This window comes from Crenobacter sp. CS_VA4 (assembly GCF_055597485.1).
The window spans coordinates 1-47802 of sequence record NZ_JBVMAE010000026.1; the positions used below are offsets into that span (position 1 = coordinate 1).

Annotated in this window: 44 protein-coding genes and 1 pseudogene; 22 read left to right on the top strand and 23 right to left on the bottom strand. The window is 65.6% G+C overall.

The annotated features are described in order from the left end of the window. Nucleotides 1-1118, bottom strand: a 1118-nt coding sequence (locus tag ACZ2IA_RS18355) for an L-serine ammonia-lyase (protein WP_470294043.1), incomplete at its 3' end; no start/stop codon positions are given. Nucleotides 1119-1250: 132 nt separating this feature from the next. Beyond that, nucleotides 1251-1703, bottom strand: coding sequence for a D-aminoacyl-tRNA deacylase (gene dtd / locus ACZ2IA_RS18360; RefSeq protein ID WP_470294044.1), 453 nt, complete (start codon nucleotides 1701-1703; stop codon nucleotides 1251-1253). 99 nt (nucleotides 1704-1802) lie between these two features. On the opposite strand from dtd, the gene yaaA reads away from it, so the two are divergent. Both yaaA and ACZ2IA_RS18370 read left to right on the top strand, forming a co-directional pair. Then, the gene (gene yaaA / locus ACZ2IA_RS18365; protein WP_470294045.1) at nucleotides 1803-2582 is read left to right on the top strand and encodes a peroxide stress protein YaaA; all 780 of its coding nucleotides are present in this window, start codon (nucleotides 1803-1805) and stop codon (nucleotides 2580-2582) included. A gap of 181 nt (nucleotides 2583-2763) precedes the next feature. Beyond that, nucleotides 2764-3636: an urea transporter gene (locus ACZ2IA_RS18370; protein WP_470294046.1), complete on the top strand. Its 873-nt coding sequence runs from the start codon at nucleotides 2764-2766 to the stop codon at nucleotides 3634-3636. A 61-nt stretch (nucleotides 3637-3697) separates the two neighbouring features. On the opposite strand, the gene ACZ2IA_RS18375 is transcribed toward ACZ2IA_RS18370, so the two are convergent. The 5 genes from ACZ2IA_RS18375 to ACZ2IA_RS18395 form a co-directional block, all read right to left on the bottom strand. Next, nucleotides 3698-3976 (bottom strand): acylphosphatase, encoded by a 279-nt coding sequence (locus tag ACZ2IA_RS18375; RefSeq protein WP_470294047.1) that lies wholly within the window; start codon nucleotides 3974-3976, stop codon nucleotides 3698-3700. A gap of 197 nt (nucleotides 3977-4173) precedes the next feature. Next, nucleotides 4174-4353 carry a hypothetical protein gene (locus ACZ2IA_RS18380; protein ID WP_470294048.1) on the bottom strand — a complete coding sequence of 60 codons (180 nt, stop codon included), beginning with the start codon at nucleotides 4351-4353 and terminating at the stop codon, nucleotides 4174-4176. Nucleotides 4354-4618: 265 nt separating this feature from the next. Continuing rightward, nucleotides 4619-6679: a methionine--tRNA ligase gene (gene metG, locus ACZ2IA_RS18385; RefSeq protein WP_470294049.1), complete on the bottom strand. Its 2061-nt coding sequence runs from the start codon at nucleotides 6677-6679 to the stop codon at nucleotides 4619-4621. Nucleotides 6680-6829: 150 nt separating this feature from the next. After that, nucleotides 6830-8089, bottom strand: a complete 1260-nt coding sequence (locus ACZ2IA_RS18390; protein WP_470294050.1) for an MFS transporter — start codon at nucleotides 8087-8089, stop codon at nucleotides 6830-6832. 214 nt (nucleotides 8090-8303) lie between these two features. Beyond that, entirely contained in the window at nucleotides 8304-9137 is an 834-nt protein-coding gene (locus tag ACZ2IA_RS18395) for an aldo/keto reductase (protein WP_470294051.1), read from the bottom strand. Between the two features lie 184 nt (nucleotides 9138-9321). On the opposite strand from ACZ2IA_RS18395, the gene apbC reads away from it, so the two are divergent. The 4 genes from apbC to ACZ2IA_RS18415 are packed head-to-tail and all read left to right on the top strand — an operon-like array spanning nucleotide 9322 to nucleotide 11943. Further along, the gene (gene apbC, locus ACZ2IA_RS18400; protein WP_470294085.1) at nucleotides 9322-10413 is read left to right on the top strand and encodes an iron-sulfur cluster carrier protein ApbC; all 1092 of its coding nucleotides are present in this window, start codon (nucleotides 9322-9324) and stop codon (nucleotides 10411-10413) included. A 7-nt stretch (nucleotides 10414-10420) separates the two neighbouring features. Next, a complete protein-coding gene (murI, locus tag ACZ2IA_RS18405) occupies nucleotides 10421-11209 on the top strand; it encodes a glutamate racemase (protein WP_470294052.1) in 789 nt (262 codons plus the stop codon). Between the two features lie 3 nt (nucleotides 11210-11212). Next, entirely contained in the window at nucleotides 11213-11674 is a 462-nt protein-coding gene (locus ACZ2IA_RS18410; protein WP_470294053.1) for a ribonuclease domain-containing protein, read from the top strand. Continuing rightward, nucleotides 11665-11943: a barstar family protein gene (locus tag ACZ2IA_RS18415; protein WP_470294054.1), complete on the top strand. Its 279-nt coding sequence runs from the start codon at nucleotides 11665-11667 to the stop codon at nucleotides 11941-11943. Before ACZ2IA_RS18410 ends, ACZ2IA_RS18415 begins: the two co-directional genes overlap by 10 nt. Before the next feature lie 69 nt (nucleotides 11944-12012). Here ACZ2IA_RS18415 and ACZ2IA_RS18420 read toward each other — a convergent pair whose 3' ends face one another. Beyond that, complete coding sequence (locus tag ACZ2IA_RS18420) at nucleotides 12013-13008, bottom strand: aldo/keto reductase (RefSeq protein WP_470294055.1); 996 nt, start codon at nucleotides 13006-13008, stop codon at nucleotides 12013-12015. 144 nt (nucleotides 13009-13152) lie between these two features. Here ACZ2IA_RS18420 and ACZ2IA_RS18425 point away from each other — a divergent pair, with 144 nt between their 5' ends. Further along, nucleotides 13153-14049 (top strand): LysR family transcriptional regulator, encoded by an 897-nt coding sequence (locus tag ACZ2IA_RS18425; RefSeq protein WP_470294056.1) that lies wholly within the window; start codon nucleotides 13153-13155, stop codon nucleotides 14047-14049. Nucleotides 14050-14149: 100 nt separating this feature from the next. On the opposite strand, the gene ACZ2IA_RS18430 is transcribed toward ACZ2IA_RS18425, so the two are convergent. Continuing rightward, entirely contained in the window at nucleotides 14150-15304 is a 1155-nt protein-coding gene (locus ACZ2IA_RS18430; RefSeq protein WP_470294057.1) for a pyridoxal phosphate-dependent aminotransferase, read from the bottom strand. Between the two features lie 87 nt (nucleotides 15305-15391). On the opposite strand from ACZ2IA_RS18430, the gene ACZ2IA_RS18435 reads away from it, so the two are divergent. The 3 genes and pseudogenes from ACZ2IA_RS18435 (at nucleotide 15392) to ACZ2IA_RS18445 (ending at nucleotide 17298) form a co-directional block, all read left to right on the top strand. Then, complete coding sequence (locus tag ACZ2IA_RS18435; RefSeq protein WP_470294058.1) at nucleotides 15392-15685, top strand: YegP family protein; 294 nt, start codon at nucleotides 15392-15394, stop codon at nucleotides 15683-15685. Between the two features lie 9 nt (nucleotides 15686-15694). Beyond that, nucleotides 15695-15766, top strand: a pseudogene (locus ACZ2IA_RS18440) (DUF1508 domain-containing protein); the annotation flags it as partial. A 284-nt stretch (nucleotides 15767-16050) separates the two neighbouring features. Continuing rightward, nucleotides 16051-17298, top strand: coding sequence for a dicarboxylate/amino acid:cation symporter (locus ACZ2IA_RS18445; RefSeq protein ID WP_470294059.1), 1248 nt, complete (start codon nucleotides 16051-16053; stop codon nucleotides 17296-17298). 66 nt (nucleotides 17299-17364) lie between these two features. Here the strand turns inward: ACZ2IA_RS18445 and ACZ2IA_RS18450 are convergent, their stop codons facing one another. After that, the gene (locus ACZ2IA_RS18450; RefSeq protein WP_470294060.1) at nucleotides 17365-18717 is read right to left on the bottom strand and encodes a heavy metal sensor histidine kinase; all 1353 of its coding nucleotides are present in this window, start codon (nucleotides 18715-18717) and stop codon (nucleotides 17365-17367) included. Next, on the bottom strand, nucleotides 18707-19384 hold the full coding sequence (locus tag ACZ2IA_RS18455; protein ID WP_470294061.1) for a heavy metal response regulator transcription factor: 678 nt from the start codon (nucleotides 19382-19384) through the stop codon (nucleotides 18707-18709). The genes ACZ2IA_RS18450 and ACZ2IA_RS18455 overlap by 11 nt, the downstream gene beginning before the upstream one ends. Nucleotides 19385-19526: 142 nt before the next feature. Here ACZ2IA_RS18455 and ACZ2IA_RS18460 point away from each other — a divergent pair, with 142 nt between their 5' ends. The 4 genes from ACZ2IA_RS18460 (at nucleotide 19527) to ACZ2IA_RS18475 (ending at nucleotide 22904) form a co-directional block, all read left to right on the top strand. Next, nucleotides 19527-20600, top strand: coding sequence for a TolC family protein (locus ACZ2IA_RS18460; protein ID WP_470294062.1), 1074 nt, complete (start codon nucleotides 19527-19529; stop codon nucleotides 20598-20600). Then, entirely contained in the window at nucleotides 20600-21871 is a 1272-nt protein-coding gene (locus ACZ2IA_RS18465) for a multicopper oxidase family protein (RefSeq protein WP_470294063.1), read from the top strand. The genes ACZ2IA_RS18460 and ACZ2IA_RS18465 overlap by 1 nt, the downstream gene beginning before the upstream one ends. Nucleotides 21872-21901: 30 nt before the next feature. Beyond that, nucleotides 21902-22411 carry a cupredoxin domain-containing protein gene (locus tag ACZ2IA_RS18470; protein WP_470294064.1) on the top strand — a complete coding sequence of 170 codons (510 nt, stop codon included), beginning with the start codon at nucleotides 21902-21904 and terminating at the stop codon, nucleotides 22409-22411. Between the two features lie 271 nt (nucleotides 22412-22682). Continuing rightward, nucleotides 22683-22904: a hypothetical protein gene (locus ACZ2IA_RS18475; RefSeq protein WP_470294065.1), complete on the top strand. Its 222-nt coding sequence runs from the start codon at nucleotides 22683-22685 to the stop codon at nucleotides 22902-22904. Between the two features lie 362 nt (nucleotides 22905-23266). Here ACZ2IA_RS18475 and ACZ2IA_RS18480 read toward each other — a convergent pair whose 3' ends face one another. Both ACZ2IA_RS18480 and ACZ2IA_RS18485 read right to left on the bottom strand, forming a co-directional pair. Beyond that, a complete protein-coding gene (locus ACZ2IA_RS18480) occupies nucleotides 23267-23974 on the bottom strand; it encodes a TauD/TfdA dioxygenase family protein (protein WP_470294066.1) in 708 nt (235 codons plus the stop codon). Further along, complete coding sequence (locus ACZ2IA_RS18485; RefSeq protein ID WP_470294067.1) at nucleotides 23890-24198, bottom strand: TauD/TfdA dioxygenase family protein; 309 nt, start codon at nucleotides 24196-24198, stop codon at nucleotides 23890-23892. Before ACZ2IA_RS18485 ends, ACZ2IA_RS18480 begins: the two co-directional genes overlap by 85 nt. Here ACZ2IA_RS18485 and ACZ2IA_RS18490 point away from each other — a divergent pair. Further along, nucleotides 24185-24334, top strand: coding sequence for a hypothetical protein (locus ACZ2IA_RS18490; protein WP_470294068.1), 150 nt, complete (start codon nucleotides 24185-24187; stop codon nucleotides 24332-24334). The two genes, ACZ2IA_RS18485 and ACZ2IA_RS18490, sit on opposite strands and share 14 nt — an antisense overlap. A gap of 85 nt (nucleotides 24335-24419) precedes the next feature. Here the strand turns inward: ACZ2IA_RS18490 and ACZ2IA_RS18495 are convergent, their stop codons facing one another. Then, nucleotides 24420-29225, bottom strand: a complete 4806-nt coding sequence (locus ACZ2IA_RS18495) for an NAD-glutamate dehydrogenase (protein WP_470294069.1) — start codon at nucleotides 29223-29225, stop codon at nucleotides 24420-24422. Nucleotides 29226-29750: 525 nt separating this feature from the next. Between ACZ2IA_RS18495 and ACZ2IA_RS18500 the strand changes: the two genes are divergently transcribed. The 7 genes from ACZ2IA_RS18500 to ACZ2IA_RS18530 all read left to right on the top strand — a co-directional run bounded on the left by ACZ2IA_RS18500 (nucleotide 29751) and on the right by ACZ2IA_RS18530 (nucleotide 35974). Next, the gene (locus ACZ2IA_RS18500; protein WP_470294070.1) at nucleotides 29751-30515 is read left to right on the top strand and encodes an ABC transporter substrate-binding protein; all 765 of its coding nucleotides are present in this window, start codon (nucleotides 29751-29753) and stop codon (nucleotides 30513-30515) included. A gap of 61 nt (nucleotides 30516-30576) precedes the next feature. Continuing rightward, entirely contained in the window at nucleotides 30577-31344 is a 768-nt protein-coding gene (locus ACZ2IA_RS18505; protein WP_470294071.1) for an ABC transporter substrate-binding protein, read from the top strand. Between the two features lie 127 nt (nucleotides 31345-31471). Continuing rightward, nucleotides 31472-32161, top strand: coding sequence for an ABC transporter permease (locus tag ACZ2IA_RS18510; RefSeq protein ID WP_470294072.1), 690 nt, complete (start codon nucleotides 31472-31474; stop codon nucleotides 32159-32161). Next, entirely contained in the window at nucleotides 32158-32889 is a 732-nt protein-coding gene (locus ACZ2IA_RS18515; RefSeq protein WP_470294073.1) for an ABC transporter permease, read from the top strand. Before ACZ2IA_RS18510 ends, ACZ2IA_RS18515 begins: the two co-directional genes overlap by 4 nt. 12 nt (nucleotides 32890-32901) lie before the next feature. Beyond that, on the top strand, nucleotides 32902-34029 hold the full coding sequence (locus ACZ2IA_RS18520; RefSeq protein ID WP_470294074.1) for a succinylglutamate desuccinylase/aspartoacylase family protein: 1128 nt from the start codon (nucleotides 32902-32904) through the stop codon (nucleotides 34027-34029). Next, on the top strand, nucleotides 34026-34856 hold the full coding sequence (locus ACZ2IA_RS18525; protein ID WP_470294075.1) for an ABC transporter ATP-binding protein: 831 nt from the start codon (nucleotides 34026-34028) through the stop codon (nucleotides 34854-34856). The genes ACZ2IA_RS18520 and ACZ2IA_RS18525 overlap by 4 nt, the downstream gene beginning before the upstream one ends. Nucleotides 34857-34990: 134 nt before the next feature. After that, nucleotides 34991-35974: a GlxA family transcriptional regulator gene (locus ACZ2IA_RS18530; protein ID WP_470294076.1), complete on the top strand. Its 984-nt coding sequence runs from the start codon at nucleotides 34991-34993 to the stop codon at nucleotides 35972-35974. 37 nt (nucleotides 35975-36011) lie between these two features. On the opposite strand, the gene ACZ2IA_RS18535 is transcribed toward ACZ2IA_RS18530, so the two are convergent. From ACZ2IA_RS18535 to dnaQ, 9 genes are all read right to left on the bottom strand, one after another. Continuing rightward, a complete protein-coding gene (locus ACZ2IA_RS18535; protein WP_470294077.1) occupies nucleotides 36012-38216 on the bottom strand; it encodes an ATP-binding protein in 2205 nt (734 codons plus the stop codon). A gap of 88 nt (nucleotides 38217-38304) precedes the next feature. After that, complete coding sequence (locus ACZ2IA_RS18540) at nucleotides 38305-40662, bottom strand: heavy metal translocating P-type ATPase (RefSeq protein WP_470294078.1); 2358 nt, start codon at nucleotides 40660-40662, stop codon at nucleotides 38305-38307. A 238-nt stretch (nucleotides 40663-40900) separates the two neighbouring features. Beyond that, entirely contained in the window at nucleotides 40901-41980 is a 1080-nt protein-coding gene (corA, locus tag ACZ2IA_RS18545; RefSeq protein ID WP_470294079.1) for a magnesium/cobalt transporter CorA, read from the bottom strand. Continuing rightward, nucleotides 41980-43479 carry an exopolyphosphatase gene (ppx, locus tag ACZ2IA_RS18550; RefSeq protein ID WP_470294080.1) on the bottom strand — a complete coding sequence of 500 codons (1500 nt, stop codon included), beginning with the start codon at nucleotides 43477-43479 and terminating at the stop codon, nucleotides 41980-41982. The genes corA and ppx overlap by 1 nt, the downstream gene beginning before the upstream one ends. Before the next feature lie 82 nt (nucleotides 43480-43561). After that, nucleotides 43562-44275, bottom strand: coding sequence for a phosphate signaling complex protein PhoU (gene phoU, locus ACZ2IA_RS18555; RefSeq protein ID WP_470294081.1), 714 nt, complete (start codon nucleotides 44273-44275; stop codon nucleotides 43562-43564). 116 nt (nucleotides 44276-44391) lie between these two features. Continuing rightward, the gene (gene rpiA / locus ACZ2IA_RS18560) at nucleotides 44392-45081 is read right to left on the bottom strand and encodes a ribose-5-phosphate isomerase RpiA (protein WP_470294082.1); all 690 of its coding nucleotides are present in this window, start codon (nucleotides 45079-45081) and stop codon (nucleotides 44392-44394) included. 144 nt (nucleotides 45082-45225) lie between these two features. Continuing rightward, nucleotides 45226-45708 carry a 2-C-methyl-D-erythritol 2,4-cyclodiphosphate synthase gene (gene ispF, locus ACZ2IA_RS18565; protein ID WP_470294086.1) on the bottom strand — a complete coding sequence of 161 codons (483 nt, stop codon included), beginning with the start codon at nucleotides 45706-45708 and terminating at the stop codon, nucleotides 45226-45228. Between the two features lie 2 nt (nucleotides 45709-45710). Beyond that, nucleotides 45711-46415 carry a 2-C-methyl-D-erythritol 4-phosphate cytidylyltransferase gene (ispD, locus tag ACZ2IA_RS18570; protein ID WP_470294083.1) on the bottom strand — a complete coding sequence of 235 codons (705 nt, stop codon included), beginning with the start codon at nucleotides 46413-46415 and terminating at the stop codon, nucleotides 45711-45713. Beyond that, the gene (gene dnaQ, locus ACZ2IA_RS18575) at nucleotides 46412-47140 is read right to left on the bottom strand and encodes a DNA polymerase III subunit epsilon (protein WP_470294084.1); all 729 of its coding nucleotides are present in this window, start codon (nucleotides 47138-47140) and stop codon (nucleotides 46412-46414) included. Before dnaQ ends, ispD begins: the two co-directional genes overlap by 4 nt. Nucleotides 47141-47802: the final 662 nt, after the last annotated feature.

Sequence of the window (47802 nt, forward strand, 5' to 3'; positions counted from 1 at the left end):
CCGATTTCGGCGGCGTTCTCGACCTGTTCCAGCGTGCCGCCGATCACCGCGGCGTAGGCGCCGGCGGCCATCGAGCAGGCCACGCCGACCTCGCCCTGACAGCCGACCTCGGCGCCGGAGATCGACGCGTTCATCTTGTAGAGCAGGCCGATCGCGCCGGCGGTCAAGAGGAAGTTGACCACGCCGCTGTCGTTGGCGCCCGGGTAGAAGTTGCGGTAGTAGGTCAGCACCGACGGCACAATGCCGGCCGCGCCGTTGGTCGGCGCCGTCACCACCCGACCGCCCGAGGCGTTTTCCTCGTTCACCGCCATCGCGTACAGCATCGGCCAGAGCATCGCGTCGAGGCGGCCGCCGAGCTGTTGCGACACCATCTTGCGGAACAGCCCCGGCGCGCGGCGGCGCACGTTCAGCCCGCCCGGCAGCGTGCCGTCGTGGCGGCAGCCGTTCTCGACGCAGTCCTTCATCACGCCGGCGATTTCCAGCGCGTCGTGGCGGATCTCGTCTTCGCTGCGACCGAGTGCCATCTCGTTGGCGGTCATGATCTGGGCGATGCTCTTGCCCTGGCGGCGGCAGTGCTCAAGCAGGTCGGCGGCGCTCTTGAACGGGAACGGCACCGGCAGCGCGTCCGGCGGCGGCTGGCCGTAGCCCTCGTCGGTGACAATGAAGCCGCCGCCGATCGAGTAGTAGACCTGGCTCGCCACGCTGTCGCCGGCCGCGTCGAAGGCGGTGAAGCGCATCCCGTTCGAGTGCTTGGGCAGGAACTCCTGCCTATGCACCAGGACGTCGCGCGAGAACAGGAAGCCAACCGGGCGTTCGCCGGCCAGACGAATCTCGGTGTCGCCGGCCTTCAGTTCGCGTGCGCGGCGTTGCAGGTGCTGCGGGTCGACGGTGCGCGGATGTTGGCCCTCGAGGCCGAGCAGCACCGCGTCGAAGGTACCGTGGCCGTGGCCGGTCAGCGCCAGCGAGCCGAACACCTCGGCCTGCACGCGCGCCACCCGGCCGAGCTCGCCGCGCGCGGCGAGGCCGTCGACGAATTCCTTCGCCGCCTTCATCGGCCCGACGGTGTGCGAGCTGGACGGCCCGATACCGATCGAGAAGATGTCAAAAACACTGATCATTGCGGAGGTCCCCTGCCAAATCTAATTTTTGCGTCTACTTATGCTGTAGACAGTCTGTGTCATCACTGATTCAGCGTTCAGCGCAAACAGGGCCGGTTCGGCCAACCCTGGCCCAATAGTTCAGTATGGACCTCAGTCGGGTGCCCGGCTGTCGAGCCAGATGGTGATCGGGCCGTCGTTGATCAGCGCCACCTGCATCATGGCGCCGAACACGCCGGTCGGCACCGGCCGGGCCAGCGTGCCGGACAGCTGGGTGACGAAGCGGTCGAACAGCGGCTGCGAGCGCTCCGGCCGGGCGGCGCGGCTGTACGAGGGGCGGTTGCCCTTCTTCACGCTGGCGAACAGCGTGAACTGGCTGACCGCCAGCACCTCGGCGCCGACGTCGAGCGCCGAGCGGTTCATCACCCCGGCCTCGTCGTCGAAGATGCGCAGCTGGCTGATCTTGCGCACCAGCCAGTCGATGTCGGCGTCGCCATCGGGCTCTTCGACCCCGACCAGCAGCAACAGGCCGGCGCCGATCGCCCCGACCACCTCGCCGTCCACCGTCACGCTCGCTTCGCATACCCGTTGCACCAACACCCGCATCGTTATCTCCTGATGTTCTGAATCAGGGCAGCATTGTATCCAAGTCTGGCCATAACGCCGCTACAATATGCGGCTAGCTGACAAACGGAGAACAGCCGCATGCTGATGGTGATTTCCCCCGCCAAAACATTGGACTACGACACCCCGCCGGTCACCGATCGCCACAGCCAGCCGGCGTTTCTCGACCACAGCGCCGAGCTCATCACGGTGCTACGGGAAAAGTCGCCGGCCGAGCTCGGCAAACTGATGAGCATCAGCGACACGCTGGCAGTGCTGAACGCCGGCCGCTACGACAGCTGGCACGCCCCGTTCACCCCGAGCAACGCCAAGCAGGCGGTGCTGGCGTTCATGGGCGACGTCTACGAGGGGCTGGACGCGGCGACGCTGAATGCCCCCCAGCTCGACTACCTGCAGCGCCACCTGCGCATCCTGTCCGGCCTCTATGGCGTACTGCGCCCGCTCGATCTGATGCAGCCGTACCGGCTGGAAATGGGCACCCGGCTCGCCAACCCGCGTGGCGCCAATTTGTATGCATTCTGGGGCGAACGCGTCACCGACGAACTGAATGCCCGCCTGGCCGAACACATCGAGCCGGTGCTGGTGAACCTGGCGTCCGACGAGTACTTCAAGTCGGTGCAGCCGAAACGGCTGGCCGGCCGGCTGATCACCCCGGTATTCCAGGACCTGAAGAACGGCCAATACAAGATCATCAGCTTCTACGCCAAACGGGCGCGGGGCTTGATGGCGCGCTGGGCAGCGCGGCACGGCGTGACGACCCCGGAGGCGCTGAAGGACTTCAACGCCGAGGGCTACGCCTTCGACGCCGCCGCGTCGCAGGGCGACCACTGGGTGTTCCGCCGCGATCCCGCGCGGCAATAACCGCGTCGAAACGGAAACGGTTTCAACGGGACGGGCAAGCCTTAAATACCCCATTCGGCCAACCTTGAACGGCCCGCCAAACCATTTGGCAACGCATTGCTTGGAAAATATTTCCATTTTCAATACAATCCGGACGCGGTCGCGATCGGCGGCCGTGCCCTTTTCCGGATTGTCTCCCTCAATGAAGTCGCTGTCCCTGCCCGCCCCACTGTCGCAACTGCTCAAGCAGATTGGTCAGATTCACTTCCAGAACGCGCCGCTGACCGGCCTCGCCATTCTGATCGCGCTCGCCACCGTCGAACCGTGGGCCGCCGCCGCGATGGCGTTCGCCAGTATCGTCGCGCTCGTCACCGCCCGGCTGGCGCGGCTACCGGCCGACAAGGCGCAGGACGGCCTGTATGGCTACAACGCCACGTTGTCCGCCGCCGGCCTGTTCACGCTGTTCGAACCGAGCGTGGCGCTGTTCGGTTATCTCGCGCTGGTCAGCGTTGCCAGCGTGTTCGTCAGCGCCCGCTGGGCGGCGTGGGGCCGGCTTCCGGCGCTGACGGTCCAGTTCGTGGTGGCGATGTGGGGCGCCGGGCAGCTGTCGACCTTGCTCGGCCTGCCGCAGCCCGGCCTCGGCTGCGCCAAGGGCCTGGCGGAGTTCCTGCCTTGCGGCATCGGCCAGGTCAATTTCATCGGCAGTCTGTCCGGGGGCCTCGCGGTGTGGCTGGCGATCGCCATCGAGTCGCGCGAACAGGGACTGTGGCTCGGCATCGGTGCCGCCTGCGGCTGGCTGGCCGCCGCTCTGCTCGAGCGGCTGGTGCCGGGTGCCGCGGCGCAGGCGATCGGCCTGGCAGTCAACCTCGCGCTGATCGCGCAGGGCCTGACCGTGTTCGGACAGAGCATCGCCACCCGCTGCACCGGCATCGCGCTCGGTGTGCCGGCCTGCCTGCTGTTCGGCGCGCTCGACCTGCCCTACTTCACCCTGCCGTTCAACCTGGTAACCTGGCTGCTGTTGTGGCTCGATCGCCGCCCGCAGGGCTTCGGCCGTCCGGCGCACGCCGACCGCTGAGCCAGCGCGCATCCAACAAAAAACCCGCCTAACGGCGGGTTTCATTTTTCATCACGGCGGTTCAGGCGGTCGGCCGGCGCTCGAAGGTCAGCATCTCCGGCGCTTCGGCCAACTCCTGCAGAACGACGCGTTCGACGAGCGACGCCGGCGATCCGCGGTGCGCCCAGGCGACAAACGCCCTGACCGCGTCGGCGTCGCCGCTGACCACGGCCTCGACCGTGCCGTCGCTGCGGTTGCGCACCCAGCCCTTGACGCCCAGTTCGCGCGCGGTCGCCACCGCGCTGTCGCGGTAGTACACGCCCTGGACCTTGCCATGGATGATCAGATGAAGGACTGCCATTGTTGCGAAGCGATTCCTGATTACAGACGGGGCATTCAGGCTACGCCGATCAGCCCGTGCTGCCAAGGAAAGAGGTCGCCAGGACTTGGCGTCACACGCCGCACCGAAGAAGACGGTGAAGACGTACGCCGACCGCGTCGGCGCGACGAAATCAGGGTATTACCAGGGGGAAGTAGAGCGGAAGTGCGAAAACGGACTTACAGAGCCGCGACGAAAGCTTCGGCGGGATATACGGCGCTGGACAGACCCATGCGCGAGAGGAACGTTACTTCGAACTTACGACCGACAGGCTTGACCTGTACGACTTCAAACTGGATGGCTTCGCCATTCTTGTGATCGGTGATTTTATGACCCGGTTTCAGTTGATTGATTTGCATTCATATCCTTTCGTTTTTATTTCCAAACAACGATCTTACTACATCATTGATTTTCAAGCAAATTTTTAAAAACCTACTCGGTGAGACGCCTGCGCCCCCTCACCTGCACCACTCTAGCAAGCCAAGATGACAAGTATGTGGCAGTGCTAACTTAGCATGAAGTGGCGCGATGTCAGTAGCAATTTAATGACATAGAACTAATAAGAACAACGCCCCGCCGGAGTCTTCCGGCGGGGCGTTGCTTTACCCGGGGTGGGTGTCGCGATCAGCCGACGCGCATGCCCGGTTTCACACCTTCGTCGACATCCAGCAGGAACAGGCCCTCGCCGTCGTCGACGCCAGAAGCGCAGACGATCATCCCGGCTGACACGCCGAAGCGCATCTTGCGCGGCGCCAGGTTGGCGACCACGATCACGTGGCGGCCGATCAGCTTGTCCGGCTCCTGGTAGGCCTTGCGGATGCCGGAGAAGATGTTGCGCGTCTCGAAGCCCAGATCGACGGTGAACTGCAGCAGCTTGTCCGAGCCGTCGACGAACTGGCAGGCCAGCACCTTGCCGACGCGCAGGTCGAGCTTGGCGAAGTCGTCGATCGTGACGGTGTCGGCGAGCGGTTCGACGTTGGCCGCAGCGGCCGGGGCGTGTTGTTCCATGCTTTGCTTGTTCGCGGCGATCAGCTTTTCGATCAGCACCGGGTCGATGCGCTGCATCAGGTGCTGGTAGCTGTTGATGGTGTGCCCGAGCAGCAGCTGGTCGGCATCGCCCCACGCCAGCGGCGCGACGTTGAGGAAGCCCTCGACGCCTTCGGCTAGCTTCGGCAGCACCGGCTTCAGGTAAATCGTCAGCAGGCGGAAGGCGTTGATCAGCACGGTGCAGACTTCCTGCAGACGCGCGTCCTGGCCTTCCTGCTTCGCCAGCTCCCACGGCTTGTTGGCGTCGACGTAGCCGTTGACGAGGTCGGCCAGTGCCATCACGTCGCGCAAGGCACGGGCGTATTCGCGCGCTTCGTACGAGGCGGCGATGCTCGCGGCGTCGGCCTGCAACTTGGCGAGGATCTCGCGGTCGGCGACCGATTCGGCCAACTGGCCGCCGAAGCGCTTGGCGATGAAGCCGGCCGAGCGGCTAGCGATGTTGATGAACTTGCCGACCAGATCCGAGTTCACCCGCGCGACGAAATCGTCCAGGCTCAAGTCGATGTCCTCGATGCGGCTGTTGAGCTTGGCGGCGATGTAGTAGCGCATCCATTCCGGGTTCAGGCCGCAGTCCAGGTAGGACTTGGCGGTGATGAAGGTGCCGCGCGACTTGGACATCTTCTGACCGTCGACGGTCAGGAAGCCGTGCGCGAACACGCCGGTCGGGGTGCGGTAGCCGGCGTACTTCAGAATCGCCGGCCAGAACAGCGCGTGGAAGTACAGGATGTCCTTGCCGATGAAGTGGTACAGCTCGGCGTCGGAATCGGCGCGGAAGTACTCGTCAAAGTCGATGCCGACGCGGTCGCACAGGTTCTTGAACGACGCCATATAGCCGATCGGCGCGTCGAGCCAGACGTAGAAGTACTTGCCCGGTGCGTCCGGGATCTCGAAGCCGAAGTACGGTGCGTCGCGCGAGATGTCCCAGTCGTGCAGGCCGCCCTCGATCCACTCGTTCATCTTGTTGAGCGACTCGGGCTGCAGATGCGGCTGCGCCACGCCGTCGGCACGGGTCGACGAACCGGCGGTCCAGCCCTGCAGGTAGTCGGCGCAGTCGCCGAGGCGGAAGAAGTAGTGCTCGGACGACTCCAGCACCGGGGTGGCACCGGACACCGCCGAGTACGGGTTCCGCAGCTCGATCGGGCTGTAGGTGGCGCCGCACACCTCGCAGTTGTCGCCGTACTGGTCCTTGGCGCCGCACTTCGGGCACTCGCCCTTGACGAAGCGGTCCGGCAGGAACATCTGCTTTTCCGGGTCGTACAGCTGCTCGATGGTGCGCGACACGATCTTGCCGTTGTCGCGCAGCGTGCGGTAGATGTGCTCGGCGTAGTGCTGGTTTTCCGGGCTGTTGGTGCTGTAGTAGTTGTCGTAGCCGATGTGGAAACCGGTGAAGTCCGACAGGTGCTCGGCCTTCACGCGCTCGATCAGCTGCTCCGGGGTGATGCCCTGCTTCTCGGCGGCCAGCATGATCGGCGTACCGTGGGTGTCGTCGGCACAGACGTAGTGGCAGGCGTGGCCACGCATCTTCTGGAAGCGCACCCAGACGTCGGTCTGGATGTGCTCGACCATGTGCCCGAGGTGGATCGCGCCGTTCGCGTACGGCAGCGCGCTCGTTACCAGAATCTTGCGTTGCGTTGTCATGTAAAAACACCCAGGTTGGAATTTCAAGCGATCGATTATAGCAGCAAGACAGCGCCGCCCGGCGCGGCCGCCCCAACGAGAAAAGGTTGGCCGAACAGGGAGTTCGGCCAACCTTTTCAAGCAAACGACGTCAGGGGACCGAGCGGACGATCAGGCGTCCTGGCAGGCCAGCTCCGGAGCGGCGGCCGCGTCGTCCTCGGCGGCGCGCTCGGCCATCGACCGGGCGACCACGCGACGGGTCAGCAGGCAGTAGGCGAGCGTGATCGCGAGCGCCAGCGCGGCGAAACCGGCGTCGCCGAAGTGCTGGTGCAGCCGCGAGAAGCCCTCGATACCGACCACGTACACCACCATGCTCACGAGACCAATGGCGGCGGCGGTGGCGCCCTTCGACACCTGGCTCGCAGTCAGCGCGAAGCGGTACAGCACCGCGAACGACAGGCCTTCGGCGAACGTCATCAGGCTGATGCCGGCGATGATGTAGAAGTGCGGCACGTCGCTGGTCAGGCAGCCGACGAACATCAGCCCCATGCCGGCCAACAGCGGCAGCATGCCGAACAACACCGAGCGACCGAGCGGCAGCTTGTCGGTAATTTTCACCAGCACCAGGTTGCCAATAATCAGCGCGCCGAACACCGGGAACTGCCACAGGCCGTACTCGACCGGGCTCATGCCGGCGTCTTCGATCAGGAACACCGGTGACAGCGCGATCCAGCCGAGCAGCGGCAGCGCCAGCAACGGAATCGTCAGCGACGCGGTCATGAAGCGCGCGTTGCTCAGCAGCGCCGCGTAGTCGGCCTTCAGGCTTTTCAGCGACAGCTCGGGGGTCTTCTCGGTGACCGTCTCCGGCATCTTGCGCCACAGGCCGACGAGCGCGACCAACGCCACCACCGCGATCAGCACGAAGGTCATCCGCCACGGCCAGACGGTGATCAGCGCCGCGCCGGCGACCGGGCCGACCAAGGGCGCGATCAGCGCCACGTTGGCCATCAACGCCATCACCTTGACTGCGGCCTTCTCCTCGAACGCTTCCTGCACGGTGGCGTAACCGACCGCGGTGATGAAGCACAGGCCGATGCCCTGCAGCACGCGCAGCACGGTGAAGCTCTCGATGCCGCTCGAGAACAGCATCGCCAGACAGCTGACGATGAAGAAGGCCGCGCCACCGAGCATCACCGGGCGGCGGCCGACGCGGTCGGACAGCGGGCCCATCAGCCACGGGAACAGCGCGCCGCCGAGCAGGAAGGCGGTCATCGCGGTCGGGATCCATGCCGAGTCGACGCCGAACTCGCGGGTTACCAGCACCATGCCCGGCTGGATCATGTCGTTGGCGATATAGACGGAAAATTCGAACAGCACCAGCGCCAGCGGAAACAGCAGCGTCGAGCGGTTAAGGGTGCTTATTTTTTTCATCAAGACAGGCCTCATTGCAGCAAAGAACAAAAGAGGCCGGTGTGCCCATTGCGGAAACACCAGCCTCTCGGTAGTCGGCCCGCCGCCACGGCGCACCGAAAAATCAATGACTTGGATTATATCGGCAAATGCCGATACTGGCCAGCATTGTCGACAATCGCCACACCGGCCCCGATGCCCAAGAAGGTTGGCCGAACGGGCCAAACTATTCGAATTACAGCATCTCCAGCGGCTGCTTGCGGCGCGGCGCGGCGAACTCGGCGTCGAGCAGCGCCAGATCGTCGGCGTCGAGCCGCAGCTCGAGCGCGGCGCGGTTCAGGTCCACATGTTCGCGACGGCCCGACTTCGGGATCGCGATCACGTCCGGCTGACGCAGCACCCAAGCCAGCGCCACCTGCAGCGGCGCGACACCGTGCTTGTCGGCGACCCGGGCCAGCGCGCCGTGCGCCGGCACCCGGCCCTGCTCGATCGGGCTGTACGCCATCAGCGGCATGCGGCGTTCGCGCGCCCACGGCAACAGGTCGTACTCGGGGCCGCGCCGGGTCAGGTTGTAGAGCACCTGGTCGACCTGGCAGCGCTCGCCGTTGTCGACGTCCCACAATTCGTCCAGGTCGTCGACGTCCAGATTGCTGACGCCCCAGTAGCGGATCTTGCCCTCGTCGACCAGCTGTTCCATCGCCTCGACCGTGTCGGTGAACGGGTGACTGCCGCGCCAATGCAACAGATAGAGGTCGATCCGGTCGGTGCCGAGCCGGCGCAGGCTGGCCTCGCAGGCGGCCTTGGTGCCGCGCCGCGACGCGTTCCACGGGTAGATCTTGCTGACCAGAAACACCTCGCTGCGCCGGCCGGCGATCGCCTCGCCGACCAGCGACTCGGCGGCGCCGTCGGCGTACATCTCGGCGGTGTCGATCAGCGTCATCCCCAGGTCGATGCCGTGCTGCAGCGCGGCGATCTCGGCGGCGCGCTGTTGGCGCTGTTCGGCCATGAACCAGGTGCCTTGACCCAGGACGGGGACTTCGACGCCGGACGGCAGACGGACGGTGCGCATGGTGATCTCTTCCTTAGTTGGTGTAATGATCCGGCATTTTAGAATGCCAAAGCGACAGCGGTCATGCGCGGCCCGGCCAAGTTCGAGTAAACTTGTCGGGTATTACGGAACCCTACTGGTTACCTGCACAATGTTTTCCAAGCTCACCCGACTGTTCCAGTCGTCTACCGACACCCCGACCACCATGGCCCTGACCGAACCCCAAGTGCTCGACGCCCTCGCCGCGCTCGTCGACCCGAATACCGGCAAACCCTACGTCGCCGCCAAGGCGGTGAAGAACATCCGCATCAGCGATAGCGAGCTCGCGCTCGACCTGGTGCTCGCCTACCCGGCCAAGAGCCAGTTCGCCCGCCTCGAGACCGAGTTCGCCGCGGCGCTGCAAGGGGTGGCCGAGGGCCGCGCCGTCAAGGTCAGCGTGCGCAGCGAGATCACCGCGCACCAGGCGCAACGCGGCGTGCCGCTGTTGCCGGGCGTGAAGAACGTGGTCGCGGTGGCGTCCGGCAAGGGCGGCGTCGGCAAGTCGACCACCACGGTGAACCTGGCGCTGGCGCTGGCCGCCGAGGGCGCACGGGTCGGCATTCTCGACGCCGACATCTACGGCCCGTCGCAACCGCTGATGATGGGCCTGGCCGGCCAGCGTCCGGAGAGCCCGGACGGCAAGACCATCAAGCCGCTGGTCAACCACGGCGTGCAGACCATGTCGATCGGCTACCTGGTCAACGAGGACCAGGCGATGGTGTGGCGCGGCCCGATGGTCAGCCAGGCGCTGCAGCAGCTGTTGAACGACACGCAGTGGGACGAACTTGACTACCTCTTGATCGACATGCCGCCGGGCACCGGCGACGTGCAGCTGACGCTGTCACAGAAGGTGCCGGTGACCGGCGCGGTGATCGTCACCACGCCGCAGGACATCGCGCTGCTCGACGCCAAGAAGGGCCTGAAGATGTTCGAGAAGGTCGGCGTGCCGATCCTCGGGCTCGTCGAAAACATGGCGATCCACATCTGCTCCAACTGCGGCCACGCCGAGCACATCTTCGGCGAGGGCGGTGCCAGCCGGATGTCGGCCGACTACGGCGTCGAGCTGCTCGGCTCGCTGCCGCTCGATCTCGCGATCCGCGTCGCTGTCGACAAGGGCACGCCGAGCGTGGTCGCCGACCCCGACGGCCAGGTCGCCGAGCTCTACAGGACCATCGCTCGCCGCGTCGCGGTGAAGGTCGGCGAGAAGTCGCGCGACTTCTCCAGTAAACTGCCGAAGATCGTCATCCAGAACGGCTAAAGCGATCATGATCGGTGTCTTCGACTCGGGCCTCGGCGGCCTGTCGGTATGGCGTGAGTTGGTCGCGCAATTACCGGACGAGGCGGTGCTGTACCTGGCCGACCGCGACTACTGCCCATACGGCAAGCGCAGCGCCGCCGAACTGCGCGAGCGCTGCGAGGCGATCAGCCGCTACCTGATCGCCCAGGGCGCACAAATCCTGGTGATCGCCTGCAACACCGCGACCAGTGCCGCCGCGCATCACCTGCGCCAGAGCTTCCCGCTGCCGATCGTCGGCATGGAGCCGGCGGTGAAGCCGGCGGCGCTGCTGTCGCGGCGCGGCAAGATCGGCGTGCTCGCCACCGAGGTCACACTGGCCGGCGACAAGTTCCGCGAACTGGCCGAGCGCTACCGCGACCAGGCCGAGGTGCTGGTGCAGCCGGCGCCCGGGCTGGTCGAGCTGGTCGAACGCGGCGACCTCACTAGCGACTATGCGCGCGCGGTGGTCGCGAGCCAGCTCGAGCCGCTGCTCGCCGCCGGCGTCGACCAGATCGTGCTCGGCTGCACCCACTACCCATTCCTGATGCCGCTGATGCGCGAGCTGGCCGGCCCCCATGTCGCGCTGATCGACCCGGCCGGCGCGGTGTGCCGGCAGACCGCGCGACTGCTCGATCGGCATCGCCCGGCAGCGGGCCACCCCGCCGCGGCGGCCGAACGCTACCGCTTCGTCACTACCGCCGACGCCACCGGCATGCAGGCGTTCATCGCCACCGCGCTGCAGCGCGACGTCAGCGTCGAAACCCTAGACCTGGAGTAAACCGTGCCCCGTCTGCTGTCGCCTTCCCGACTCTGCGCCCTGCTCGTCGGCGCCCTGCTGGCGCTGCCGGCGTGGGCCGCGCCGTCCTGCGACCAGGTGGTCGCCGGCCTGTCGCGCCAACTGCCGCAACGGATCGACCAGACGGAGCTGACCGGCGCGCTGCGCAGCCTCGGCCAGACCGGCCGGCTGCCCGCCAAGTTCGTCACCAAGCGCCAGGCGCGCGACGCCGGCTGGCAGCCGGGCCGGCCGCTGTGGAAGGTGCCGGGGCTCGACGGCAAGGCAATCGGTGGCGACCGCTTCGGTAACTTCGAGAAGCGCCTGCCGGCCGGCCAGTGGCAGGAGGCCGACCTCGGCTACAAAGGCGACAAGCGCGGCGCGCAGCGGCTGCTGTTCGCCCGCGACGGCCGCCGCTTCGTCACCGTCGACCACTACAACAGCTTCAGCGAGGTGCCCGCATGCCAGTGAAAACCTGCCACCTGAGGCAGATCGACAACCTCGACGCGCTGTACGACGCGTTCACCCACCAGCTCGACCTGCCGCGCCACTTCGGCCGCAACCTCGACGCGCTGTACGACAGCTTGTCCGCCGACGTGGCCGGTCCGTTCGCGATCGTCTGGCACGACAGCAACGCGGCGCGCCAGGCGCTCGGCGACGACCTGTTCGCCACGCTGGTCGAACTGCTGGAGAGCGTGGTCGACGAGCGCGACGACGTCACCCTCGAATTGAAGCCCTGACTCACCTTCGGGAACACCAGCGCCAAAACGGCGGACGCTCAGCGTCCGCCGTTTTTTCATGCCTGCCGATCAGCCGTTGACGGCCTTCATCGACTCGGGCACGTAGCGCTCGCCGACCGCCACGCCCGGCGGGAAGGCCGCGTCGATCTCGGCCAATTCTGCCGGCGACAGCGCGATCTCTACCGCCGCCACGTTCTGCTCCAGATAACGCCGCTGCTTGGTGCCCGGAATCGGGACGATCTGCTCGCCCTGCGCCAGCACCCACGCCAGCGCCAGCTGCGACGGCGTCACGCCGCGCGCGGCGGCCAGCACCTTGACCTTGTCGACCAGCTGCAGATTGCGCGCAAAGTTCTCGCCCTGGAAACGCGGGCTGGTGCGGCGATAGTCGTCGGCGGCGAAATCGTCCGGGCTGGTTAGGGTGCCGGTCAGGAAGCCGCGACCGAGCGGGCTGTACGGCACGAAGCCGATGCCGAGCCGGCGGCAGGCGTCGAGCACGCCGTTCTGCTCCTGGTCGCGCGACCACAGCGAATACTCGCTCTGCACCGCCGTTAGCGGGTGCACCTGGTGGGCACGCTCTATCGTCGCCGCCGAGGCCTCGCTCAGTCCGTAGTAACGGATCTTGCCGGCGGCGATCAGTTCGGCCAGCGTGCCGACCGTGTCCTCGATCGGCACGGTCGGGTCGACGCGGTGCTGGTAATAGAGGTCGATGTAGTCGACACCGAGCCGGCGCAGGCTGCCGTCGACCGACTTGCGGATGTAGTCCGGACTGCTGTTCAGGCCGCGTACGGCGGCGTCGCTCGGATCGCGCACGATGCCGAACTTGGTGGCCAGCAGCACCTGGTCGCGCCGCCCGGCGATCGCCCGGCCGATCAGTTCCTCGTTGGTGTACGGGCCATACATGTCGGCGGTGTCGAGCAGGGTCACGCCCAGGTCGAGCGCCCGCTGGATCGTGGCGATCGCCTCGGCCTCGTCTCGGCCGGTGGAATAGAAGTCGCTCATCCCCATGCAGCCCAGGCCGATGGCGGAAACCTGCGGGCCGTGCTTGCCCAGTTGTCGAGTCTGCATCTGCTACTCCTTCAATCGGTGATTGGCTGACGCGAAGCCGGTCGGCAGCGCTTGGAGTGCATTCTGGTTGTTATTTCCAAGCAGATAAATGACTAGAATTGGCAAACACTATTCCAAACAGCACAACAATAACCGAGGGTGCCAATGGACCGCTTCCAGGCCATGCTGCTGTTCACCCGCATCGTCGAGCTGAGCAGCTTCAGCCGCGCCGCCGACAGCCTGCAGCTGCCGCGTGCCACGGCCAGCAACATCATCCGCCAGCTGGAGGCGCGCCTCGGCGTGCGCCTCTTGCACCGCACCACCCGCCAGGTCAGCCCCACCCTCGACGGCAGCGCCTACTACGAACGCTGCCGGCGCCTATTGGCGGATCTCGACGAGGCCGAGTCCTCGTTCGACCACAGCAGCGCGGCGCCCAGCGGCAAGCTGCGGGTGGAGATGCCCGGCGCACTGGGCAGGCTGCTCGTGCTGCCCGCGCTGCCGGACTTCTGCAGGCGCTATCCGGGCATCGAGTTGGAGATCAGCAGCAGCGACCGGGTGATCGACCTGATACAGGAGGGAGTGGATTGCGCACTGCGCGGGGCCGAGCTGCGCGATTCGACGCTGGTGGCGCGCCGGCTCTCGCCGCTGCAACAGATCACCTGCGCCAGCCGCGACTATCTCGACCAGCACGGCGTGCCGCAGACGCTGGACGATCTGGCGCAGCACCTGGCGGTGAACTACCAGTCGCCCACAACCCGACGCATCCTCGATCTGGAATTCATCGTCGACGGCCAGCTGCGCACGGTGGCGATGCAAAGCCGCCTGACCGTCAACCTGGCCGATGCCTACGTCACCGCCTGCGAGGCCGGTTTCGGCCTGGTCCAGGTGCCGCGCTACCACGTCGTCGCCGCCTTGGCCGAAGGCCGGCTGATGGAGCTACTGCCGCGCTGGCCGCCGCCGGCGCTGCCGCTGGCGGTGGTCTACCCGCAGCACCGCCACCTGTCGCCGCGGCTCAGGGTGTTCGTCGACTGGTTGGCCGAACTGTTCGGAACGAGCCCCTGACAAGCGCTCCCCTCCGGCGTGGTGGCGCGGACTTGCCGTCGGCTAGGCGCGCGCCTAACCAAGAGCGCTTCGCTGATTACTGTCAGCGGCGCCAGGAAGACTAGGGCCGCAGGCTCGCCAGCCGTTCCACCGCTTCGGCCAACCTCGCTACCCCGGTGGTGTAGGCGACCCGCACGTGGCGCTTCGCACCGTGCACGCCGAAGTCGCTGCCCGGCGTGATCGCCACCCCCACCTCGTCGAGTGCGCGCTGGCAGTAGGCGACGCTGTCGTCGGTGACGTTGCTGACGTCGGCATACAGATAGAACGCGCCCTCCGGCACCAGCGGCAGCTGCCAACCGAGCGCCGGCAGGGTACTGAGCAGGAAGTCGCGGCGCCGTGCGAACTCGGCGCGGCGCTGCTCGAGGATTTCCAGCGTGGCCGGCTCGAACGCCGCCAGCGCCGCCTGCTGCGCCGGCGCCGGCGGACAGAGGAACAGGTTCTGCGCAAGCCGGATCGCCGGCTCCTGCAAGCCCTCCGGCACCACCAGCCAGCCGAGCCGCCAGCCGGTCATCTGGAAATACTTCGAGAAGCTGTTGATCACGAAGACGTCGTCGGCGTAACGCAGTGCCGTCTCGGCGTCGACGCCGTAGGTCAGCCCCTGGTAGATCTCGTCGACGATCAGCGCGCCGCCCTTCGCACGGCACAGGTTCGCCAGCTCGGCCAAGGTCGCGCTCGGCAGCAGCGTGCCGGTCGGGTTGCCGGGCGACGCGAGCATCAGCCCGGCGGTGCGCTCGGTCCACGCCGCGGCGACCTGCGCGGCGCTCGGCTGGTAGCGAGTGTCCGGCCCGACCGGCAGCGCCACCGGCGTGCCGCCGAACAGGCTGACGAAGTGGCGGTTGCACGGATAGGTCGGGTCGGCGAGCAGCATCTCGCTGCCCGGCTCGACCAGCAGGCCGAGCGCCAGCTGCAGCGCGCTCGACGCGCCGGTGGTGACGATAATCCGCTCCGGCGACAGCGTGATGCCGTGGCGCTGCCGGTACCACTGGGCCAGCGCGACGCGCAGCGCCGTCAGCCCCTGCGCGGCGGTATAGAAGGTGTGGCCCTCGGCCAAGGCGCGCTGGCCGGCGGCGACGATAGGTGCCGGGGTGGCGAAGTCGGGTTCGCCGACCTCGAGATGGATAATGTCCCGGCCGCTGGCTTCCAGCGCGCGCGCCTTGGCGAGGATCGCCATCACCTGGAACGGCGCGATATGGTCGAGACGGCTTGCCAGTTTCATCGGACTCTTTCCTTGTCTCTACTGGTCTCCCGACGACGTCGGGATGACATTTTGCATTTCTTCGGCCAACCTTAATACGCGCATGGATTGCCGCGGCGCGTTTCCCAATCCGCATATCGGAGGAGTTGTCACATCGCAGGCAAGTTCGAACTGAAAACCGCAAAAAACGGCCAATACATGTTCAACCTGAAGGCTGGCAACGGCCAGGCGATCCTGACCAGCGAACTCTACACCACCCGCGCCGCCACCGAGAACGGCATCGAGTCGGTGAAGAAGAACGCTCCACACGACGAACGCTACGAACGCCGCGAGAACAAGAACAGCGAACCGTACTCCGTGCTGAAGGCGGCCAACCACCAGGAAATCGGGCGCAGCGAATAGTACAGTGGCAAGTCGGCGCTGAAAAACGGCATCGAGTCGGTGAAAAAACACGCCACCGACGCGCAGACTGTCGAGATTTGAACAAAATATGGCGCGATTTCGATCACGCCATATTCGATTTTGTCAATATATTCGACCGGTTCCGAACAGGCCGGCATCTTCATTGATGTCGGCCTGTCTGGTTGTTGGGCAACGAAAAACGACAGTGCATCCCTGTCCGGACAACAGCCCACAGCCAGGACATCGCAAGCTGGCCATCATCCGCCGCCGGCCACTCCCACCGCGGCCCAAGAACAAGACGCCCTACGCGCACGATGGCATGCACTACCCGCGACATTCAACGCTTAAGTCATACAGGGACCATCATGAAATCCAAGAAACTCACAGCCTTCATCATCGTCGGGATGGTGCTCGGCATCATCACCGGCTATCTGTGGCGGGAGAGCTACCCGGACAAGGCGTCGATCGACGGCTTCGTCGACAACATCTCGCTGCTCACCGACATCTTCCTGCACCTGATCAAGATGATCATCGCGCCCTTGGTGTTCACCACGCTGGTGACCGGCATCGCCAAGATGGGCGACATCAAGGCGGTAGGCCGGGTCGGCGGCAAGACCATGCTGTGGTTCGTCAGCGCCTCGCTGCTGTCGCTGGCGCTGGGCCTGATCATGGTGAATATCCTGAAGCCGGGCGTCGGCCTCAACCTGCCGCTGCCGGACATCCACGCCGCCAGCGGCGTCGAGAAGAGCGCACTGTCATTCCGCGACTTTGCGCTGCACGCCTTCCCGACCAGCGTGGTTGACGCGATGGCGAAGAACCAGATCCTGCAGATCGTGGTGTTCGCGATGTTCTTCGGCACCGCCGCGGCCGCGCTCGGCGAGCGCGCCCGCCTGCTGGTCGACCTGATGGACGTGGCTGCGCATGTGATGCTGAAGCTGACCGGCTACGTGATGAACTTCGCGCCGGTGGCGGTGTTCGCCGCAATGGCGGCGACGGTCGCCAAGGAAGGGCTGAGCATCCTCGCCACCTACGGCACCTTCATGTTCGACTTCTACACCACCATGCTGGTGCTGTGGCTCTTGCTGACGCTGATCGGCGGCATGTTCATCGGCCCGCGCATCGTCACCCTGCTCCGCGGGGTGCGCGAACCGCTGCTGCTGTCGTTCTCGACCGCCAGCTCGGAGGCCGCCTACCCGAAGACGCTGGAGCAGCTCGAGCGCTTCGGCGTCTCGAACAAGATCGCCAGCTTCGTGCTGCCGGTCGGCTATTCGTTCAACCTCGACGGCTCGATGCTCTACTGCACCTTCGCGGTGGTGTTCATCGCGCAGGCCTACGGCATCGAACTGACGTTCGCGCAGGAGATCACCATGCTGCTGATCCTGATGCTGACGTCCAAGGGCATGGCCGGCGTGCCGCGCGCCTCGCTGGTGGTGATCGCCGCGACGCTGTCGCAGTTCAACATCCCGGAAGCCGGCCTGTTGCTGCTCTTGGGCATCGACCACTTCCTCGACATGGGCCGTTCGGCCACCAACGTGGTCGGCAACACCGTAGCCACCGCCGTGGTCGCCAAGTGGGAAGGCGAGCTCAAGCACGCCGGACCGCATCACGCCTGACTGTTTTCCATAGCAATGCTGTTGACGCCCCCGCTCGAACGGGGGCTTTTTTTACATGCCGACCTGCTATGCCCCGCAGCGGGCAATCAGGTACAGCCGTTCCTCGCGCAGCTCGGCCCGCAGCTCGCCGCCGTGAAGTCGCGCGATCGCATCCGCGATCGGCAAGCCCAAGCCATGGCCCTCGCCCTTTTCGCCGCGACTGTAGAAACGGGCGAATAGGATAGTCAGATCGTCGGGAAGCGGGTTCGATGGACGGTTGTCGATGACGATGCCCGGTAGCGAAGGCGCCATCGTCAGGCACACCGACTCGCCGCGCGGGCTGTAGCGAATCGCGTTGCTGACCAGGTTGTTGAGCAGCCGACGCAGCGATGCCCGATCGGCGCGCAGGCGCAGACGACCGCTGACCTCGAGTCGAATCTCCCTTTCTTCGGCGAGGCTCTCGAAGAAGTCGCACACCCGCCGCGCTTCCAGGTCGAGATCGAGCCATTCAAACGCGAGCAGGTTTTCCGCGTGTTCCGCCTTGGCCAGAAATAGCAGATCGTTGACCATCCGCGCCAAGCGCTCGAGTTCCTCGGCATTGTCGGCCAGCACCTGTCGGTAGTCGTCGGCCGAACGCTCGCGGGACAGGGCCACCTGCGTCTGCCCGAGCAGAATCCCCAGCGGGGTGCGCATCTCGTGCGCGAGGTCGGTGGCGTAGGCCGAGAGCTGGGCGAATGCCGCATCGAGGCGTTCGAGGACGCCGTTGAAGCTCTCCACCAGCCCCTGCAACTCCTCTGGCATCCGGCCGGCGTCGAGCCGTTGGCTCAGGGTGTGGTGATGGATGGCCTGCGCCGATTCAGTCAGCGCCACCAGAGGCCGCAAACTTCGATGCACTAACAACCAGCCGAGGGCGGCGGCAAGCAGCGTCGCCAGCAGGCCGGCCAACAGGAGCCGGTTGCGGTACCACTCGAGCAGCGCCTGCTGCGCATGGGTGTTGCGCCAGGCCTCCAGTTGCACGAGCTCGCCATTGGCGAGTTGGCCCGCCGCCGTCAGCCCCTGCCAGGGCTGGCCATCCGCACCGGTGCCGGTCAGCGGCTCGGTGCGCGGCGTCAAGCCGCGCCAGGCGAAGTCAGGCAACGGCGCCCGGCTATCGATGATGGGGTCGCCCGAGGCATCGCGAACCCTGAGCGCGAGGTTGTCGTGGCCGACCAGGAAGTGGGTCAGCAGACCCGGCGCCTCGCGCAAGGCGATGGTATCCGGCACGAAGGCGACCGTCTTTCGGAACAAGGCAATCTTACCGCTGAGCTCCTCTTGGTCGCGGTGCGCCATCTCCAGCTTGAGCGCGTGGTAGAGGTAGAGCCCGCTGCAGCTGATCAGCAACACGGTCAGCGCGGCGAACCCGAGCGCCACTCGCTGGGTCAACGAGGGCCTAATCGACACGCCCCGCCTCCAGCACGTAACCGACGCCACGCAGCGTATGGATCAGCCTGCTCTCGAACGGGTCGTCGATCTTGACGCGCAGCCGCCGGATCGCCACCTCGACCACGTTGGTATCGGTGTCGAAATGCATGTCCCAGACCTGCTCGGCGATCAGCGTTCGGGACAGCACCTCGCCCTGCCGGCGCATGAACAGCGCCAGCAAGGCCATCTCCTTCGCGGTCAGCGGAATGCGCGCACCGGCTCGCCAGGCCTTGTGGCGAGCCAAGTCGAGTTCGAGGTCGGCCACCTTGAGGATGTCCGGCTCGACCTGGGGACGGCGCCTGAGCAAGGTCCTGACGCGGGCCAGCAATTCGGAGAACGCGAACGGCTTGACCAGGTAGTCGTCGGCGCCGGCCTCCAGCCCGCGCACCCGGTCTTCGACCCGATCGCGCGCGGTCAGGAACAGTACCGGCACCGATTTGCTCTGCCGCAGGCTGCCGAGCACCTGCCAACCGGTCTTGCCCGGCAGCATCACGTCGAGGATGACGAGGTCGTAGGCATGCTCGAGCGCGAGATATTCGCCCTCGACGCCATCGTGCGCGACGTCCACCTTGAAGCCCGCCTCGGTCAGTCCCTGCTTGAGGTAGGCCGCCGCCCGCTCCTCATCCTCGACAATCAGAATCCACATGCTCGCTCTCCGTTTCGTACGCCGTTATACCGTGGAATTCCTTCGCCGAAGGGGAAGATGACAAAAATGTCATCTTGGCGTCAGTTTGCCGCCGGGAGGCACCGGCTAGCATGCCGCCCAGAACATTCGCTTGGAGAGTGACATGAAGAGGCGTGTTCCGATCATGCTTGCGGGCTTGCTGGCGCCGGGCTTCGCGACGGCGGAGGGGCTGAATTTCAACCAGGCGGTGCGTGCCGCTCTGGTCAACAGCCCGGTACTGGAAAGCCATTACCGCGAGTGGGGGGTGTCCGGCCCGGGACTCGCACTGGGCGGCGTGGACAAGGGGGGCGGCGAACAGCCGCCGGACACCTTCGGAGGCGTACTGGCGCTTAAGCCCCAGGACCTCGCCGGGCTCGACGCCGGACGCCGGAAGAGCGCCGAGGCCTTCGTCAAGTCGCTAGCTGCGGTGAAGTCGGCGTATATCAAGGCGGTCGCGGCCCGTCAGTTGGCCGATGTACGACGCGATGCGCTCAAGGCTTCGGAGGCGGCGTTTTCGTTGATGGACGGCCAGCGCAAGGCGGGCAGCGCCACGACCGGTGAATGGCTCAAGGTCAAACAGGAAGTCGCACAGGCCCGCTTCGAGCTGGCCGAGGCGGAGTCCGAGGCCCGGGCCGAGAAGCAGCGCTTCGCCTCGCAGGCCGGCCTGAAGGATGTCGAACTCGCCGACGCGTTGCCCGATCTGCCCGGCCCCTTGCCCGAGCTCGCCCCGCTCGGGGCCGACACCTTGGCGCTCGACGCCGAGCTGATCAACAGCGCCCGTGATCGCGAGCGGGAAGCACGCGGAAGACCCACGTTCAACCCGGTCAAGCAGCCGTTGCCGTTAGCGCTGCCCGCACGGGTCACGACACCGGAGAGCGGCCTGGCTGGTGAGGCCGCGCTCGAACACCGGATGCAGCTGGCCGAGCACCAGGCCGAAACGGTCGAGCTGATCGGTCGCGCCAAGGCGCTCGAAGGCTTGGCCCGGGCCTACCAGAAAGAGCTGCTGCCCGCCGCGCAAGGCCGTTCCGACGAAACGCTCAAGGCGTACAACGGCATGTTGGTCGGCGTGTATACGCTGATCGAGAACAAGCGCCAGGAATTCACGCTGCTGGAGGGCTTCATCAAGGCACGCCGCGACCTGTGGTTGGCGTGGCTGGAGCTGGAAGCCGGCGGCATACCCATTGCGAGGAGCCAGTAATGGATAGGCGACAGTTTTTGAGCGTGGGGGCCGCTTCGGCAGGGGCCCTGCTGACCCGGGCCGCGCTGGCGGCCCCTGCTCCGCATGGCGGGGTGATCGGCGAGGCCGGGCGCTCCGTTGCCGACCACGCCCCGGTGATAACGCTGAACGGCAAGAGTGCGCGCTGGCGCATGAAGGACGGCGTCAAGGAATTTCATCTGATCGCCGAGGAGGTCGAACGCGAGTTCGCGCCGGGCATGAAGGTGAAGTGCTGGGGCTACAACGGCATGACCCCGGGTCCGACCATCGAGGCAGTCGAAGGCGAGCGGATCCGCATCTACGTCACCAACCGCCTGAAGGAACACACCACCGTCCACTGGCATGGCCTGTTCCTGCCGTCTGGCATGGACGGCGTCGGCGGCCTGTCGCAACCGCACATCAAGCCGGGCGAGACCTACGCGTACGAGTTCACGCTGAAGAACTCCGGCACCTTCATGTACCACCCGCACGCCGACGAAATGGTGCAGCTGGCGCTCGGCATGATGGGGCTGTTCGTCGTCCACCCGAAACGCGCGATGGGCCCGAAGCCGGATCGCGATTACGCGATGCTGCTGCACAACTGGGACATCGAACCGGGCACCCGCATCGCCAAACCGGCGACGATGACCGACTTCAACCTGTGGACGATCAACAGCCGCGTGTTCCCGGGCGTCGCGCCGATGATTGCCAAGACCGGCGAACGGGTACGCATTCGTATCGGCAACCTGTCGATGCACGACCACCCGATGCACCTGCATGGCTACGCGTTCAAGACCGTCGGCACCGACGGCGGCTGGGTGCCGGTGTCCGCACAGATTCCCGAGGCCACGGTCATCGTCGGCGTCGGCCAAACGCGCACCATCGAGTTCGTCGCCGACGAGCCGGGCGACTGGGCGTTCCACTGCCACAAATCGCACCACACGATGAACGCGATGGGGCACGACACGCCGAACCTGATCGGCGTCGACCAGAAGCCCGCCGAGGAAAAACTGCGCGACATCATCCCAGGCTTCATGCCGATGGGCAGCAACGGCATGGCCGACATGAGCGAGATGGCCGGCATGCCCTTGCCCGACAACACGCTGCCGATGATGGACGGCAAAGGGCCGTACGGCCCGCTCGAAATGGGCGGCATGTTCACGGTCCTGAAGGTGCGCGACCGCCTGCCAGCAGGTACCGACCGCGACCCGGGCTGGTACACGGCCCCCAAGGGCACGGTGGCCTACAAGACGCAGGCACCCAACTTTTCCTGAGCCGATCAATCCCCCAACAAGGAGCATTCCATGCGTTTGAGCAAACTTCTGCTGCCGCTCGCGGCCGTCATCGTTTCTCTGCCGGCGCTGGCGTCTGGCGACCACGCCGGCGGCCACGGCGATTCGGCCAACCCGCACGCCGGCCACGACATGCAGGCGATGACGCTCGGCCAAGCCGGTCAGGCGGCCGCCGCGACCCGCACCATCCGCATCGACGGTGACGACACCCTGCGCTTCACCCCGAATCATGTCGAGGCCAAGCAGGGGGAGACGGTCCGCTTCATCGTCACCAATAAGGGGCAGGCCAAGCACGAGTTCGCGCTCGGCGCCAAGGAGATGTTGGCCGAACACGCCAAGCAGATGCAGTCCAACCCGGGCATGGCGCACGGCGACATGCCGGCGATGGGCATGCTGACGTTGGCCCCGGGCGAGAGCAAGACCTTGGTCTGGCGCTTCACGCGCGCCGGCGAGATCCAATTCGGCTGCAACGTACCGGGGCATTACCCGGCCATGGCCGGGACGCTGAAGGTGAATTCCTGATCCCTGTGCCCCAGGCAAGCAAAACGGCCGCCGATGCGGCCGTTTTGCTTGTTACGCCGTTACCCCTTGGCTCTCCCCCAGAACGACATCACCCCCGGCCGTCTTTAGGATCCGCCGCCGCCAAACAGGGCAAACCTGACAAAAACGTCATCCCGCCGTCAGCCTGGCGTGGGGGGGCGGTATCTATGATCGAACCATCAAGCTTGATACCGATGGCGGCATATAACGAGGCTGCCCAGAAGAAGGCTTTTTCCCCTTTAGGAGATTGATCATGAAAAAACTCGTCCTGACCGCCGTATCGCTGACCATTCTGGCTTCGGCCGCCTACGCCGATGGCGGCCTCGACCGGGTAATGGCGATGCGCGAACGCCAGGCCCAACAGCAAGTCCAGCAACCGGCGCCAGTGGAGAAGACCGATGCCAAACGTAACGCCGCCAACGACTACGCCGGCAAGGCGATCCAGGAAAACCCCTACAGCTACCTGAAAAAATAACACGGCCCCCTCCCCACCTCTCGATTGCAAGCCGTCTGGCTAACCGCAAATAAGGCCCTCTCGTCCCTTCGGGAGGGCTTTAGTTTGAGCAGTTAACTGAGCCTCCAAAATAAGGGGCTTTCGCAGGGTTTTGCATAATCCGGGCAAGAACGGAGTCCCCCTTTGCTTGAAGCGGCGCACATCCTCTGAGACGTGCCAGGCCAGCTTGCCGTCTTTCCCGATATCCCAAGTCTCATACTCTTCTTTACCCGTTTCTACCCGTTGGCGGAGAAGAATACGCTCGCCCCCCTCGGAGCGGACCCGCCCGCCCAGAAGCACGGCAGGCCGGACACCCGACGGGTCCGGCCTGCCTGCCGCGCCGATCAAGCGGTACCGGTGGCGGCCGCTTCGTCGCTATTGGCCGCCGCCGTGACCGGTGCGACGTTGCGGCCGACGCTGCTGCGGCCGTCCACGCTGACCGGCACGTCGCCGGCCAGCGTCACCCGCCGCACCACCCGGTGCGCGTCGCCGTAGTCGTTGATCGCGTAGTGCTGGGTGGCGCGGTTGTCCCAGATCGCCACGTCGCCGACCGCCCAGCGCCAACGCACGGTGTTCTCCAGCCGGGTGACATGGCCTTGCAGCACCGCGAACAGGTGCGCCGAATCGTGCGCCGACTGCCCAAGCAGCCGCTGCACGAAGTGGCCGAGCAGCAGCGTGCGTTCGCCGGTTTCCGGATGGACGCGCACCACCGGGTGTTCGGTCTCGTACTTGGTCGAGCTGAACACCTCCTTGTAGCGGCGCACCGCCTCGGGGTCCGCGTCCGGGCGGATACCCGCGTAGTCGTAGTCGTTGCTATGCAGCGCCCACAGCTTGTCGGCCAGCTCGCGCAGCTGGGGCGACAGGTCCTGGTAGGCGGTGGCGGTGTTGGCCCACACCGTGTCGCCGCCGGACTCCGGGATCACCACGGCGCGCAGGATCGACGCCTGCGGGTAGGCCGGCGCGAAGGTCACGTCGGTGTGCCAGGAATTGGCGCGGCCGCCGTGGCGCGAGTCGAGCTCCAGCAGGTAGTCGGTGCCCGCCACCGTCGGCACGGTGGGTGCGCCACCGGGCTGCCCAGCTTCCGCGCGAACGCCTCCTGACCGACATCGTCGAGCTGGTGCTGGCCGCGGAAGAAGATCACCTTGTACTTCAGCAGCGCCTGACGGATCGCCGCCAGCGCCTCGGCCGGCAGCTCGGCCGACAGGGTGACGCCGCGGATCTCGGCGCCGATGCGGCCGGCTACCGGATGGATGTCGAGGGGAATGGACTGGCTCATCGCTGACTCCTTGCAGGGGGAAATCGGGCGCATCGTGCGCCGCCTTGCCGAAGTTACAGCAGAAAACGTGCCAATGCCTAAACGGCGGAAATCGGGGCGTAACAAGGAAAAGCTGCCGAAAACGCGGCAGCTTTGATGACAGCCAGCCGCGAACGGGCCAGCGCTCAGGCATGAAAAAGCCGGCCCCGCAGGGCCGGCTGGTCAGCTCAATGACTCGTCGATCAGGCGAGCAGCTGGTTGGTCAGCTCGCGCATGCCGGCGGACAGCATCGCCAGGTCGAGCGCTTCGAACGACTGCAGTTCGGCCAACATCTGCTGGCACGCCTCGGCCTGCGGGCGGCGGTCTTCCAGCCACACCTCGCCGAACGCGTCACCGCCGCCATTGCCCATCGCCTGACCGGTCAGCTTGCGGTGCAGGCGGTACAGGTCGTCGCGCAGCGCCGAGCGGGCCAGTGCCTGCCAGCGGTTGTCGCGCGGCAGACGGGTGATCGCTTCGCGCACCCAGTCCAGACGCAGCGCGTGGCCGAGCGTCAGGTAGTTGGCGGCCACCGCCTCGAGCGGCAACTCGCTGCCCTCGGCGGTGTCGATCACGTCGAGGAACGGCACGGCGAACTCCAGACGCGGCAAGAGACGCGCCAGGTGCTCCGGCAGGTTCTCGAACGAGAGCAGACGCGCCTCGCGCTCGGCCACCGCCGGGTAGCGTTCGCCGTCGACGAGCTGAGGCAGCGCGGCCAAGAGCGCCTGCACCTTGTCGCCGTACTGGGCGATCAGCGCGTTGACCGAACCGATCGGGCGCTTGTGGCGCAGGATATGGCGGGTGATGCGCTCGATCAGCGTGCGCACCAGCACCATCAGCTCGATCTGCAGGTCGGCCGGCACCTTGTTGTCGAGCGCCTCGATCTCGTTCCACAGCTTCTCGCCGCCGAACACATGGTTAGCGACCCACCAGGCGCGCGCGATGTCGGCCTCGGACAGCGGGGTCTCTTCCTTCAGGCGGAACACGAAGGTGGTGCCCATCCGGTTCACCAGCTGGTTGGCCAGCTGGTTGGCGATGATCTCGCGCTTCAGGTGGTGCGTCTTCATCTGCTCGCCGAAACGCTGTTGCAGCGGTTTCGGGAAGTAGTTGACCAGGATAGGCAGGAAGTCCGCGTCGTCCGGCAGGTCCGACTTCAGGATCGCCTGGTCGAGCGTGATCTTGCTGTACGCCAGCAGTACCGCCACTTCCGGGCTGGTCAGGCCGCCGCGCGCCAAGCGGCGCTCGGAGATCTGCTGCTCATCCGGCAGATACTCGAGCTCACGGTTGAGCTCGCCGGCCTTCTCCATCGTGGTCATCATCCGCGCCTGCGCGTTCAGCATCTGCGCCGAGTGCAGGCGGTTGGTGGCCAGCACCTGGGTCTGCAGGTAGTTGTTGCGCAGCACCAAGAGGCCGACTTCGTCGGTCATTTCGGCCAACAGCTCGTTACGCTGCTTCAGCGTCATGTCGCCGGCCTGCATCACGCTGCCCAGCAGGATCTTGATGTTCACCTCGTGGTCGGAGCAGTCCACGCCGGCCGAGTTGTCGATCGCGTCGGTGCAGAGCAGGCCGCCGTTCAGCGCGAACTCGATACGGCCGCGCTGGGTGCAACCGAGGTTACCGCCCTCGCCCAGCACCTTGGCGTTCAGCTGGTTGCCGTTGACGCGCAGCGCGTCGTTGGCACGGTCGCTGGCGTCGGCGTGCGACTCGGTCGACGCCTTCACATAGGTACCGATACCGCCGTTGTAGAGCAGGTCAATGTCGGCCTTGAGGATCTCGTGCAGCAGCTCGTTCGGGGCCATGCTGTCGCGGTCGGTCTTCAGCCACTCCTTGACCTGCGGCGACAGCGGGATCGATTTAGCCTTGCGCTCGAAGATGCCGCCGCCAGCCGAGATCAGCTCGCGATTGTAGTCGGTCCAGCTGGAACGCGGCAGGTTGAACAGGCGCGCACGCTCGGCGAAGCTCACCGCGGCGTTCGGGGTCGGGTCCAGGAAGATGTGCAGGTGGTTGAACGCTGCCTTCAGCTGGATGTGCTCGGACAGCAGCATGCCGTTGCCGAACACGTCGCCGGCCATGTCGCCGATGCCGACCACGGTGAAGTCCTCGGACTGGATGTCCTTGCCCAGATGGCGGAAGTGACGCTTCACCGCCTCCCAAGCACCGCGGGCGGTGATGCCCATGCCCTTGTGGTCGTAGCCGGCCGAGCCGCCCGAGGCGAACGCGTCGCCGAGCCAGAAGCCGTACGCCTCGGACACGCCGTTGGCGATGTCGGAGAAGGTCGCGGTGCCCTTGTCGGCGGCCACCACCAGGTAAGGATCGTCCGGGTCGAGCCGACGCACGTCCTTCGGCGGCACGATCTTGCCGGTCACCAGGTTGTCGGTCACATCGAGCAAGGCCGAGATGAAGATCTTGTAGCAGGCGATGCCTTCGGCGAGGAACGCTTCGCGGTCGCTAGGCGCCGGCAACTGCTTGCCGACGAAGCCGCCCTTCGAGCCCATCGGCACGATCACCGAGTTCTTCACCATCTGGGCCTTGACCAGACCCAGCACCTCGGTGCGGAAGTCTTCCATCCGGTCGGACCAGCGTAGGCCGCCGCGGGCCACTTTGCTGCCCCTCAGGTGCACGCCTTCGACGCGCGGGCTGTACACCCAGATCTCGAACAGCGGCCGCGGCTGCGGCAGGAACGGGATCGCGCCCGATTCCAGCTTGAACGAGATGTACGACTTGTGCTGACCGTCTTCGGCCTTCTGCCAGAAGTTGGTACGGCGGATCGCCAGGATCACCGTCAGGAAGCCGTTGAGGATGCGGTCTTCGTCGAGGTTGGCGACCTTGTCGAACTGCTCCTTCAGCTCGGCCTGCAGCTGTTCGGCCAACGTATCGTCGGCGCTGACCGGGTTAAGGCGCGCGTCGAACAGGTGCACCAGGCGACGGGTCACTTCCGGGTAGTTGGCGACGCACTGCTCGATATACGCTTGGCTGAAGGTCAGGCCGGCCTGGCGCAGGTACTTGGCGAGCGCGCGCACCAGAGTGATCTCACGCCAGTCGAGGCCGACCACCAGCGCCAGACGGTTGAAGCCGTCGTTCTCGACACGGCGGGCGAACACCTGCGCGAGCAGCTCCTGGAAGTCATGCTGCACATCGTCGCTGGCCATCTGCTCGACCGCACTACCGAGGTCGAGGCCGAAGTCGCTGATCCACACTTCCGAGCCGTCGGCGCGGGTGATGCGGTACGGGTGCTCGTCCTGCACCTTCACGCCCATGTTTTCCAGGATCGGCAGGCTGGCCGACAGGCCGAGCGGCGCGCCGGCGCGGAACAGCTTCAGGTTGAAGCTGAGGTTGGCGCGCGACAGCGGGCGGTACAGCTTCATCGCCAGCGGCTCGGCCTCGTTCACCGCCTCGATGTGCTGGATGTCGAGCACGGCGTTGCGCGGCGCGAACTCCTCACGGTACGCGGTCGGGAACGCGCTCTTGTAGCGGTGGAACAGGGTGTTGCCCTGCTCTTCGCCGGTGGCTTCCAGCAGCAGCTGGTGCAGCTCTTCGCTCCAGCCCTTCACCACGCGGGCGATCTCGCTCTCGATCTCGCCTTCGTGGAACGCCGGCAGGTTGGTCGACGAGGTCTTGATGAAGTAGTGCACGCGGGCCAGGGTGCCGTCGCCGACCTGCACCGAGTATTCGGTGGAGAGGCCGTTGAACGCGTTGAGCAGCACCTTCTCGACCTTCAGGCGCACCTCGGTATTGAAGCTCTCGCGCGGCACGTACACCAGGCAGCTCACATAACGGTGGTAGCGGTCGGCACGGGTAAACAGGCGCACGCGCGGGCGCTCCTGCAGGGACACGATGCCCTCGGCGATCGGCAGCAGGTTCTCGGCGCTGATCTCGAACAGCTCGTCGCGCGGGTAGGTTTCCAGCACGAAGGCCAGCGTCTTGGCCTTGTAGCTGTTGTCGACGTAATCGCAGGCGGCGATGACGTACTCGACCTTCTTGCGCAGGATCGGGATCTCTTTGAGCGGTGCCTGGTAGGCACGCGCGGTGTAGAGGCCGAGGAAGCGGCGCTCGCCGACCACTTCGCCCTGCTCGTTGAAGCGCTTGATGCCGACGAAGTCGAGGTAGGCCGGACGATGCAGGATCGAACGGGTCTGCGACTTGTTGAGGATGACGCGCTGCTTGTGGTGCGCGAGTTCGCGCAGCTCTTGCGGCAGCGCCTCGAAACTGGCGGAGAATTCCTTGTCGCCCTGGTCCTTCAGGATGCCCAGGCCCGAGTCCTGGACGATCTTCAGGCGGTCGCGGCCGTCTTCCTTCACCAGGTCGTAGTCGCAGTAGCCCATGAACAGGAAGTTGCCGTCGGCCGCCCACTTCAGGAAGTCGACCGCTTCACCGGCCTCGTCTTCCTTCGCCACTTTGGCGAGGTCGGCGTTGATCGCGGCCAGCTGCTCGCGCATCGCCGGCTCGTCGGTGACGACCAGGCGCAGGTCGTCGAGCACGCGCTTGAGGTCGGCCTCGAGGGCCTTCAGGGTGGCACTGTCGCTTACACGGTCGAGCTGAACGTGGATGAACGATTCCAGCGGCAGACTGCGGTCTTCGGTGCGGCGCACTTCCAAGAGCTTGCCGGAGGCGTCACGCGCCACCGACAGCACCGGGTGCACCAACAGGTGCAGCGTCAGGTTGTGCCGCGCCAGCATCATCGCGATCGAGTCGATCAGGAACGGCATGTCGTCGTTGACGATCTCGATCACCGTGTGAGTGCTCTGCCAGCCATCGCGTTCGAAGTCCGGATTGTAGATGCGCGCCTTCGCCGCTCCCGGCGTCCGCTTTTCGGCGAAGTCGTAGTGCGCCATCGCCGCGCCGAACAGGTCCAGCGAGGAGAAACGCGACAAATCCGCGTGTTCGGCCTCTTCGAAGTAGATGGGGAAAAATTCGGAACGCTTCTGACACGTGGCGCCGGACAGCTTGTTCGCAGCCACGGACTGCAGGTCCGCAATCAGGCTCGCCAGCTCGGTCTTGTTCGTAAGCGACATGGGGTCTTCTCTTGTTGTGTGCACAGGAGTGTGTCGGGGCATTGTAGAGAGGCGCGACCGGCACGGATTTCCTGAATGCGACATTGAGTTACAAAAAAACAGGACGCTCTAATACGGTCGTTCGAGGAAATAGTTAGCGTGAAGACATCTTGCACCCATTCAGGCTTATAGCAATGCGACGGTGAATTACAAAAACGATTGGATACAGCACCTTACGGCAGCGTGTCATAAATCCGGCAAGCAGTTGATTTATCAGCTATTTACCGCACAAAACAAACTTCGTTAGAATGCGCGCCTTTGAGCAAACCCGGCTTGCGCCCCCGGCCCGGTGCGTTGTTGGTGCGAGGCATTCATGCCAAGATGGTTTGGTGCCGCCGCTCTAGAGCGACTGCACTCAAATAACAACAATCCGGTTTCCCGGCCCCGTTTTGGCGGCCACAGGGATGCATGCACACGGTGCGCACGCCGGCGGTCCGTCCGCTGTAAACCCGGCTCGCGCCGCAATCGAGAAGTAGAGAAATCGCAATGAAGAAGATCCTGGTACTCGGCACCCTCGCCGCCTCCCTGTTCAGCATCGGCGCCCAGGCGGAAACGCTGCGCGTCGGCGTCGACCTCAACTACCCGCCGTTCTCCAAGCAAGGCGCCGATGGCAAGCCGCAAGGCTTCGACATCGACATGGCCTACGCGCTGTGTAGTGCGATGAAGGTGACCTGCCAGATCGTACCGCAAGACTGGGACGGCCTGATCCCGGCGCTGAACGCCAACAAGTTCGACGCGATCATCTCGTCGATGCAGATCACCCCGGAGCGCCAGAAAGCGGTCGACTTCTCCAACAAGTATTACAACATCGCCAGCCGGATCATCTCCAAGACCGGCACCCAGGTCGACCAGAACACCTTCAAGGGCAAGAAGCTCGGCGTGCTGCGCGCGTCGACCCAGGAGAAGTTCGCCAAGGACTTCTGGGGCAAGAGCGGCGCCAGCATCGTCGCCTACAACAAGTCGCCGGAATCGTTCCTCGACCTGAAGGCCGGCCGTCTTGACGGCGTGTTCGTCGACGGCGCGGTGGGCGACCAGGAATTCCTGAAGACCCCGAACGGCAAGGGCTTCGCCTTCGTCGGCCCGAGCTACAGCGACCCGAAATACTTCGGCCTCGGCGCCGGCATCGCGGTGAAGAAGGGCAACAAGGCACTGGCCGAGCGCCTGAACAAGGCGATCGCGCAGATCCGCAAGGACGGCAGCTACAAGAAAGTACAGGACAAGTACTTCAGCTTCGACGTCTACGGCAACTAAGCCGTGACCCGGGACCGCGTGGCGGTCCCGTCTGCCATCCCGTCAGATCACCGGAGAGATCATGAAACAGCCCGTGCTCGCCCTCGGCGCGCTTACGCTCGCCCTGTCGTTCGCCGCGTCGGCCGAAACCCTGCGCTTCGCCACCGACGCCAGCTACCCCCCGTTTTCGAAACAGGCCGCCAGCGGCAAGATGACCGGCTTCGACCCGGACATCGCCCAGGCGCTGTGCAAGGCGATGAACGCCACCTGTGAGGTGCTGCCGCAGGACTTCGACGGCATCATCCCGGCGCTCAACGCCAAAAAATTCGACGCGGTGATCGCCTCGATGAACATCACCGACGAGCGCAAGAAAGCGGTCGATTTCAGCGACCGTTACTACAATATGCCGAGCCGCCTGGTCGGCAAGGCCGGCGCCACCGTCAACGACGCCTGGTTCAAGGGCAAGAAGATCGGCGTGCTACGCTCGTCGATCCAGGAAAAATACGCCCGCGACCACTGGACGAAACTGGGCGCGACCCTGGTGGCGTACGGCAAGGCGCCGGAATCGTTCCTCGACCTGAAGGCAGGCCGGGTCGACGCGAGCTTCGTCGACGCCGCGGTCGGCGACACCGACTTCCTGAAGACCCCGAATGGCAAGGGCTTCGCCTTCGTCGGCCCGGAATACAACGAAGCCAAGTACTTCGGCAGCGGCGCCGGCATCGCGGTGCGCAAGGGCGACAAGGCCCTGCTCGACCGCCTGAACAAGGCGCTCAAGCAGATCCGCGCCGATGGCAGCTACGACGCGGTGCAGAAGAAGTACTTCAGCTTCGATATCTACGGTAAGCAGTAACAGACGCCGGTGCAGCAACGGCGCCCCGGGTCCATCCCGGCGCGCGTCCGGCTGTACCTGACGCAAGCCGTCGCGACGGCGCCCTGCCGGGCGTTGTCGACGAACCGGCCATACGGGGATGTAAGCCATGTTCTTGCAAGGTTATCTACCGAGCATTCTCGACGGAGCGATGCTCACGCTCAAGCTGGCGGGCGCCTCGCTGGTGGTGTCCGTGATCCTCGGACTCATCGGCGCCGCGTTCAAGCTGGCGCACTCCAAGCCGCTACAGTGGTTGGCCGAACTCTACTCCACGCTGATCCGCGGTGTGCCCGACCTGGTGTGGATGTTCATCCTGTTCTTCGGCGGCCAGATGCTGATCAACGACCTGGCCACCCGGCTCGGCCTGCCCGCCCCGGAAATCGACCCGATGATCGCCGGCGTGCTGACCATCGGCGTGATCTTCGGCGCCTACATGACCGAGACCTTCCGCGGCGCGATCATGGCCGTGCCGAAGGGCCAGATGGAAGCCGGCGTCGCCTACGGCATGTCGCCGCTGCGGGTGTTCTTCCGCATCACCGCGCCGCAGATGGTCCGCTTCGCGCTGCCGAGCTTCTCCAACAACTGGCTGGTGCTGGTGAAGTCGACCGCGCTGGTGTCGGTGATCGGCCTGAACGACATGATGTACAAGGCCGACACCGCCAAGTCGGTGACGCAGCAGCCGTTCACCGTCTACGTGGTGGTCGGCGCGATCTATCTCGCGATCACCACCATATCCATCCTGGTGCTGAACGCGCTGGAAAAACGCTATTCCACCGGTGTACGGGAGAGTGAACTGTGATCGACATTTCGCTGATTCTGGAAAAACTGCCGTCCTTCCTAGGCGGCACCGACGGCGCGCCGGTGATGTCGACCGCCGACGGTTTGATCATGACGCTGAAGCTGCTGGCGATGTCGCTGGCGCTGGGCCTGGCGCTGTCGGTGCCGCTGGCGCTGGCCCGGGTGTCGAAGAACAAGTGGTTCGCCTGGCCGGTGTGGCTGTTCACCTACGTGTTCCGCGGCACGCCGATGCTGGTGCAGCTGTTCATCATCTACTACGGCCTGTCGCAGTTCGACTGGGTGCGCGACAGCTGGGCGTGGCAGTACCTGCAGAGCGCCTACGTCTGCGCGATCATCGCGTTCACGCTGAACACCTCAGCGTACACCACCGAGATCATCGCCGGCCAGATCCGCAACACCCACTGGGGCGAGATCGAGGCGGCCAAGGCGGTCGGCATGGGCCGCTGGCTGATGATGCGCCGCATCGTGATCCCGTCGGCGCTGCGCCGCGCGCTGCCGGCGTACAGCAACGAGGTGATCATGATGCTGCAAGGCACCTCGATCGCCGGCCTGGTGACCTTGGCCGACCTGACCGGCGTGGCGCGGCGCGTCTACGCCGACACCTACCAGCCGTTCGAACCGTTCCTGGTCGCCGGTGTGTTCTACCTGGCGCTGACCGTGCTGTTCGTCTGGCTGTTCAAGCGCGCCGAGAAGCGCTGGCTCGCCTTCCTCGGGCCGCGCAAGGCGTAAGGGAGAGCGATCATGCGACGCCTCGATCATCCCCTACTGTCCCCCAGCCTCGGCACCGCACGCTGCGTGAGCAGCTTTCACTTCGGTGAGGCCGGCCGCGGCGAGAAGGCCTACATCCAGGCCGCGCTGCACGCCGACGAGCTGCCGGGCATGCTGGTCGCCTGGCATCTGAAGCAGCGCTTCGCCGCGCTGGAAGCGGCCGGTCGGCTCGCCGGCGAGATCGTTCTCGTGCCCATCGCCAACCCGATCGGCCTCGACCAGACGCTGCTCGGCTACCAGCTCGGCCGCTTCGAGCAGGCCTCGGGCGAGAACTTCAACCGTCACTACCCGGCGCTGGCCGACAGCGTGTTCGCCGCGGTGCGCGAGCGGCTCGGCCACGACGCGGCGGCCAATACCCGGCTGATCCGCGTGGAACTGATGCGGCAGTTGGCCGAACGGCCGGCAAAGACCGAGCTCGCCAGCCTGCGCAACACGCTGCACGGCCTGGCGGCCGACGCCGACGTGATGCTCGACCTGCACTGCGACGCCCGCGCCGCGCTGCACCTCTACACCGGCACGCCGCTGTGGCCGCAGTGCGAACCACTGGCGCGCTACCTCGGCGCGCACGCCACGCTACTTGCCACCGAGTCGGGCGACAATCCGTTCGACGAGGCGTGCAGCCAGATCTGGTGGCAGCTCGCCGAACTGGCTCGTTCGGCCGGGCTCGACGTCGCCATCGAACCGGCCTGCCTCGCCGTCACCGTCGAGCTGCGCGGCCAGGCCGACGTCCAGCAAACGTTGGCCGAACAGGACGCCGACGCGATCGTCGCCTTCCTGACCCACCGCGGGGTGATCGCCGGCGACGCACCGCTACTGCCAGCCCTGCTTCATCCGGCCACCCCGCTGGCCGGCTCGGAAACGCTCGTCGCCCCCCACCCGGGCGTGGTGAGCTTCCACGTCGCACCCGGAGCCATGGTGACCCCAGGGCAACCCGTCGCCGACATCGTCGACCCGCTCTCCGATCGTGTCACCACTCTCGCCTCGCAGTACGGCGGCGTGGTCTACGCTCAAGAAAACCGTCATTACGCGACCACGGGCATGGAGCTGGCGAAGATCGCCACCGCCACGGCCTTCAAGACAGGAAAGTTGCTCTCAGCATGAAACCGATCGAACACCCGAACGCCGTGGCCGCGGCCCAGCCGACCCTGGAAAAATCCGGCCAGATCAAACTGCAGGTCGAAAGCATCCACAAAAGCTTCGGCTCGCACGAAGTGCTCAAGGGCGTGTCGCTGACCGCCCACGCCGGCGACGTGATCAGCATCATCGGATCAAGTGGCTCCGGCAAGAGTACCTTCCTGCGCTGTATCAACCTGCTCGAAGCGCCGAACAGCGGCCGCATCTCGGTCGCCGGCCATGAGCTGAAGCTGGTGGCGGACAAGAAGCACGGCCACCTCAAGGCCGCCGACGCCAAGCAGCTGGCGATGCTGCGCACCAAGCTCGCGATGGTGTTCCAGCACTTCAACCTGTGGGCGCACATGACGGTGCTCGAGAACATCATCGAGGCGCCGATGCACGTGCTCGGCGTACCCAAGGACGAAGCGATCGCCTGCGCCCGCAAGTACCTCGAAAAGGTCGGCCTGAAGAACGTCGAGGACAAGTACCCGGCACACATGTCCGGCGGTCAGCAGCAGCGCGTCGCGATCGCCCGCGCGCTGGCGATGGAGCCGGAAGTGATGCTGTTCGACGAGCCGACCTCGGCGCTCGACCCGGAACTGGTCGGTGAGGTGCTGAAGGTGATGCAGGATCTGGCGCGCGAAGGCCGCACCATGGTGGTGGTGACGCACGAGATGGGCTTCGCCCGCGAGGTGTCCAACCACGTGATCTTCCTGCACCAGGGCAAGATCGAGGAAGCCGGCAACCCGCGCGAAGTACTGGTCAACCCGAAGAGCGAGCGCCTGGCGCAATTCCTCTCGGGCCGGCTGAAATAATCGTACAATAGAGCGTGTTAGGAGTCGGCTTGGTGACCGCGATCCGGTACCCGGCCCCTCTGGATTCCCATTCCGCGCCATGACGCCACCGGGCGGCATGGCGCGCTTATATTTGGTCAGCTAAGAACGCATCTATGGGTCTGCAAACGTCCGTCGTCAAACCGCTCCGTTATGGCTTCCTATTGTTGCCGCACGCTTCCATGTCGGATCTGGCGATCGCCACCGACGTGCTGACCCGGGCCAACCAGCAGGCCGAAAAGAAGCTGTACGAGATCCTGACCCTGTCGCTGGGCGGCGAGCCGGTGACGCTGTCGAACGGCTTCAAGTGCCCGGTCGACCTGCCGCTGTCGTACACCCCGAAGCTCGACCTGTTGTTCGTGCTGACCGACGATATCCACAACGACGTCAACCTCGACGAGTTCTCCCGCGGCATCAACGCGCTCAACCTCGACAAGATGCCGCTCGCCGGCCTCGGCTGCGGCAGCTACTGGCTGGCCAAGGCGGGTTTCCTGAACGGTCACCGCGCCACCATCCACTGGCAGGAAATCAGCCGCTTCAACGACGAATTCCAGGACGTGATCGTCTCGTCCAACCTGTACGAGATCGACCGCCAGCGCCTGTCCTGCGCCGGCGGCGCCGCCACCTTCGACTTCCTGCTCACGCTGATCGACGGCCAGCACGGCCATGAATTCTCGGCGCAACTGTCCGAGCTGTTCAGCCTGGAGCGGCTGCGCCCAGGCAACGAGCGCCAGCGCGTGCCGCTCGCCACCCGGATCGGCGGCAGCCAGCCGAAGCTGACCGAGGCGGTCTCGCTGATGGAGGCGAACATCGAGGAGCCGCTGTCGACCGACGACATCGCCTACTACGTCGGCGTGTCGCGCCGCCAGCTCGAGCGGCTGTTCAAGCAGTACCTCAGCACCGTGCCGTCCAAGTACTACCTGGAACTGCGCCTGGGCCGCGCACGTCAGCTATTGCAGCAGACCAGCAAGTCGATCGTGCAGATCGGCCTCGCCTGCGGCTTCTCCAGCGGCCCGCACTTCTCCAGCACCTACCGCAACCACTTCGGCATCACCCCGCGCGAAGAACGCGCGCAGCGCACCCAGACCTTCGTCTCCTGACCCGCCGTCGCCCCTCGCGTGCCGGCCCTGACTCGGCCTAGACCTCCTGGCCTTGCCGGCGCGACATGATCGGCCCCGGCTCGGCCGCCTGGCGCAGCCTGAGCCAGGACCGCGCGCCGCCGCCCGGGATGTTCTCCACCCCGATCTGACCGCGAAACTGCTCGACGATAGTCTGGCAGATCGACAGCCCCAGCCCCATGCCGTGCGGCTTGGTCGAATGGAAGGGGTGAAACAGCATGTCGAGCATGTGCGCCGGCACTCCCGGCCCGCTGTCCTCGATAAGCAGCCTGACCTCGCCCTCTTCCAGCTTGCTGACGATCAGCAGCTTGCGCGTCGCCGCCTCGTTCTCGCGCATCGCATCGAGCGCGTTCGACAGCAGGTTCAGCATCACCTGTTCGAGCTGGATCGGGTCGACTCGCACCGGCAGCGGCCGGCTGTCGAGCTGCAGCGTGATCTCCACCTCCGACGCGCGCAGGTCGAATTCGGCCAGCTGCAGGCAGTTGGCGACGACCTGGTTCAGGTCGACCAGGCCGGTGCTGAGCGGCCGCTTGCTGACGAAGGCGCGCAGATTGCGCAGGATGTCGGCGGCGCGACGCGCCTGCTGCTGCGCCGCCTCCAGCGCCGAGCGCACCGGCGCGAGCGGCGGCTCGGCCTCGTCGAGCAGGCTGATGCTCGCCTGGCAGTAGTTAGCGATCGCGGTCAGCGGCTGGTTCAGTTCGTGCGCGATACCCGACGCCATCTCGCCCATCGTGTGCAGCCGGGTCACGTGCGCCAGTTTCTCGATGTGCTCGCGGGCGCGCTGCTCGCTCTGCTCCATCGCCTGGCGGGCGCGGCGCTGCATCGGCGTCAGGTTGCGGAACACGAACACCGCCCCGTTGATCTGGCCCTGGCGCGAGAACAACGGTGCCGCCGCGCCGTCGATCACCAAGAGCTCGCCGCTGGGCAACAACAGCTGGGTGTTCTCCGGCAGCTCCACCGGCACGCCGCCGTGCAGGCAGCGCTCCACCACCGACACCGCCACACGGTCCGACAGCTCGTAGCGCAGATGCACGCACTCGGCGAACGGCCGGCCGACCAGCCCCTCGCCCAGCTTGAGCATCTGTTCGGCCATCGGGTTGGCCAGTTCGATGCGGCGGTCGACGCCGAGCGTCAGCACCCCTTCGCGGATCGATTGCAGCGTCACCAGCGCGCGCTCGCGCTGTTCGAACAGCGCCTCGTCGGCGGCCACGCGCGACTGCTGCAGCACCGAGCGCTGCCGGTAGATCAAGAGCAGCGACAGGAACAGCAGCGCCAGGAGCAGCTGCTGGAACAGCAAGGTGCCCCAGCGCAGCTCTTCCCAGTGCGGGGTACGGGTCAGCTGCAAGGTAAACGGCTGCGCCTCGCTCGGCAGCGGCAGCACCGCCTCCTGACCGAACAGCGTCTGCAGCCACGGCAGCGGATGCGGCTCGGCCGGGCTGCCGAACAATTCGGCCAGCGGGTGCGAGGCGGGTTGGCGGGGGTTGAACAGCGACAGGCCGAGCGCCTGGCGGTCGAGATTGAGCGGCTGCAGCAGGCGGCTGAAATTGACCGACAGCGCCACCACGCCGAGCAGCGGCGGCGGCAGGTTTGGCCGCGCCCCGCTGGCGAGCACCGGGCGCAGCAGCAGATAGCCGCGTTCGCCCGGATAGCGTTCGAACGGCGGCGACGCCTGCGTCCTATCGTTCATGATCGCCTGACGGATCGACGCGGCGAGGATGGGCTCGCGCCAGCTGTCCATGCCGAGCAGGTGGCGGGTGGTGTCGGTCAACGGTTCGACCATCGCCACCGGCAGGTAATCGAGATAGTCGCCGGCCAGCCGCCAGCTGCGCCGCCGGCTCGGGTCCCCTTCGCGCACCAGGTAGCCCTGGCCGTAGCGCGCACGCATCGCCGCACCGAACGTGACCAGCTCGGCGCGTTCGACATGCTGATAGAACTCAATCGTGTAGAGGCCGGGATAGCGCAGCAGCAGCTCGTGGCTGAAGCGTTGCAAGGCGTCGAGGTCGAGCGGCTGGCGCGAGGCGATCTGCGCCTCGACCGCCGCCACCACCGCCTCATTCTGGTCGAGCTTGCGCGACACCAACGAGTAGACGTGGCGGGTGTCCTTGTCGAACGCGTCCTTCAGCCGGGCGTGCTCGAGCCGGCTCCAGATCAGCGTGACCAGCAGGCTGAGTCCCAGCCAGAGCAGGACAAACAGCCATTTCTTCGGTAACGGCCGAAGCTCCATAGCGTTTCTTTTCGTCCGGTCAATACCCGCCATTTTATGCCGAACAGGATCGCGGCACCATGTCGGCTGCAAGTCGACCCGGGGTCGGCTAACGCCAGCGGCGTAACAGCAGTGAATTCGACACCACCGACACCGAGCTGGCCGCCATCGCCGCGCCGGCGATGACCGGGTTGAGCAGGCCGAGCGCGGCAAGCGGAATGCCGAGCGTGTTGTAGACGAAGGCGAAGAACAGGTTCTGGCGGATCTTGCCGAGCGTGGCGCGCGACAGCCGGATCGCGTCGGCGACGTGCAGCAGGTCGCCGTGCATCAGCGTCACGTCGGCGGTCTCGATCGCCACGTCGGAGCCGGCGCCCATCGCGAAGCCGACCTCGGCCGCCGCCAGCGCCGGCGCGTCGTTGACGCCGTCGCCGACCATCGCCACCCGGCGGCCCTGTTCGGCCAACCTTTGCACCTCGTCGGCCTTGTCCTGCGGCTTCACCTGCGCGCGGAACGAGTGGATGCCGGCTTGGGCGGCGATCGCCCGCGCGGTCTCCTGTTTGTCGCCGGTGAGCATGATCACCTCGACGCCGAGCGCGGCCAACTGCGCCACCGCCGCCGCGGAGGTCGGCCGCAGGCTGTCGGCCAGCGCCATGAGGCCGACCAGCGTCCCATCGACGCCGACGCCGATCACGCTGTGGCCGCCGCGGTAGAGCGCCTGCGCCGCGTCCGGCAGCGGGTCGGTGCTCACCCATTCCGGGGTGCCGACCCGCACCGTGCCGACGCCGGTCAGCTGCGCGCTGACGCCCTCGCCGACCTTGGCGGCAAAGCCGTCGACCGGCGCCAGCATCAGCCCACGCTGCTGCGCCGCGGCCAGCACCGCCCGCGCCAGCGGGTGCTCGGAACCGGCCTCGACGCTGGCGGCGAGCCTAAGCAGCACATCTTCGTCCCGGTCCGGCGCCAACCAGGTCTCGACCACGCGCGGCCGGCCCTCGGTCAGCGTACCGGTCTTGTCGACAATCAGCGTGTCGATGCGGCCGGCCGATTCGAGCGCTGCGGCGTTGCGGAACAGGATGCCGCGGCGCGCGCCGTTGCCGACGCCGACCATCACTGCGGTCGGCGTGGCGAGCCCCAGGGCGCACGGGCAGGCAATCACCAGTACCGCCACCGCGTGCAGCATCGCACGTACCCAGTCGCCGGTGACGAGCCCGGTCGCGACCAGCGTCACGAGCGCGATGCCGACCACCACCGGCACGAACACGCCGGAAATCACGTCGGCGAGGCGTGCGATCGGCGCCTTACTGCCCTGCGCCTCGGCGACCCGGCGAACGATCTCGGCGAGCATCGTCGTCTCGCCGACGCCGCGGGCGGTTAAGCGCAGCATGCCGTCGAGGTTGCGGGTGCCCGCGAACACCGTGTCGCCGGCCGCCTTGGCCACCGGCAGGCTCTCGCCGGTCAACAGGCTCTCGTCGATCTCGGCCTGGCCGTCCAGCACCTTGCCGTCGACCGCGATCTGGTCGCCGTGGCGCACCAGCACCACGTCGCCGACGCGGATCTCGGTCAGCGGCAGCTCGATAAGCGTGCCGTCGCACTCGACCCGCGCGGTCTTCGGCGCGAGCCGCAGCAGCGCCTCGATCGCGCCCGAAGTCTTGCCCTTGGCGCGCGCCTCCAACAGCTTGCCGAGCAACACCAGCGTGATCACCGCGGCGCCCGCCTCGAAGTAGACGTGCTGACCCTGCCAGCCGGCCAGCGTCACCACTGCCGAGAACAGGTAGGCCATGCTGGTGCCGAGCGCGACCAGCACATCCATGTTCGCGCCGCCGCCCTTCAGCGACGCCCACGCGCCGCGGTAGAAACGCCAGCCGACCACGAACTGCACCGGCGTCGCCAGCGCCAGCTGCCAGCCGCGCGGCAGCATCAGCGCATGGCTGCCGCCGAACATCGCGACCATCTCGACGACGAACGGCAGCGTCAGTGCGAGCGAGGCCAGGAACCAGCGACGCTCGCGCCGGTACGCGGCGGCGTGGCGTTCGGCCAACGTGGCATCGGCCGCCGCCTGCAGCGTCGCCTTGTAGCCGGCCTTCTCCACCGCCGCGATCAGTTCGGCGCCGCTGACCGCGCCTTGCGGCGCACTGACCCGGGCGGTCTCGCTGGCGAAGTTGACGCTGGCGCTCACGCCGGGCAAGCGGTTCAGCACCTTCTCGATCCGGGTCGCGCAGGCGGCGCAGGTCATCCCCTCGATGCCCAGCGTGCGCTGCTCGGCCGGCACGGCAAAGCCGGCCCCCTCCACCGCCGCGACCAGCGCCGGCACCGCGGTGGCGGCCGGGTCGTAGTCGAGGCGGGCCGATTCGCTGGCGAAATTGACGCTGGCGGACACGCCGGGCTGGCGGTTCAGCACCTTTTCCAGCCGCGTCGCGCAGGCGGCGCAGGTCATGCCGGCGATCGGCAGGGTCATGGAACGGGTCGACATAGAGGGCTCCCAACGGGAATGGTTACGCCTCATTTATACCCCCCAAGGGTATATAAGGCAAGCCGCAAAAAAACCCGCGTCGCGGCGACACGGGTTCTCTTGGCTTCGGCCAACCTTATCTATCACTTAGCGCCGCGAACAAAAGCCAGCGAAGTGAACTTGGCTAGGTGCCCGGCCGCAGACAGTACGAGGAGTACGGCAAGGCCGGGCAACAACGCCAAGGGGTTTGTTCGCGGCGCTAGATCCAGCGCTTCTTCCAGAAGTAGTAACCGAGCAAGGTCGAGAGCGCCAGCATCCCGGCGAGCACGCCGAAGTAGCCGTAGCGCCAGTGCAGCTCGGGCATGTATTCGAAGTTCATCCCGTAGATGCCGACGATCAGCGTCAGCGGCATGAAGATGATGGTGATCACCGTCAGCACCCGCATCTGCACGTTGAGCCGGTTCGACTGGTTGGACAGATACAGGTCGAGCATGCCCGACACCATGTCGCGCGACGATTCAAGCGACTCGATCAGGTGCAGGGTGTGGTCGTAGGCGTCGCGCAGGTAGACGCGGCTCTCCTCGCCGAAATAGGGATGGTCGCCGCGGGTGATCTGGTTGAGCGCGTCCCTGAGCGGCAGCAGCGCGCGCCGGAAACGCAGCGAATCGTGCTTGAGGCGGTGGATGGTGCGCAACACGCCGTTGTCGCGGTTGCCAAGCAAGCTGGAGTCGGCCTGCTCGACACGCAGCGTAAACGCGTCGAGCACGCCGAAATAGTCGTCGATGATCGCGTCGATCAGCGCATACGCCAGGAAGTCGGCACCGCGCTGGCGCGCCAGCCCCTTGCCGCTGTTGAGGCGATCGCGCAGGCCCTGGAACAGGCCGATCGACTGGCTCTGGAAGGTGATCACGAAGCCCTTGCCGATTACCAGATACACCTGGTGGTAGCCGAGCCGGCCGCTACCCAATTGGTAGTGGAACACCCGCGCGGCGAAGAACAGGTAGTCGCCGTAGTCTTCCAGCTTGGGACGCTGGCGGGCGTTGAGGATGTCCTCCAGCACCAGCGGGTGCAGGCCGAAACGCGCGCCGATCACCCGCAGCACCTCGGGCTGGTGCAGGCCGTAGACGTTCAGCCACTGCACCGCGCCCTTGGGCTGGTAGGCGAGCCCCTCGGCGATCGAGTGAAACAGGGTTTCCTCGCAGCAATCCGGGCCGTAGTCGATCAGCCGGATCGACGGCGCCCCATCCGCCGCGGCATTGCCGTTGCCATTGACCGGCAGCAGCGAACCCGGCTCCTCGCCGAGCGTCGGCAGCCGCGTCTTGGCCTCCGGATGGCGCATCAGGCGTTCTCCCCGATCTCCAGTGCGAAGCCGATCTTGCGCCACTGCGATATTTCCTGTTGGAACGCGCTGGCGGTCAGCGGGTTGGCCGACAGCCAGGCGGCGTCGAGGCTGAGCGTAAAGCCGCCTGGATGCGGTCTCAGGTCGAGCCGCGCCGGCAGCGCGATGTCCTGACGGCGGCGGTAGAACAGCGCCGCCAGACGCAGCGCCACCACCGCCTGCCACAGGCCCGGCTCGGTCACCAGGTCGGGCATCTTGCCCATGTCGCCGCGGTGACCGACCACGATGGTCGACAGCACCGCCTGCTCGCGCTTGGAAAAGCCCGGCATGTCGGCGTTCTGCAGGATGTAGGCGGAGTGCTTGTGGTAGGCAGTGTGCGCGATGGTCAGGCCGATCTCATGCAGCCATGCCGCCCACAGTACCCGCTTGAGCTGGCCCGGTTCGACCTCCTCGCCGGCCACCATCCGGTAGAAGCGTTCGGCCAAGGTCTGCACCCGATTGGCCTGCTCCAGGTCGACATGATAGCGGCGCTTGAACTGGGTCACCGTGGTGTCGCGCATGTCGCGCTCGCGCTGCCGGCCCATCAGGTCGTAGAGCACGCCGTCGCGCAGCGCGCCCTCGGCGACGGTCATCTTGTCGATGCCCAGTTCCTCGAACAGCGCGATCATCACCGCGAGGCCGCCGGGCAGCACCGGCGCGCGGTCGGCCTTCAGGCCGTTCATCGAGGCGGCCTTCTTGATGCTGCCGAGCCGGATCAGCTCGTCGCGGAGCCGCTCCATGCCGACCAGCGTGATGTCGGTCGTGGAATAGTCGTTGATCTCGAGCACGTCGCGCAGCGAGCGGGCGGTACCCGAGGTACCGACCGCCAGTTGCCAACCCTCGCGCCGGTAATCCTCAGCGATGCGCTGCACCTCGCCGCGCGCGGCGAGGGTCGCATCGTGGAACGCCGTCTTGCTCAGCTTGCCGTTATGGAAATAGCGCAGGCTGTAGGTGACACAGCCCAGCGGCAAGCTCTCGGTCACCTGTGCCTTGTACAGGCTGCCGATGATGAATTCGGTCGAGCCGCCGCCGATGTCGACCACCAGCCGCCGCTCACGGGTCGCCGGCAGGCTGTGCGCCGCGCCGAGGTAAATCAGGCGCGCTTCCTCGCGGCCGGCGATGATCTCAATCGGAAAGCCGAGCAGCGCTTCGGCCTGGGCGATGAACACCGGCGCGTTCTTGGCCACGCGCAGCGTGTTGGTGCCGACCACCCGCACCTGCCCCGGTTTGAGGCCGCGCAGCCGCTCGCCGAAGCGGGCGAGACAGGCCAGCGCCCGCTCCTGGGTATCGTCGTCGAGGAATTTCTCGGCGGTCAGACCGGCGCCGAGGCGCACGGTTTCCTTCAGCGTATCGAGGGTGTAGAGCTGATCGTCGAGCACCCGCGACACCTGCAGGCGGAAGCTGTTCGACCCCAGGTCCACGGTGGCGAGGACATCGTACTTGGGCGTGTTATTAGTCACGTTGGGCCCATAGGCAATGAAAAATGGCGGTAACCGAATGGTACCGCCATTGCCGAGCCAGCGTCACGGGCCTTGCCGTGGATTAGGGTGCGTCTTCGCCGAGCGCTTCGCGCTTCACCTGCTCGATCGAGGTGTGCCGGATGTCCTTGCCCTTCACCAGGTAGACCACGTACTCGGAAATGTTCTTGGCGTGATCGCCGATCCGCTCGATCGCCTTCGAGATGAACAGCGTGTCGATCGACATGGTGATGGTGCGCGGGTCTTCCATCATGAAGGTGATCAGCTGACGCACTTCGGCGGCGAAGTCGTCGTCGAGGTGCTGGTCGGCCTCGAGCAGCTCGAACGCCGCGGTCGGGTCGAGCCGGGCAAACGAATCCAGCGCACGGCGCAGCATGCGCAGCGCCGCCTCCCCCATCTTGCTCACTTCGCGAAAACGCGGCATCTGGAAGCGATCGGTTTCGTAGATGGTCTTGCCCATCCGCGCGATCTTCTGCGCTTCGTCGCCGATTCGTTCCAGGTCGGTGATCGTCTTGATCACCGTGATCACCATGCGCAGGTCACCGGCGGCCGGCTGGCGGCGCGCGATGATGTGCTGGCAGTCGTCGTCGATCGCCACTTCCATCGCGTTGACCAGCGCGTCCTCGGCGATCACCTTGTCGAACTTGGCGATGTCGCCCTCGGTCAGCGCATCGAGCGCCGCGATGATCTGCTGCTCGACCAGCCCGCCCATCTGCAGCACGCGGGTGCGGATGGTCTCCAACTCCATATCGAACTGCTTGGAGATATGTTCAGCCATATCACCCCCTAAATTCTTCAAGACCGGCCGATGCTAGCCGTGCCGGATGACAACATTGTGACAGTTCACGTTCGAACCGCCATCCCGTCCGGCTTCGGCCATGTTGTTCGGCGCGCTTAGCGCTTCACCTCGACGCCGTTCTGGGTACCCAACAGCAGCACGTCGGCGCGACGCTGCGCGAACAGGCCGCAGGTGACCACACCGGCGATCTGATTGATATGGGTTTCCAGCGACACCGGTTCGGCGATGTGCAGACCGTGCACGTCGAGGATGTAGTTGCCGTTGTCGGTGAGGAACATCTTGTCGCCCGCGGCCATGCGCAGCTCCGGGTGGACGCGGTTACCGGGCTTCGAGAGCCGCTCCAGTTGACGCGCCACGTAGCTGCGCGCCATCGGCACCACTTCAACCGGCAGCGGGAACTCGCCCAGCACCGTCACGTACTTGGTCTCGTCGGCGATGCAGATGTATTCCTTGGCGACCGCCGCGACGATCTTCTCGCGCGTCAGCGCACCGCCGCCGCCCTTGATCATGTGCAGGTAGTGGTTCACCTCGTCGGCACCGTCGACGTACACCGGCAGATCGTCGACCACGGCCAGGTCCAGCACCGGGATGTTCAGCGCCTTCAGGCGCGCCGTGCTGGCTTCCGAACTCGATACCGCGCCCTGGATCAGGTGCTTGATCGTCGCCAGCTGATCGATGAACAGGTTCACGGTGCTGCCGGTGCCGACGCCGATCACGGCGTTTTCCGGGATGAATTCCAGCGCTTTCTTGGCGGCGGCGAGTTTCATTTGATCTTGAGTCAGCATGGCGGCAGCTCCATTGCAATTGTCTTGAGGGTAATGCGGCAATTATCCCATAACGGGCACAGCCTGTCGGCGAGCATTGCCGATCGGATAAACAATAAAGGCCAGTCGCAAGGCAACCGGCCCGGTTAGCAAAACGCTTATGGCTCAGGCCGGGCGGCGGCTCAACAGCACCACCGCCTGCGCTTCGATCGCTTCGGCACGCCCGAGATAGCCGAGCTTCTCGTTGGTCTTGCCTTTCACGTTCACGTCGCCTTTTTCCAAGCCTAGATCAGCGGCAATGCACGCGCACATACGATCAATATGCGGCGCGAGCTTCGGCGCCTGTGCGATCAAGGTCGCGTCGACGTTGACCGCCTGCCAGCCGGCCGCCTGCACCCGCACGTACGCCTCGCGCAGCAGCACCCGGCTGTCGGCGCCCTTGAACTCGGCGGCGGTGTCCGGAAAGTGCCGGCCGATGTCGCCGAGGCCCGCGCCGCCGAGCAGCGCGTCGGTGATCGCGTGCAGCAAGGCGTCGGCGTCGGAATGGCCGAGCAGGCCCTTGTCGTGCGGGATCTCCACCCCGCCCAGAATCAGCGGCCGGCCTTCCACTAGCCGGTGCACGTCGTAGCCCTGTCCCACTCGAAACATCGTCATTGCTGTCCTGTTCTGGCCGCCAGGATCGCGGCCGCCAAGGCCAGATCCCGCGGGTAGGTTACCTTGAAGTTCTGCGCGTCGCCCTCGACCAACCGCGGCGCGAGGCCGAGCGCCTCGAGCGCCGACGCCTCGTCGGTGATCGCCTCGTTTACGCCCTGCCCCATCGCTTCGGCCAACTTTGCGGCGCGGAACATCTGCGGCGTCTGCGCCAGCCACAGCCCGGCGCGCGGCACGGTGGCGGCGACCCGTTCTGCGGCGTCGGCACGCTTCACCGTGTCCGGCACCGGCAGCGCCAACAGGCCGCCGACCGGGTCGTCGGCGAGCGCCGTGATTAGCCGCTCGACCAGCTCGACGCTGACACAGCAGCGCGCCGCGTCGTGCACCAGCAGCCAGTCATCGTCGACCAGCCGACCGTCTGAACGCAAGGCGGCGATACCGTTCCGCACGCTCTCGGCACGGCTGGCGCCGCCGACGCGCAGCACGGTCAGCTTCGGAATCGCCGACCAGTCGAAGCCGTCGAACCACTCGTCCCCAGGCGAGATCACCACCGCCACCGCATCGATCGCCGGCACCGCCGCCAGCGTCGCCAGCGTGTAAGCCATCAGCGGCCGGCCGTTCAGGTCGAGGTACTGCTTCGGGGTCGGACTGCCGAAACGTTGGCCGAAGCCGGCCGCCGGCACCAGCGCGACGCGACGGCTCACGCCGCACCCTCCGTCGGCGTTTCCAGCGCGCGCCACAGGCACTGGCCTTTGACCGCCTTGTCGAGGTCGTTCAGGTAGCCGTCGTGCACCGCCAGCTCGTCGGCGCTAGCGCGCTTCACCACTAGCGGCTTGCGCTCGGCGGCGAGGCCGTGCAGACCGGCACCGGCGCCGCTATCGACCTCGATGTCCATCATCAGGCTTTCCTGGCCGCGGGTCAGCGCCAGGTACACCTCGGACAGCAGTTCGCAGTCGATCAGCGCGCCGTGCAAGGTCCGGTTGGAGCGGTCGATCTCGAAACGGTCGCACAGCGCGTCCAGGCTGTTACGCTTGCCCGGGAAGGTGTCGCGCGCCATGAACAGCGTGTCGATCACCCCGCCGCACAGCGTCTTCACCGGCGCGATGCCGAGCCGGTCGAATTCGGCGTTGATGAAGCCGACGTCAAACGGTGCGTTGTGGATGATCAGCTCGGCGTCGCCGATGAACTCGACGATCTGCTCGGCCACCTGCTTGAACTTCGGCTTGTCGGCGAGGAAGTCGAGCGAGATGCCGTGCACCCGCTCGGCGTCCGGGTCGATCTCGCGCTCCGGATGCATATAGAGATGCAACGAGCGGCCGGTCAGCTTGCGGTTGACCATTTCCAGCCCGGCAAATTCGATGATGCGGTGGCCCTGATTCGGGTCGAGGCCGGTGGTTTCGGTATCGAGGATAACTGATCTGTTAGCCATAAAGTGTAAACGTACTAGTCCAAGTTCACATTAGGAAGGCCTGCATTTTAACACTTCTGGTCTCTAACGGACCGATCAAACCTTGAAAAAAAGTGTAAATCGCTATAGGAATACTATCCAACTACTGGAAAGTGTAAACGTCATTCTAAAAGTAAAAAGCTTCATTGCAGGCAATGGCGAACGGCTATCCCAAATCTATCGCACAGGAGAGGCTTTTCCTATTTTCTATCCAACCGCTTACTGCAGTAGAAAACTTAGAGCTAGACTTTCTCACTCAACTCAAATTGAACACTTGTACGCAATAAAAAAACTATACGAGTGGGAGGAGTTAAAAAAATAGATATTCACGTTAGACTTTTGTCGCGTGATTTTTTTCGCCTTACGAAATCGATTCATTGGCTACGTGGGTTTCTCTAAAAAACAAAACTCGTACTGGAGAAACAATCTCGGGAACAAAGTCTAATGCCAGAATGCAGTTTATTAGAGATTATCTGATTTGGTACGCTGAGGAAATAATAGTAGACGCCAACAGGAATGAAGTTAGGGTCCTCATTGACAGGTTCAAAGCATCTCTAGATAGCAGAAGTGTTGGCGCTCACTGAATTTTGACCAGCCGTGCTCGTTGAATTTTGACCAGGCATGGAGGCCGCCCGCGCAGCGGC

What these genes read in the sequence shown, in the direction of transcription:
- dtd (WP_470294044.1), bottom strand. Translation starts at nt 1,703, where the DNA reads ATGCGGGTGTTGGTGCAACGGGTATGCGAAGCGAGCGTGACGGTGGAC.
- yaaA (WP_470294045.1), top strand. Translation starts at nt 1,803, where the DNA reads ATGCTGATGGTGATTTCCCCCGCCAAAACATTGGACTACGACACCCCG.
- ACZ2IA_RS18370 (WP_470294046.1), top strand. Translation starts at nt 2,764, where the DNA reads ATGAAGTCGCTGTCCCTGCCCGCCCCACTGTCGCAACTGCTCAAGCAG.
- ACZ2IA_RS18375 (WP_470294047.1), bottom strand. Translation starts at nt 3,976, where the DNA reads ATGGCAGTCCTTCATCTGATCATCCATGGCAAGGTCCAGGGCGTGTAC.
- ACZ2IA_RS18380 (WP_470294048.1), bottom strand. Translation starts at nt 4,353, where the DNA reads ATGCAAATCAATCAACTGAAACCGGGTCATAAAATCACCGATCACAAG.
- metG (WP_470294049.1), bottom strand. Translation starts at nt 6,679, where the DNA reads ATGACAACGCAACGCAAGATTCTGGTAACGAGCGCGCTGCCGTACGCG.
- ACZ2IA_RS18390 (WP_470294050.1), bottom strand. Translation starts at nt 8,089, where the DNA reads ATGAAAAAAATAAGCACCCTTAACCGCTCGACGCTGCTGTTTCCGCTG.
- ACZ2IA_RS18395 (WP_470294051.1), bottom strand. Translation starts at nt 9,137, where the DNA reads ATGCGCACCGTCCGTCTGCCGTCCGGCGTCGAAGTCCCCGTCCTGGGT.
- apbC (WP_470294085.1), top strand. Translation starts at nt 9,322, where the DNA reads ATGGCCCTGACCGAACCCCAAGTGCTCGACGCCCTCGCCGCGCTCGTC.
- murI (WP_470294052.1), top strand. Translation starts at nt 10,421, where the DNA reads ATGATCGGTGTCTTCGACTCGGGCCTCGGCGGCCTGTCGGTATGGCGT.
- ACZ2IA_RS18415 (WP_470294054.1), top strand. Translation starts at nt 11,665, where the DNA reads ATGCCAGTGAAAACCTGCCACCTGAGGCAGATCGACAACCTCGACGCG.
- ACZ2IA_RS18420 (WP_470294055.1), bottom strand. Translation starts at nt 13,008, where the DNA reads ATGCAGACTCGACAACTGGGCAAGCACGGCCCGCAGGTTTCCGCCATC.
- ACZ2IA_RS18425 (WP_470294056.1), top strand. Translation starts at nt 13,153, where the DNA reads ATGGACCGCTTCCAGGCCATGCTGCTGTTCACCCGCATCGTCGAGCTG.
- ACZ2IA_RS18430 (WP_470294057.1), bottom strand. Translation starts at nt 15,304, where the DNA reads ATGAAACTGGCAAGCCGTCTCGACCATATCGCGCCGTTCCAGGTGATG.
- ACZ2IA_RS18445 (WP_470294059.1), top strand. Translation starts at nt 16,051, where the DNA reads ATGAAATCCAAGAAACTCACAGCCTTCATCATCGTCGGGATGGTGCTC.
- ACZ2IA_RS18455 (WP_470294061.1), bottom strand. Translation starts at nt 19,384, where the DNA reads ATGTGGATTCTGATTGTCGAGGATGAGGAGCGGGCGGCGGCCTACCTC.
- ACZ2IA_RS18460 (WP_470294062.1), top strand. Translation starts at nt 19,527, where the DNA reads ATGAAGAGGCGTGTTCCGATCATGCTTGCGGGCTTGCTGGCGCCGGGC.
- ACZ2IA_RS18465 (WP_470294063.1), top strand. Translation starts at nt 20,600, where the DNA reads ATGGATAGGCGACAGTTTTTGAGCGTGGGGGCCGCTTCGGCAGGGGCC.
- ACZ2IA_RS18470 (WP_470294064.1), top strand. Translation starts at nt 21,902, where the DNA reads ATGCGTTTGAGCAAACTTCTGCTGCCGCTCGCGGCCGTCATCGTTTCT.
- ACZ2IA_RS18475 (WP_470294065.1), top strand. Translation starts at nt 22,683, where the DNA reads ATGAAAAAACTCGTCCTGACCGCCGTATCGCTGACCATTCTGGCTTCG.
- ACZ2IA_RS18490 (WP_470294068.1), top strand. Translation starts at nt 24,185, where the DNA reads ATGGACTGGCTCATCGCTGACTCCTTGCAGGGGGAAATCGGGCGCATC.
- ACZ2IA_RS18485 (WP_470294067.1), bottom strand. Translation starts at nt 24,198, where the DNA reads ATGAGCCAGTCCATTCCCCTCGACATCCATCCGGTAGCCGGCCGCATC.
- ACZ2IA_RS18495 (WP_470294069.1), bottom strand. Translation starts at nt 29,225, where the DNA reads ATGTCGCTTACGAACAAGACCGAGCTGGCGAGCCTGATTGCGGACCTG.
- ACZ2IA_RS18500 (WP_470294070.1), top strand. Translation starts at nt 29,751, where the DNA reads ATGAAGAAGATCCTGGTACTCGGCACCCTCGCCGCCTCCCTGTTCAGC.
- ACZ2IA_RS18505 (WP_470294071.1), top strand. Translation starts at nt 30,577, where the DNA reads ATGAAACAGCCCGTGCTCGCCCTCGGCGCGCTTACGCTCGCCCTGTCG.
- ACZ2IA_RS18510 (WP_470294072.1), top strand. Translation starts at nt 31,472, where the DNA reads ATGTTCTTGCAAGGTTATCTACCGAGCATTCTCGACGGAGCGATGCTC.
- ACZ2IA_RS18520 (WP_470294074.1), top strand. Translation starts at nt 32,902, where the DNA reads ATGCGACGCCTCGATCATCCCCTACTGTCCCCCAGCCTCGGCACCGCA.
- ACZ2IA_RS18525 (WP_470294075.1), top strand. Translation starts at nt 34,026, where the DNA reads ATGAAACCGATCGAACACCCGAACGCCGTGGCCGCGGCCCAGCCGACC.
- ACZ2IA_RS18530 (WP_470294076.1), top strand. Translation starts at nt 34,991, where the DNA reads ATGGGTCTGCAAACGTCCGTCGTCAAACCGCTCCGTTATGGCTTCCTA.
- ACZ2IA_RS18535 (WP_470294077.1), bottom strand. Translation starts at nt 38,216, where the DNA reads ATGGAGCTTCGGCCGTTACCGAAGAAATGGCTGTTTGTCCTGCTCTGG.
- ACZ2IA_RS18540 (WP_470294078.1), bottom strand. Translation starts at nt 40,662, where the DNA reads ATGTCGACCCGTTCCATGACCCTGCCGATCGCCGGCATGACCTGCGCC.
- corA (WP_470294079.1), bottom strand. Translation starts at nt 41,980, where the DNA reads ATGCGCCATCCGGAGGCCAAGACGCGGCTGCCGACGCTCGGCGAGGAG.
- phoU (WP_470294081.1), bottom strand. Translation starts at nt 44,275, where the DNA reads ATGGCTGAACATATCTCCAAGCAGTTCGATATGGAGTTGGAGACCATC.
- rpiA (WP_470294082.1), bottom strand. Translation starts at nt 45,081, where the DNA reads ATGCTGACTCAAGATCAAATGAAACTCGCCGCCGCCAAGAAAGCGCTG.
- ispF (WP_470294086.1), bottom strand. Translation starts at nt 45,708, where the DNA reads ATGTTTCGAGTGGGACAGGGCTACGACGTGCACCGGCTAGTGGAAGGC.
- dnaQ (WP_470294084.1), bottom strand. Translation starts at nt 47,140, where the DNA reads ATGGCTAACAGATCAGTTATCCTCGATACCGAAACCACCGGCCTCGAC.